Source organism: Xaviernesmea rhizosphaerae (genome assembly GCF_001938945.1).
Lineage (GTDB): Bacteria > Pseudomonadota > Alphaproteobacteria > Rhizobiales > Rhizobiaceae > Xaviernesmea > Xaviernesmea rhizosphaerae.
The window spans coordinates 1-57,671 of the sequence record NZ_MKIO01000042.1 but is presented as its reverse complement, the minus strand read 5'-3'; the positions used below and the strand labels follow the sequence as shown (position 1 = coordinate 57,671).

General features: G+C 65.6%; 38 protein-coding genes (1 of these 38 running past the window's edge). 27 read left to right on the top strand and 11 right to left on the bottom strand.

The features are described 5' to 3' along the window. The 10 genes from prmB to BJF92_RS22860 all read left to right on the top strand — a co-directional run. Positions 1-568: the 3' portion of a 50S ribosomal protein L3 N(5)-glutamine methyltransferase gene (gene prmB / locus BJF92_RS22905; RefSeq protein WP_143524167.1), read on the top strand. It extends 347 nt beyond the left edge of the window; 568 of the gene's 915 nt are visible here — the last part of the coding sequence; its start codon lies off the left edge, out of view; the stop codon is at positions 566-568. Between the two features lie 366 nt (positions 569-934). Further along, positions 935-1,303, top strand: coding sequence for a hypothetical protein (locus BJF92_RS22900; RefSeq protein ID WP_143524166.1), 369 nt, complete (start codon positions 935-937; stop codon positions 1,301-1,303). Positions 1,304-1,796: 493 nt separating this feature from the next. After that, complete coding sequence (locus BJF92_RS22895; RefSeq protein ID WP_075637119.1) at positions 1,797-3,716, top strand: putative bifunctional diguanylate cyclase/phosphodiesterase; 1,920 nt, start codon at positions 1,797-1,799, stop codon at positions 3,714-3,716. Positions 3,717-3,862: 146 nt separating this feature from the next. Further along, positions 3,863-4,867: a LacI family DNA-binding transcriptional regulator gene (locus BJF92_RS22890; protein WP_075637078.1), complete on the top strand. Its 1,005-nt coding sequence runs from the start codon at positions 3,863-3,865 to the stop codon at positions 4,865-4,867. A 284-nt stretch (positions 4,868-5,151) separates the two neighbouring features. Next, positions 5,152-6,441, top strand: a complete 1,290-nt coding sequence (locus tag BJF92_RS22885; RefSeq protein WP_075637118.1) for an ABC transporter substrate-binding protein — start codon at positions 5,152-5,154, stop codon at positions 6,439-6,441. Between the two features lie 303 nt (positions 6,442-6,744). After that, a complete protein-coding gene (locus BJF92_RS22880) occupies positions 6,745-7,698 on the top strand; it encodes a carbohydrate ABC transporter permease (protein ID WP_075637077.1) in 954 nt (317 codons plus the stop codon). A gap of 97 nt (positions 7,699-7,795) precedes the next feature. After that, positions 7,796-8,599 carry a carbohydrate ABC transporter permease gene (locus tag BJF92_RS22875; protein ID WP_245294873.1) on the top strand — a complete coding sequence of 268 codons (804 nt, stop codon included), beginning with the start codon at positions 7,796-7,798 and terminating at the stop codon, positions 8,597-8,599. Between the two features lie 3 nt (positions 8,600-8,602). Beyond that, the gene (locus BJF92_RS22870) at positions 8,603-10,294 is read left to right on the top strand and encodes a glycoside hydrolase family protein (RefSeq protein ID WP_075637075.1); all 1,692 of its coding nucleotides are present in this window, start codon (positions 8,603-8,605) and stop codon (positions 10,292-10,294) included. 189 nt (positions 10,295-10,483) lie between these two features. Next, entirely contained in the window at positions 10,484-11,548 is a 1,065-nt protein-coding gene (locus BJF92_RS22865) for an ABC transporter ATP-binding protein (RefSeq protein ID WP_075637117.1), read from the top strand. Positions 11,549-11,712: 164 nt separating this feature from the next. Next, the gene (locus tag BJF92_RS22860) at positions 11,713-12,651 is read left to right on the top strand and encodes an MBL fold metallo-hydrolase (RefSeq protein ID WP_075637074.1); all 939 of its coding nucleotides are present in this window, start codon (positions 11,713-11,715) and stop codon (positions 12,649-12,651) included. Between the two features lie 16 nt (positions 12,652-12,667). Here the strand turns inward: BJF92_RS22860 and BJF92_RS22855 are convergent, their stop codons facing one another. Together BJF92_RS22855 and BJF92_RS22850 are read right to left on the bottom strand one after the other, a co-directional pair. After that, a complete protein-coding gene (locus BJF92_RS22855; RefSeq protein WP_075637073.1) occupies positions 12,668-13,969 on the bottom strand; it encodes an amidohydrolase family protein in 1,302 nt (433 codons plus the stop codon). Positions 13,970-14,280: 311 nt separating this feature from the next. Beyond that, entirely contained in the window at positions 14,281-15,243 is a 963-nt protein-coding gene (locus tag BJF92_RS22850; protein WP_075637072.1) for an SDR family NAD(P)-dependent oxidoreductase, read from the bottom strand. 305 nt (positions 15,244-15,548) lie between these two features. Between BJF92_RS22850 and BJF92_RS22845 the strand changes: the two genes are divergently transcribed. Further along, entirely contained in the window at positions 15,549-16,463 is a 915-nt protein-coding gene (locus tag BJF92_RS22845; RefSeq protein WP_075637071.1) for an AraC family transcriptional regulator, read from the top strand. A 494-nt stretch (positions 16,464-16,957) separates the two neighbouring features. Here the strand turns inward: BJF92_RS22845 and BJF92_RS22840 are convergent, their stop codons facing one another. The 6 genes from BJF92_RS22840 to BJF92_RS22815 all read right to left on the bottom strand — a co-directional run bounded on the left by BJF92_RS22840 (position 16,958) and on the right by BJF92_RS22815 (position 23,665). Then, on the bottom strand, positions 16,958-18,052 hold the full coding sequence (locus BJF92_RS22840) for an ABC transporter ATP-binding protein (RefSeq protein WP_075637070.1): 1,095 nt from the start codon (positions 18,050-18,052) through the stop codon (positions 16,958-16,960). After that, positions 18,049-18,876 carry a carbohydrate ABC transporter permease gene (locus tag BJF92_RS22835; RefSeq protein WP_075637069.1) on the bottom strand — a complete coding sequence of 276 codons (828 nt, stop codon included), beginning with the start codon at positions 18,874-18,876 and terminating at the stop codon, positions 18,049-18,051. The genes BJF92_RS22840 and BJF92_RS22835 overlap by 4 nt, the downstream gene beginning before the upstream one ends. Beyond that, positions 18,873-19,775: a carbohydrate ABC transporter permease gene (locus BJF92_RS22830; RefSeq protein ID WP_075637068.1), complete on the bottom strand. Its 903-nt coding sequence runs from the start codon at positions 19,773-19,775 to the stop codon at positions 18,873-18,875. Before BJF92_RS22830 ends, BJF92_RS22835 begins: the two co-directional genes overlap by 4 nt. A gap of 484 nt (positions 19,776-20,259) precedes the next feature. Then, entirely contained in the window at positions 20,260-21,489 is a 1,230-nt protein-coding gene (locus BJF92_RS22825) for an ABC transporter substrate-binding protein (protein WP_075637067.1), read from the bottom strand. A gap of 127 nt (positions 21,490-21,616) precedes the next feature. After that, complete coding sequence (locus BJF92_RS22820) at positions 21,617-22,519, bottom strand: sugar phosphate isomerase/epimerase family protein (protein WP_075637066.1); 903 nt, start codon at positions 22,517-22,519, stop codon at positions 21,617-21,619. Between the two features lie 108 nt (positions 22,520-22,627). Then, entirely contained in the window at positions 22,628-23,665 is a 1,038-nt protein-coding gene (locus tag BJF92_RS22815) for a Gfo/Idh/MocA family protein (RefSeq protein ID WP_075637065.1), read from the bottom strand. Positions 23,666-24,186: 521 nt separating this feature from the next. Here BJF92_RS22815 and BJF92_RS22810 point away from each other — a divergent pair. Continuing rightward, positions 24,187-25,239 carry a LacI family DNA-binding transcriptional regulator gene (locus tag BJF92_RS22810; RefSeq protein WP_075637064.1) on the top strand — a complete coding sequence of 351 codons (1,053 nt, stop codon included), beginning with the start codon at positions 24,187-24,189 and terminating at the stop codon, positions 25,237-25,239. A 190-nt stretch (positions 25,240-25,429) separates the two neighbouring features. Here the strand turns inward: BJF92_RS22810 and BJF92_RS22805 are convergent, their stop codons facing one another. Beyond that, a complete protein-coding gene (locus BJF92_RS22805; protein ID WP_143524165.1) occupies positions 25,430-26,203 on the bottom strand; it encodes a hypothetical protein in 774 nt (257 codons plus the stop codon). A 178-nt stretch (positions 26,204-26,381) separates the two neighbouring features. Between BJF92_RS22805 and BJF92_RS22800 the strand changes: the two genes are divergently transcribed. The 8 genes from BJF92_RS22800 to BJF92_RS22765 all read left to right on the top strand — a co-directional run bounded on the left by BJF92_RS22800 (position 26,382) and on the right by BJF92_RS22765 (position 41,666). Next, positions 26,382-27,053: a response regulator transcription factor gene (locus BJF92_RS22800; RefSeq protein WP_075637063.1), complete on the top strand. Its 672-nt coding sequence runs from the start codon at positions 26,382-26,384 to the stop codon at positions 27,051-27,053. Next, on the top strand, positions 27,050-28,558 hold the full coding sequence (locus BJF92_RS22795; RefSeq protein ID WP_245294872.1) for a sensor histidine kinase: 1,509 nt from the start codon (positions 27,050-27,052) through the stop codon (positions 28,556-28,558). Before BJF92_RS22800 ends, BJF92_RS22795 begins: the two co-directional genes overlap by 4 nt. Positions 28,559-29,023: 465 nt before the next feature. Beyond that, complete coding sequence (gene repA, locus BJF92_RS22790; RefSeq protein WP_075637062.1) at positions 29,024-30,292, top strand: plasmid partitioning protein RepA; 1,269 nt, start codon at positions 29,024-29,026, stop codon at positions 30,290-30,292. Beyond that, a complete protein-coding gene (repB, locus tag BJF92_RS22785) occupies positions 30,292-31,380 on the top strand; it encodes a plasmid partitioning protein RepB (protein ID WP_075637061.1) in 1,089 nt (362 codons plus the stop codon). The genes repA and repB overlap by 1 nt, the downstream gene beginning before the upstream one ends. 1,364 nt (positions 31,381-32,744) lie before the next feature. Beyond that, positions 32,745-34,046 carry a plasmid replication protein RepC gene (gene repC, locus BJF92_RS22780; protein WP_078058342.1) on the top strand — a complete coding sequence of 434 codons (1,302 nt, stop codon included), beginning with the start codon at positions 32,745-32,747 and terminating at the stop codon, positions 34,044-34,046. Positions 34,047-34,511: 465 nt separating this feature from the next. After that, positions 34,512-37,184 (top strand): glycosyltransferase, encoded by a 2,673-nt coding sequence (locus tag BJF92_RS22775; RefSeq protein WP_158032261.1) that lies wholly within the window; start codon positions 34,512-34,514, stop codon positions 37,182-37,184. A 530-nt stretch (positions 37,185-37,714) separates the two neighbouring features. After that, complete coding sequence (locus BJF92_RS22770) at positions 37,715-39,067, top strand: DUF6212 domain-containing protein (RefSeq protein ID WP_075637059.1); 1,353 nt, start codon at positions 37,715-37,717, stop codon at positions 39,065-39,067. Then, on the top strand, positions 39,057-41,666 hold the full coding sequence (locus BJF92_RS22765) for a glycosyltransferase (RefSeq protein ID WP_158032260.1): 2,610 nt from the start codon (positions 39,057-39,059) through the stop codon (positions 41,664-41,666). Before BJF92_RS22770 ends, BJF92_RS22765 begins: the two co-directional genes overlap by 11 nt. Positions 41,667-41,895: 229 nt before the next feature. Here BJF92_RS22765 and BJF92_RS26185 read toward each other — a convergent pair whose 3' ends face one another. Together BJF92_RS26185 and BJF92_RS22755 are read right to left on the bottom strand one after the other, a co-directional pair. Beyond that, positions 41,896-44,817, bottom strand: coding sequence for a tetratricopeptide repeat protein (locus BJF92_RS26185; protein ID WP_245294871.1), 2,922 nt, complete (start codon positions 44,815-44,817; stop codon positions 41,896-41,898). Positions 44,818-45,002: 185 nt separating this feature from the next. Further along, entirely contained in the window at positions 45,003-46,673 is a 1,671-nt protein-coding gene (locus tag BJF92_RS22755; protein ID WP_075637057.1) for a hypothetical protein, read from the bottom strand. Positions 46,674-46,919: 246 nt separating this feature from the next. Here BJF92_RS22755 and BJF92_RS22750 point away from each other — a divergent pair, with 246 nt between their 5' ends. The 7 genes from BJF92_RS22750 to BJF92_RS22720 all read left to right on the top strand — a co-directional run bounded on the left by BJF92_RS22750 (position 46,920) and on the right by BJF92_RS22720 (position 57,492). Beyond that, positions 46,920-48,023 carry an FAD-dependent oxidoreductase gene (locus tag BJF92_RS22750; RefSeq protein WP_075637056.1) on the top strand — a complete coding sequence of 368 codons (1,104 nt, stop codon included), beginning with the start codon at positions 46,920-46,922 and terminating at the stop codon, positions 48,021-48,023. Then, positions 48,020-48,790: a hypothetical protein gene (locus BJF92_RS22745; protein WP_075637055.1), complete on the top strand. Its 771-nt coding sequence runs from the start codon at positions 48,020-48,022 to the stop codon at positions 48,788-48,790. The genes BJF92_RS22750 and BJF92_RS22745 overlap by 4 nt, the downstream gene beginning before the upstream one ends. Next, positions 48,787-49,602, top strand: a complete 816-nt coding sequence (locus BJF92_RS22740; protein WP_075637054.1) for a sugar phosphate isomerase/epimerase family protein — start codon at positions 48,787-48,789, stop codon at positions 49,600-49,602. Before BJF92_RS22745 ends, BJF92_RS22740 begins: the two co-directional genes overlap by 4 nt. A 126-nt stretch (positions 49,603-49,728) precedes the next feature. Next, positions 49,729-52,296 (top strand): glycosyltransferase, encoded by a 2,568-nt coding sequence (locus tag BJF92_RS22735; protein ID WP_075637053.1) that lies wholly within the window; start codon positions 49,729-49,731, stop codon positions 52,294-52,296. 194 nt (positions 52,297-52,490) lie between these two features. Next, the gene (locus BJF92_RS22730; protein WP_143524164.1) at positions 52,491-54,692 is read left to right on the top strand and encodes a glycosyltransferase; all 2,202 of its coding nucleotides are present in this window, start codon (positions 52,491-52,493) and stop codon (positions 54,690-54,692) included. Positions 54,693-54,842: 150 nt separating this feature from the next. Continuing rightward, positions 54,843-56,366 (top strand): class I SAM-dependent methyltransferase, encoded by a 1,524-nt coding sequence (locus tag BJF92_RS22725; RefSeq protein ID WP_075637051.1) that lies wholly within the window; start codon positions 54,843-54,845, stop codon positions 56,364-56,366. Positions 56,367-56,538: 172 nt separating this feature from the next. Beyond that, the gene (locus BJF92_RS22720) at positions 56,539-57,492 is read left to right on the top strand and encodes an IS481 family transposase (RefSeq protein WP_075637050.1); all 954 of its coding nucleotides are present in this window, start codon (positions 56,539-56,541) and stop codon (positions 57,490-57,492) included. The last annotated feature ends 179 nt before the right edge of the window (positions 57,493-57,671 follow it).

The window sequence follows — 57,671 nt, the reverse complement described above, 5'->3', positions numbered from 1 at the left end:
GCTGCTCTTTACCGAATATCTCAACCCGGAAGGGTCCTCCGTGCTTCCGGACCCCACCACGGTGGAAAGCGCGCTCGACCTGTGCACCGGCTCGGGCTGTCTGGCGGTGCTGGCCGCCAAGTTCCTGCCGCTGGCCAAAGTCGATGCCGTGGATCTGTCGCCCGAAGCGCTGGAAGTGGCGAAGATCAACGTGACGGCCCACGAGGTTGAGGGGCAGGTGCGCCTCGTCCAAGGCGATCTCTTCGCCCCGCTGAAGGGCAGGACCTACGACCTGATCATCACCAATCCACCCTATGTCGATCATGCCGCGCTTTCGGGCTATCCGGCCGAGTTCCAGGCCGAGCCGGTCATGGCGCATGATGGCGGCGAGGACGGGCTCGATCTCGTGCGTCAGATCCTCGACCAGGCCGCCGATCATCTCAACCCCGGCGGCGGCATCCTCTGCGAGATCGGCTCCGGCCGTGAGATCCTCGAGGAGGAATATCCGCATCTGGACTTCGTCTGGCTGGAAACCGCAGAATCGCAGGACGCCGTCTTCTGGCTGGCGACCGAGGCCTTCGACGCCTGAGTGCCAAGGGGCGACGTTGGGGGCGGCGTGCGTCCATCGCTGCCGCCCCCTCCTGAAGGCGCATAGTGGGTGCCGGTAACCGCCCGGTTTTCCAGACGGCAGGGCATTTTACGTCCAAAAGCCGGCGCCCGGCCACGGCCTCGGGGCAGCACCCCGCGCGGGACGCGCCAGTGTAAGGCTGCGCAATCTCTCGGTTATTTTTGAAACTTCCTCCGGCTTCGCCTGTTGGCAAGGGGCAGGCACACAAACACAGCGCATCGCGCGGCCTGCTTCAGCACCAGAGATCGGCAGGCCGCAGGCGGCGGGATCGACAAGATCCCTCCCGAGGCTTCGCCGTGGATAAAACATCCTGACGGAGGAAAAACCATGCGATTGAAACTGCTTGCAGTCACCATCCTGTCCTGCGGCCTGGCGACGGGGGCGCTCGCGCAATCCGGCACGGGCAATGGCGGCACCACGGGAACCGGCGGCACCACGATGGGCACCGACGGAACGGGCACCAATGAAGGCGGCGGCACCGGAAGCGGCACCGGAACCAGCGGCAGCATGGGTTCGGGCTCGGGCACCACAGGCGGCACCATGGGCGGCAATGGCACCAATATGGGCACGGGCACGGGCGGCGGCGGCGCCACGGGCACGAGCCCCGATAGCGGCGCCACCGGCACCAAGACCGATGCCAACCGCAACTGCCCCGAAGGCAACACCAGCGATGACGGCGTCGAGCGCAACTGCTGACAGCAGGGCTTGCTCCTATCGACCCTTTGCGGCCGCAGCGACCGGAGCCTGTCTCCCGCCCTGCGGCCGCGATGCGGCGCATCCCTCAAGAAGCACACGGGAAAAAACGGGAGCCCGGTCTTCGGGAAGACTGCGCCAGACGCAAGCCTGAAGCAGGTGGCCGATCCTTAGCTTCAGCCCGATGCGCCCATCAGCAGGCGCGCCGGAGCGTGCGAAAGGTCAAACAATGACCGCGCCGCGGCTCCGTTCAGGGCAAGTCTTATTGTATGACAAATAACGAACCTTCTTTGCATTAACTCGGCTCGAAAATACTTCCCAAAGGTTGCAGATCCTCAGACGTTAGACCGGGAATTTGCCGGTATTGTCCAGCACCTTAAACTGCGCTCTTCCCTCTTAAGACTTCTTGCGTTCGTGCCTGCTAGGATCAATCCTGGCAGTGGCGTGACAGCCATGGCTGCGAGGGAGGAAAACCAACTTGAAACGCAACGGCGCGATGGCCCGGCTCTTCACCGTGGCCTCGGACAATCCGGAGCTTCTGAAAGCGCAGTATCAGGCTTTCACGCGCCAGATGCCGATGATGTATTTCATCCTGCTGTCGAGCACCTGGGCACTGGCGGTCACCCATATGCGCAGCACGCCGCTCTGGCTGGCGATCGGCGTTCCCGCCGTTCTCACCCTCATCTGCGCCAAGCGCCTCATGTTCTGGCGGCGCGTGCGCTTCCAGGAGCCTTCGGCCGAACAGGCGCTGCGCGTGCTGCAGGGAACGAACAGGCTGGCCGTCGGCATCGCCGTCGCCTTTACCACCTGGTCCTTCCTGCTGGTGCCCTATGGCGATGCCTATGCGCGCTCCCATGTCGCCTTCTACATGGCCATCACGGTGATTTCCTGCATCTTCTGCCTGATGCATGTGCGCTCCGCCGCCCTGATCGTCACGCTGATCGTCAATGGCGCCTTCGTCACCTTCTTCCTGGCCATGGGCCATTTGACCTTCGCGGCCGTGACCATCAATGTCGCGCTGGTCTGCTATGGCATGCTGTCGATCCTGTTCACCAATTACCGGAATTTCGAGCAGATGATCGTCTCGCAGCAGCGCACGCGGGCGCTGGGGGACGAGAATCTCCGGCTGGCCAATATCGACCGCCTCACCGATCTGCCCAACCGCCGCGCCTTCTTCTCGCATCTGGAGCAGGCGCTGGACGGCGCCCGGCAGGACGGAACCCGGCTGGCCCTGACGCTGCTCGACCTCGACGGCTTCAAGCCGGTCAACGACGTCTATGGCCATTCGGCCGGCGACCGGCTGCTGATGGAGATCGGTCAGCGGCTGATGACGCTGCCGGAGGGCTGCAAGGCCTTTCGCCTAGGGGGCGACGAATTCGCCATCGTCACGGTCCGGGCGGCCGAAGACGGCCGTCTCGTGGAACAGGCGATGGCCGTGGCCGAGATCATCCAGCAGCCGGTCGCGCTTGCCAAGGCCACGGCCAAGGTCGCGGCCTCGCTTGGCATCGCCGTCTATCCCGATCTGGCCAGCACCTGCGAACAGCTGTTCGACCGCGCCGACTACGCGCTCTATCACGCCAAGCGGATGCGGCGCGGCAGCGCCGTGCTGTTCTCCACCGCCCATGAGCGTACGATCAATGCGGAAGCGCGCATCGAGCAGGCGCTGAAGCAGGCCGACCTCGCCAGCGAGCTGTCGATCGTGTTCCAGCCGATCGTCGACATCGTCCATGGGACGGTGGAAGGCTTCGAGACGCTCGCGCGCTGGGACAGTCCGGTGCTCGGGCGCGTGCCGCCGGCGCAGTTCATTCCGGTGGCCGAACGGACGAGCTTCGTCTCCCATCTGACCCGCGCGCTGCTGCAGAAATCGCTGGCGGTGGCCGCCACCTGGCCGGACTCTGTCTGCCTCGCCTTCAATCTCTCGGCGCAGGATCTCGCCTCGCCGGATGGGGTGACCACGCTGATCGCCATCATCGAAAACAGCGGCCTGCCGGCCAACCGCATCGATTTCGAGATCACCGAAACGGCGTTGACCTATGATTTCGACCAGGTCAAACAATCGGTCGAGCGGCTGCGCGCGCTCGGCTGTCGCATCTCGCTGGATGATTTCGGCGTCGGCTATTCCAGCCTGACGCGGCTGCATGCCCTGCCGCTCACCCGCGTGAAGATCGACCGCAGCTTTGTCTCCGGCCTGCATCAACGTCCGGCGAGCTACAAGATCGTCAAGTCCGTGCTGGCCCTCAGCCGTGACATGGGCCTGGAATGCGTCGTGGAAGGCGTGGAAACCTGCGAGGAACTGGCCGTGCTGCAGCAATTGCAGGCGACGCTGGTCCAGGGCCATCTCTATGCCCGGCCGATGGACGCAGAAGAGATCCCGGCCTTCCTGGCCGATTTCGCACAGCAGCGCCTGGCGGTGTGACCGCAGGCGCGCCGTCTTCTCCGCCCTTCCCAGGATGCGCCTGACGGCGACGTTTCTTCGACACTTATCAAGGCCGATTGACAAGCCCCCGGCTTCGGGGTTAGGAGTTCGGGTAATCGATAACCCAAACCGGAACGGACCCAGCCTTGGCCGCCTCTCTCAACGACATCGCCCGGATTGCCGGCGTCTCGGTGAAGACGGTGTCCGGCGCGCTGCATGGCGGTTCCGCGCGCATGGCGGAGGCGACGCGGGAGCGGATCCTCGAGATCGCGTCCGAGCTCGGCTATGTCACCAATCTGGCGGCGCGCTCCATGCGCCAGGGCTGGATGCCGCTGATCGGGCTGGTGGCGGATGACCTGATCACCTCGCCTTTCGCCACCGAGATCATCCGCGGCCTCGACAGCGCGGCACGCTCGGCCGACATGGCGGTCTTCGCCATGACGCTGGGCGGGCGGCGCGATGTCGGCGCGGTGCTGGAGGAGGTCAGGCGCTTCCGCCCGCGCGCCATCGCCTATGCCGCGATGTATCACAAGACCGTGGCGCTGCCTGAAGGGGCGGGCGACGTGGTGGGCGTGATGATCAATTGCCAGGAGGCGCAGGGCCGCGTGCTGTCGCTGGTGCCGGATGAGGAAGGCGCGGCGCATGAGATCACCCGCTACCTGATCGAGGCCGGCCGCCGCTCGCTCGCCTTTATCAATCTGCCGGGCCTGCTCGCCGGGGAGCTGCGCGAAAAGGGCTTTCGCCGGGCGCTGACGGAAGCGGGCCTAAACGAAGGCACCATGCCGGTGCTGCCGGCGGTGCGCCGGGCGATCTACAGCGACCGCGCGCCGAGCCTCGTCGCGCATCATGTCGCGGCGCTCCTCGACGGGCCGAACCCGCCGGACGCCCTGCTCTGCGGCAATGACCGCGTGGCGATGGAAGTCTATGCCGCGCTGCACCGCCTGGGGCGGCGCATCCCCGACGACGTGGCGGTGGCGAGCTTCGACAATCAGGTGGACATCGCCTCCAGGCTCGATCCGCCGCTGACCACCATGGCCCTGCCGCACCGGCTGATGGGCCGCATGGCGGCCGACATCCTCCTGAGCACGGATCCCGTGCCGCCGGAGGTGCGCCGCCTGCCTTTCCAGATGGTGGAGCGGCGCTCGGTCTGAGGCAAAGGCTGCACCATGAAAGACCGCGGGAGTGGGAATTCGGCAACGCTGCGGGAGCGGCGGCGCGGCCGGGCCAGATGGTGGAGCGGCGCTCGGTCTGAGGTGAAGCCAAGGCCGGCAGCGGCAGGAAAACGAGGAGTTCGGCGGCGCGGCGCAGCATGGGCGCCACCGCCGGGAGGATGCAGCCGGAAGGCTGCGCATGTCCCAGGAAATTCAGGCGTTCCCCGAGGGAGGGGCGGCCTGTGGCAGGCAATCGATACGACCCCAAGGAGGAGGATATCATGATGGGTAAACGTTTACTTCTGGCGACCACCGCCGCCGCTCTGCTGGCTTTCGCGGCCGGCGCTCAGGCCAAGACCGTGATCAAGATGATGCATCAGGGCGATCCGGGCTGGGTGGCCGCCTATGGCGACCTCGCCAAGCGCTTCGAGGAAGCCAATCCCGACGTGGACATCGAGCTGATCTATGCGCCGCACGATGCCTATAACGAGAAGTTCTCGGCCGCCGTCATGGCCAAGCAGCTTCCCGACATCATGGAGCTCGACGCGCCCTTCCTCGCCAATTACGTCTGGTCCGGCTATCTCTCTCCGATCAAGGACGTGATCGACGCCGACGTGCTTTCGGACATGACCGAGTCCAACATCGCCCAGGGCACCTATGTCATCGACAAGCAGCTCTACGGCATCGGCCTGACCGACAGCTCGGTCGTGCTCTACGGCAACCGCAAATACCTGGAAAAGATCGGCGCGCGCATTCCGAAGTCGGTGGACGACGCCTGGACGCGCGAAGAGTTCGAGGCCAATCTCGAGAAGCTGTCCAAGCTCGACGGCGTGAAATGGCCGATCGACACCTTCCGCGGCTATGGCATCAAGACCGAGTGGATCACCTATGCCTATAGCCCGATCCTGCAATCGTCAGGCTGCGACCTGATCGACCGCAAGAGCTGGAAGTCGGAAGGCACGCTGGACAGCCAGGCCTGCGTCGACGCCATGACCATGATGCAGACCTGGGTCAACAAGGGCTGGATCGTGCCGCAGTCCGCCGGCACCAACCAGTTCTACGCGGAAGGACATCCGGCCGCGCTCGCCTTCGGCGGTCACTGGTTTTACGCAGAAGCCGCGGCCGCGATGAAGGACGACGTCGTCGTCATGCCGCTGCCGAAGTTCGGCGCCAAGGGCGCGTCGCCTGACGGCACCTGGATCTGGGGCATCACCACCGCCTCCAAGCACCCCGACATCGCCGGCAAGTTCATCTCCTTCATGCTGAAGGACAAGGCCTATCGCGACTATGCCAAGTCGCAGTCGGCCTATCCCGGCCTGAAGAGCTTCGCCGCCGAAAGCCCGCTCTATGCGGCAGGCGGCCCGCTGGCCGTCGCCTTCGAGCAGGCCTCGAAGACCGCCATTCCGCGTCCGCCGCACCCGGCCTATCCGGCGATCACCGCCGCCTACATGCAGGCCGTGGACAAGATCTTCAACAAGGGCGACGTGAAGTCGGCTCTGAGCGAGGCCGCGCAGAAGATCGACGAGGACATCACCGACAATGACGGCTACCCGCCCTTCAACGGCGCGCAGTAAGCCATCAGCCCGGTCGTTTCCGGCTTAGAGCATCGGACCGAAAAGTGGGAACCGGTTTTCGGAAAAATCCGATGCAAAAACAAAAATCTAGAGCATCGCACTGAGGACTGTTTTCAGTCCGATGCTCTAGTGCCGGGAACGACCGCCGGAAGACATGCGCCAGCGCATCGCGCCGAAGACCGGTTTCAGGTCTTCGGAAAAATCCGGGGCAAAAACAAAAGTCTGGAGCGTCGGACTGCGGAAGGTTTTCAGTCCGATGCACCAGGACGCGGAGGCGGCCCGCCGGCCGCAGGAGAGATCGTCATGAGCATTCCATCTGCCGGCGCGGCGTCCGCCGTGGCCAAACCGCAGCCTGCCCGCCCCAAGGGCCGTCGGCGCGACCGTGCCAGGCTGTTCCAGGAAATGGGCATGCTGGCCCCGGCCGTCATCCTGATGACGGTCTTCCTGATCGCGCCCTTCATCCTGTCCTTCTGGACGGCGATGACCAACCAGCCGCTGGTGCCGCGCCCCACTCCCGTGCGCTTCGTCGGCCTGGCCAATTTCATCCGGATCTTCAACGATCCCCTGTTCTGGACGGCGCTGTGGAACGTCACGCGCTTCACCCTCTGGATCATCCCGGTCCAGTGCGGGCTGGCCTTCCTGACCGCGCTGCTGCTGCATCAGAAGATCCCCTTCCGCAACCTGTTCCGCGGCCTGTTCTTCCTGCCGGCGATCACCTCCATGGTGGTGGTCTGCGTGATCTGGGCCACGCTGTTCCAGTATCCCACAGGCCCGTTCAACCAGATCCTCGGCTTCCTCTCCTTCGGCACGATCCAGCCGATCGACTGGCTGGGCGATCCGAACTGGGCGATGGTCTCGATCGTCCTGCTCTCGGCCTGGCAGGCCTATGGCTTCCAGATGATCATCTATCTGGCCGGGCTCCAGGGCATTTCCGAGGAGCTTTACGATGCCGCGCGCATCGACGGCGCCAATGCGCTGCAGCGCTTCTGGCATGTCACCATGCCGGGCCTGCGCCCGACCCATGTCTTCGTCCTGGTCATCACCACGATCCAGGCCTTCAAGCTCTACACCCAGGTGGCGATCCTCACCCAGGGCGGGCCGAAGAATTCGACCGAAACCGTCGTCCACTACATGGTGCGCATCGGCTATGAGGAGCAGAAGCTCGGCTATGCCTCCGCCGTCTCGGTCATCCTCTTCCTCATCGTCCTCGTCATCGCGCTCCTGCAACGCTTTCTCCTGAGGCGCTACGATGTCTGACACAGCCCTTGCCTCCCGCCCGCTCACCCCGGCCGCCAAGGTTCCCGCACTCCGGCGCCGGCGCTTCAACGCCTACCGCGCCGTGCAGGCCGCCTGCATGCTGATCATCGCGCTGGTGATCGTCTCGCCGCTCTTCCTGCTGGCTGTCGCCAGCCTGAAGGACGACCGCTTCCAGATCCTGGCCGATATGGGCACCTTCCGCGCCTTCTGGGTGTCGAACCCGACGCTCAACAATTTCGCCGAGGTCGCGCATTTCTCCGGCGAACTGGCCTTCGGCCGCTACCTGCTCAATTCGCTGATCATCCTGTTCTGCACCGTGGTCGGGGGTCTCGTGGTCAATTCCATGGCCGGCTTCGTGCTGGCCTGGGGGTCGCTGCGCGGGCGCGCCGTGGTGCTGGCCATCGTCATCGCGCTCTATGTCATCCCGCAGGAAAGCATCATCATGCCGCTGGTGATCATGGTCTCGCGCGCCGGCATCACCGATGGCTTCGCGGTGCAGATCGTGCCCTGGATCGCAAGCCCGCTCTACACCTTCCTCTTCTACCAGTTCTTCGCGCAGCTGCCGAAGGACCTGTTCGAAGCGGCGGAGATGGACGGCGCCTCGGTCTTCCGGGTCTATCGCTCGATCTTCCTGCCGCTCAGCCTGCCGGCGCTCGCCACCGTCTCCATCCTCATGGGCATCGAGGCCTGGAACCAGTATCTCTGGCCGATCCTCGTCACCCAGACCGATTATGCCCGGCCGATCTCGGTCGCCATCGCCACCTTCTTCGGCCAGGACAGCATCTTCTGGGACCGCGCCATGGCGGCCTCCGTGCTGATGATGCTCCCCATCCTCGCCTTCTATCTCGCCTTCCAGCGCTGGTTCGTCAGTTCCTTCGTCGGCTCGGCAATCAAGGGTTAAGCCATGACCGAACAATCTCCATCGCTCTCCGCCGCCGTGACGGCGACGCTTGCACCCGGCAGCGAACTGCATCTCTGGCTGAAGGCGCTGGACGCCGGCCGGCCGGCGCGCGTGACGCTGACGCTCGACGGCCGCCCGGCCGGCGAGGCCGTGGCCGACAATGCCCAGGAATTCACCTTCCGCACGCTCAAGGCAGAGGCCGGCGGCGCGGCCGTCATCGCCTATGATCCCGCGGTCACCGCGCTCTCGGCGGCCTATGCCTTCCAGCCCGACAAGGTGATGGAGGAGGGCATCGCGCCGCTGTTCCATGGCCCGCTCAATCCGCCGCCGGCGCATCTGCCGCTCTATCACTTCGTCCCGCCCTTCGGCTGGATGAACGATCCCAACGGCTTCGGCCGGTTCGGCGGCCGGCCGCATCTGTTCTACCAGCACTATCCCCACAGCCTGCGCTGGAACACCATGCACTGGGGCCATGCGGTCTCCGAGGATTTCCTGCGCTGGCGCCATCTGCCCATCTTCCTCTTTCCCAATGACGCGCTGTCGAAGACGGCCGACGGGCTCGGCGGCGCCTTTTCCGGCTCGGCCATCCCCACGGCCGAGGGCGGCATCCGCGTCTTCTTCACCGAGCAGGTGAAGGACCGGGAGCCGGAGGAGCAGAACCAGTGGAGCGCCGTCTCCACCGATGGCGTGACCGCCGGCCCGGCCGAACTCGTCGTGCCCGGGCGGCCCGAGGGGCTGAACCTGACGCTCGATTTCCGCGACCCCTATGTCATCAAGGGTCCGGACGGGCGCTTCAAGATGCTGCTCGGCAGCCGCGACCGCGAGGGCGGAATCGTGCTGCTCTATGAGACCGACGATGTCGAGGGTGCCACCGGCTGGCGCTATGTCGGCCTGCTCCACCGCGAGAACCGCTTCGGCATGACGGCGGCGGAATGCCCCTGCATCCTGCCGCTCGGCGCACCGGAAGATCCTAAGACCCGCTGGGCGCTGATCTTCGCGCTGCTCACCAGCCGCTGCCCCGACACCGGCCGGCGCAACCTGACGATCGCCACGGTCGGCCGCTTCGACGGCGCCCGCTTCACGCCCGAATTCGAGCAGGAGCTGGATTTCGGCACGGATGCCTATGCCTTCCAGGGCTTCCGCGATGGCGACGAGACGGTGATGATCGCCTGGCTCGCCAACTGGACCGACGTCTCGAAGAAGATCGACTTCCACAGCGCCATGACGCTGCCGCGCAAACTGGTTCTGGACGGAAAGGCCCTGCTCTCGCCGCCGCTCGACACGGCGGAAACCCTGCGCCAGGCGCCGCTCGACGCCACAGCACTGCATCGGCCCGAAGGCATGGCGCTGGGCTCCGGCGCGGCCGAAATCCTGCTGACGCTGCCGCAAGCCGGCACGGCCTTCCGCCTCGACATCGACCATCCCGAGCTGGCGCTCGGCGTGGAGCAGACGGCGGATGGCTTGGCAATCCTCTATGGCGTGTCGGGGGAAAAGCCGTCGCCGCGCTATCTCGCCCGCCAGGCAGCGGCCAGCGAGATCCGCATTTTCCTCGATTGTGGCTCGATCGAGGTCTTCGCCGATGGCGGCCGCTGGAGCGGCACCAAGCGGCTGAAGAGCTTCGCGCCCGCGACAGCCGCGCGGCTGGCCGAAGGCGGCGAGGCCCTGTCGGCCAAGGCCTTCGCGCTTTCGCTGTGAGCGCCTGATCCACGAGCCGACGGCGCGGCGCCCGCATGAGGACGCGCCGCCCTTCGCAAGGCATCGGACCGGAAGCCGGCTTCCGGTCCGATGCGTGAAAAGAACGCATCTTGTCTTTTGCCGCAGCGTCCGAAGCCGGAGGCGATCCGCCCGGGAGGGAGCTGCGCCCATGATCTTGAGGAGACCATCATGGCATCGGTCAGCATCGAACGGGTGGAGAAGCACTACGGCTCCGTGCCCGTCATTCACGGCGTCTCGGTCGATATCGAAGACGGCGAGTTCGTCACGCTCGTCGGCCCCTCGGGCTGCGGCAAGTCCACGCTGCTGCGCATGCTCGCCGGGCTGGAGGAGATTTCCGCCGGCGAGATCCGCATCGGCGGGCGCGTGGTCAACGATGTCGCGCCGAAGGAGCGCGATATCGCCATGGTCTTCCAGTCCTATGCGCTCTATCCGCATATGACGGTGGCCGAGAATATGGGCTTCGCGCTGAAGCTTCAGGGCGTCGACAAGGCCTCGATCGAAAAGCGCGTGCGCGAGGCCGCCGATATCCTGGCACTCGGCCCCCTGCTCGACCGGCTGCCGCGCCAGCTTTCCGGCGGCCAGCGCCAGCGCGTGGCCATGGGCCGGGCCATCGTGCGCCATCCGCAGGTGTTCCTGTTCGACGAGCCGCTCTCCAACCTCGACGCCAAGCTGCGCGTGACCATGCGCGCCGAGATCAAGGATCTGCACCAGCGGCTGAAGACCACCACCGTCTATGTCACCCATGACCAGATCGAAGCCATGACCATGGCCGACCGCATCGTCGTCATGCGCGGCGGCGTGGTGGAGCAGGTCGGCCGGCCGCTGGAGCTCTATGACCGCCCGGCCAACACCTTCGTCGCCGCCTTCATCGGCTCGCCCTCGATGAACCTGCTGGAAGGCCGGGTGGAAAATGGTGCCTTCCGGCTTACGGACGGCGTGACCAGCCTGCCGCTGCCCCAGGGCTTCCATGGCACGCCGGCGACCTATGGTTTCCGCCCCGAGGACATCACACTGTCGGACCAGGGCGTGCCGGCCACCATCGCCGTGGTCGAGCCGACGGGCGCCGAAACCCATCTGGTGGTGCGCCTGGGAGAGGAAAACATCACCGTCGTCACCAAGGAGCGCCTGGCGCTGGAGCCGGGCCAGACGGTCCATCTCAGCCCCAACCTGTCGCGCCTCCACCTTTTTGATGCCGGCGGCCGGCGCCTCGCCGAGCGCGGCGGGGTGAACTGAGGGGCGGCTGCGGCCAGTCGATGGGGATTGGATGGGGGCGCGGGAGACCGCACCTTCGCGCGCAGGCCCCGTCGCCTCTCGCTCATGCCGCCTGTGAAGGATAGAAGGGGTCACGGCCTGTCGCTGACAGCCCGTCGTCTCCTTCCCTTTCCCGGAGCCTGCCGATGTCCACGCCCGCCCCGCCCGTCATCGAACTGGCGACCTATCCCGGCCTCGATCCCCGCATCGTGCTCCTGCGCGCGGGCGAGGAAGTGGATGCCGCTTTCGTGCGCACGCAGCGCTTCGATCTGCTGATCGACACGCTGAGCACGCCTGACGATTGCCGGACGGCGCTGGCGCTTCTGGGCAGCCGCTTTCCCGATCTCGGCACGCGGCCGCTCACGATCGTCAACAGCCATATGGACTGGGACCATTTCTGGGGCAATGCCGCCCTTGCGGGGCGCGGCCCGATCATCGCCCATGCGGCCGCCCGCGACCGGCTTGCCGCACCCGCCGCGCGCCAGACGCTGGCGCAGAAGCAGGCCGAGGATCCGCGTTTCGCCGGCGTGACGCTGGTGGCGCCCGAGATCACCTTCGACGGCGGTCTCCAGCTCGACGGCGGCGATCTGACCATCGAGCTGATCCACACGCCCGGCCACACGCCGGATCATCTCGCCGTCTGGATTCCCGAAATCCGCACCTGCCTTGCGGTCGATGCGGTGGAAATGCCCATTCCTGAGGTTTGGAGCCGCACGCCGGGGGACCTGCATCAGCTGCGCGCCTCGCTGGCACGCATTCAGGCGCTCGATGCCGCCTTCGTCGTCACCGCCCACGGCCGCAGCTGCGACCCGGCGCTGGTGGCCGGAAACATCGCCTATTTCGACGCGCTGGAACAGCGGGTCGCAGCGCTGGCGACCACGGCCGAGGCCCCGGCCGGCCATGACCTTTCAGGCGAGGGCGAAGCTCTTCCGCTCTCCCCTGAGGGCACGGGCCTGCGGCTGGAGGATCTCGTTTCCCTTCCATCCGGCATGGATGCCGACACCCGCGCCTTTTACGAGGGCTTTCACGCCACCAATCTCGCGGCCACGCTTGCGGCGCGACGGCAGGCGCCGGGCGCAGCCTGAGCCAACCGCGAGACAGTTACCCCTCGACCCCCGCCCGGGGGCGATAGTCCAGTCCCATGTCGATGCTGGCAGGGCGTCCCTCGAGCGTGAGCGTGCTGACCCGCGCCGGCGTCTCCGACACCACCTTGCCACCCTTGAGCACGAGGAGCCGCGTCGGCTTCAGCCTGACGGCCTCGATCACGTCGGCGGCCTGCAGCACCACCAGATCGGCCTTGCAGCCGACCTCGAGCCCGTAGCCTTCCAGCCCCATGGCGCGGGCGGAATTGACGGTCACGGCCTCATAGACCCGCTTCTTGTCCTCGATGCCGCCGAGCTGGCCGACATGGATGCCCATATGCGCGACCTCCAGCATGTCGGCCGAGCCCATCGAATACCAGGGGTCCATGGTGCAATCCTGGCCGAAGCAGACATTGAGCCCCGCCGTCATCAGCTCACGCACCCGCGTCAGCCCCCGGCGCTTGGGGTATGTGTCGTGCCGGCCCTGCAGCATGATGTTGATCAGCGGATTGGCGATCACGTCCACCTCCGCCTCCGCCATCAGCGGGATCAGCTTGGAGACGTAGTAATTGTCCATGGAATGCATGGAGGTGAGGTGCGAGCCGGCCACGCGGCCCTTGAGGCCGAAGCGGATGGTTTCTGCGGCCAGCGTCTCGATATGGCGCGAGAGCGGATCGTCGCTCTCGTCGCAATGCATGTCCACGCGCAGGCCCCGCTCGGCCGCGAGCCGGCAGAGCGCCTCCACCGAACGGCGCCCGTCCTCCATCGTCCGCTCGAAATGCGGGATGCCGCCGACGATCTCGATGCCCATGTCGAGCGCCCGCGTCAGCGCCGCCACGCCCTCGGCCGCGCGATAATAGCCATCCTGCGGGAAGGCGACGAGCTGCAGATCGATGTAAGGCGCCACTTTCTCGCGCACCTCCAGGAGCGCCTCGGCCGTCACCAGGCGCGGATCGGAGGTATCCACATGGCTGCGGATGAACAGGAGCCCCTGCGACACCGCGAGATCGCAATAACGCAGCGCCCGCTCCACCAGCGCCTCCCTCGTCAAGAGAGGCCGCAGCTCGCCCCACAGCGCAATGCCTTCGAGCAGCGTGCCCGAGACATTCATGCGCGGCAGGCCGAGCGAGAGCGTGGCGTCCATATGGAAATGCGGATCGCAGAAGGGCGGGCTCACCAGCCGGCCCGAGGCATCGATCACCGCCCCGGCCTGCGCCGCAATGCCGCGCTCGACGGCCGCGATCCGGCCATTGCGGATGGCGATATCGAGACCTTCGCGGCCATCGGGCAGGTTGGCATTGCGCAGGATGAGATCGAACATGAGAGGCCTCCCAAGGCATTCGGAAATTGGGGCGTTCGGGCATCGGACGGACGATCGTCACACAGTCCACGACGCGAACGGTTTATCGGCGATATCCTCCCTTATACCAAGTGTCGATGATAGGGACCCGCGCAACATGGTTCAGGCTTCTGTTTTCGCGCGGCTTTATCGCAAAGCCTGTCACGCCTTTGGCGCGACAGGCTTCAGGGTGCCAACCCGAAAACCGGTGCCCGCTTTTCGGTCCGATGCTCCAAGATTCTGTTTTCGCATCGGATTATTCCGAAAACCGGGTGCCACTTTTCGGTCCGATGCTAGAAGCGCTCGCCCACCAGCTCCTCGCTCTTGGCCCAGAGCGCGCGGGCGCGGTCGGGGTCGAGCGCGTAGGGGCGGACGCCGCCCCTTATGCCCTCGCCGTCCTGGATTTCCGCGACATGGCAATCCTCGCAATAGCGCCCGCCAATGGCCTCGGCCTCGGCGACGACCGCCGCCCAGACGGATGTCGCCGCGCCCTGCGGGATCGACTTGAAGACGAAAGGCGGCATGCCGGCGGCGGCATGACCGGCGTTGATCGAGCTGATGAGCGCTTCCTCTTCGGCCGGCGTCATGTGGCGCAGGAGCTCCGTGCGGATGCCGCCCGGGTGGACGGCGGCGGCGCGGACCCCGCGCGCCCGATGGCGCCGGTCGAACTCGACTGCGAACAGCACATTGGCGGTCTTGGACCGGCCATAGCCGACCCAGGGATCATAGGCGTCCCGCTCGAAATTCGGATCGTCGAGATCGACATCGGCGAAGCGATGCCCGGCCGAGGCGAGATTGACCAGCCGGCCGCCGGGGCCGAGCAGGCCGGCGATGCGGTTGATCAGCACGAAATGGCCGAGATGATTGGTGCCGAACTGGGTTTCGAAGCCTTCCGCCGTACGGCCAAAGGGCGGGGCCATCACGCCGGCATTGGCGATGATGATGTCGAAGGGCCTGGCATCGGCCAGCAGGCTGTCGGCGCAGGCCCGCACGCTGGCAAGCGAGGCGAGATCGAGCGCGACCAGCGAAAAGCCGCCGCCGCCAGCCGTCGCCGCCGCGCGCACGGCTTGCGTGGCGCGCTCGGCCTTGTCGAGATCGCGCGCCGCGCCCACCACTTCGGCGCCGTGGGCCACGAGCGCCCGGGCAGTCTCGACGCCGAGACCGGCCGAGGTGCCGGTGATCAGCACGCGCTTGCCGCGCAGATCCCTGCCGGCCAGCACGTCATCCGTCGTCAGTGTCGCTCCTGAGTTGGTCATGGGAAGTCCGCCTTTCCGTTGACAGTCCGTCCAAGAATCGCCGTTGGCCGCCTGCAAATGGCAATTTCTGCGCTTCCGGTGCTCACGTACCTCAAGTACGCTGCGCTCCGGTTCTCGAAATCACCATTTTCGTCAGACCAACAGCAAGTCTTGAACAGACTGTGAGGAGACCCTGTGTCTCACCTGTCTCATCTGGTCGATCCCGCTGCGATTTGCCTGCCCGATCGGCTCGTTCCCTTGCCTGATCCTCTCATTTCAAGCGCCAATCCCTTGGCAGCGCCGGTGAGATCGGCGATCATCGCCCCATGCAGCAGCTGCTTGATCAAATGTGCCGGCGCGTTCTGCGCCATGGCGGCGGCGAGACCGCCCCGGGGCTTGCGTCCCCTGATGTCGGGCTGCCGGGCGTGTCCATCGGCATTGCCCGGCAAGGCCATCATTCGGTGATGACGCTCTATCAGCCCATGGCCTGCCTCGTGCTGCGCGGCGCCAAGGAGGTGACGATCGGCGACCGGGTGCTGCGCTACGATCCCGCGACATGCTTCGTCGCCTCGCTCGACCTGCCGGCCGCCGGCTGCGTGATCGAAGCCTGCGAGAACGAGCCCTATATCGTCGCCAGCCTGGCGCTCGACAGCGACCTGCTCAGCGAGCTCCTGGCCGATCTTCCGCCGGCGCCCGAAGCCATGCCGGCGGCCGGCTTCGGCGTCGCGCCGGTCACCCTTTCGCTTCTGGAGGCCTGGGATCATCTGCTGGCGCTCATCGACCGGCCGGCCGATATTGCCTTCCTGGCCAGGTCGCGCCAGCGCGAGGTGCTCTATCAGTTCCTGCAGGGGGCGCATGGGCCGATGCTGCGGCAGCTGGTGCGCGAAGACAGCCGCCTCGCCCAGGTGCGCCGCGCGCTCCTGTGGATCCGCGATCATTACGACCAGACGATCCGCACGGAAACGCTGGCCGGCCTTGCCGGCATGAGCGTGCCGACCTTCCACCGCCACTTCAAGGCGGTCACGGCGATGAGCCCCCTGCAATATCAAAAGGCGCTGCGGCTTCAGGCGGCGCGGCGGATGCTGGCGACGAGCGGCGATGCGACCCGCGTCGCCTATGCGGTGGGCTATGAGAGCCCCTCGCAGTTCAGCCGCGAATATGCCCGCCTCTTCGGCGCCCCGCCGTTGCGCGACGCCGCCCGCCTGCGCGGGGGGCGGGCGGAGGCCGGCGCCATGGCCTGACACATCCTCCCTCTGGCCGACGGGAAACGAGGATCGACAAGACGATGCCGCCGATGAAAGGGCCTTGAGCAGCACGCTCATTCCATCGCACCGCGCAGGATCTTTAGTCCGATTGCCCTCGCAGGGAGGAGCGCGTGGGCCTTGAATTGACCGAAGGCACGCGCGTCACCGCCATCCCATCGATCTTTGCATCCCTCCCCTTCCCGATGTCAGCTGCGGCTTCACGAAAGCGGTCACCGCCACCGGCGAATGCGGGAGGAACGGCGCCCCGTCAGGCTTTCGTCATGCCAGCGGAAGGCAGTGACCTATGCCCTGGCGATCATGGCGAACCGTGCTCGCGGCACGGATGCCGCTGACCGCAGCCGGCGGCGCGTTCGGCTTTTGAGGCATCGGTGTCCTCTCCCATGCGGCGGTTCGCCCGGCCCGCACCGCGCCGCCGGTTCGGCTGGACTATGAGCTGCCCCTTGCGCCACTCGCAGAGGCCAGCCTGTCAGTCACACCCGCCGCCCGGTCTGCGGATCGAACAGATGGACCAGCGCCGGGTCGATGCTCAGCGTCAGGCGGTCGCCGGGGCGCAGCTGTTCGCGGCCGTGCTCGACCAGCGCGATCTCGCCTGTTTCGCCGAGGCTGAGATAGGTGAGCGAGCCTGTGGATTCGATCAGGCGCACGGGCAGGGTGAAGCGGCCTATGCCCGTCTGCCCGGCCCCCTCCCCTTCGACGATGCGCAGATGTTCGGGCCTGAGGCCCGCAACCACTGCCTGGCCTGCTTTGAGCGGTGCCTCGCCATGGCGCGACACGGCGATCTGCGGCCTGCCCGGCAGGTCGAGCGCGATGGAGGCGCTGTCAATCCCATGGGCGGCGACGAAGTTCATCGCCGGCGAGCCGATGAAGCCGGCGACGAAGCGGTTTTCCGGGCGGTCGTAGAGGGTCAGCGGCGCGCCCTGCTGCTCGATCACCCCATCCTTCATCACCACCACATGATCGGCCATGGTCATGGCCTCGATCTGGTCGTGGGTGACATAGACGGAGGTCGCGCCCAGCCGGTCATGCAGCGCGCGGATCTCCTTGCGCATGGAAACGCGCAGGGCGGCGTCGAGATTGGAGAGCGGCTCGTCGAAGAGGAAGGCCTTGGGGCTGCGGATCACCGCCCGCCCCATGGCCACGCGCTGGCGCTGGCCGCCGGAAAGCTGGCGCGGATAGCGCGTCAGAAGGCCGGAAAGCCCGGTGAAGCCGGCCACGTCCTGCGCCCTGGCCCGGGCCTCCGTCTTCGAGACGCCGCGCATGCGCAGGGGATAGACCAGGTTTTCCTCCACCGTCATATGCGGATAGAGCGCATAGGACTGGAAGACCATGGCGATGTCGCGCTTGCGCGGCGGCACGGATGTCATCTCGTCCCCGGCAATGGTCAGCCGCCCGGCGGTGATCTTTTCCAGCCCCGCAAGCGAGCGCAGCAGTGTGGACTTGCCGCAGCCGGAGGGGCCGACGAGCGCGACGAAGCTGCCCTTGGCAATCGACAGGTTGATATTCTTCAGCGCGTGATAGGCGCCATAATGCTTGTTGACCTCAGTCAGTTCGATCTGGGCGGTCATTTCAGCGCTCCCGAGGTGAGGCCGGAGACGATGCGGCGTTGCAAGAGGACGAAGAGGGCGAGGATCGGGCCGACATACATCGCGGCAAAGGCCATGATGTTGTTCCATTCGTTGGTGTTGGGCCCCATGAAGGAATTCAGCCCCACCGAGGCCGGCTGCAGCTCCGCCGCCTGGATCATCGACTTGGAATAGACGAACTCGCCGAAGGCCTGCATGAAGATCAGGATGGCCGAGACGAGAATGCCGTTGCGCGCCAAGGGCAGCACGATGAACAGGAAGGCGCCGAGGCGGGAATTGCCGTCCACCAGCCCGGCCTCTTCCAGCTCGGCCGGCACGCTCATGAAGGTGGAGCGCACCAGTACGACGAAGAAGGGCATGGCCTTGGCCGCGATCGCCAGGATGACGGCGAGGCGCGGGGTTGCGAGCAGGCCGAACTGCGAGAAGCCGACGAAGATCGGCGTCACCATCAGCGAGGCCGGCAGCACCTGCAGCATCAGGATGAGGAACAGGCCGATATCGATCCAGACATTGCGGTAGCGCGCCAGCACATAGGCGCAGCCGGTGCCCAGCAGCGTGACCAGCGCCACGGCGCCAAGCGCGATGACGAGCGAATTCCACAGATAGCGGCCGACGTCACGGCTCTGCCAGACGTAAGCGTAGGTTTGCCATTGCGGCTCGCTCGGCCAGAAGCTCGGCGGGGTCGCGAACATAGCCGAGCCCGATTTCAGCGAGGTGACCACCATCCAGTAGAGCGGGAAGAGATAGACGGCCGCGAGCCCGAGAGCGACGGCGAGCAGCAGCCGGTTGCGCCAGGTCTCGCTCATCCGCGCACCTCCTGGCGCGTCGAGCGCACATAGATGACCGAGGCGATCATGACGAAGACGATCATGATGACGGAGATCGTCGCGCCTTGCGCGAAATCATACTGGCGGAAGGAGAGGTCCCAGGCCCAGTATTGCGCGACATTGGAGGCATTGTTCGGCCCGCCCGAGGTGATCGCGGCGAAGAGGTCGAACTGCTGCAGCGTGAAGATCAGCCCCAGCGAGACCACGGCGCCGATCGTGGCGCGCATCATCGGCAGGGTGATGGTGAAGAAGCGGGCGAAGGCGCCGGCCCCGTCCAGCTCCGCCGCCTCGAACAGATCCTTGGGGATGGAGGACAGGCCGACGGACAGCAGGATCATGTTGAAGGAAATGCCGAGCCAGATATTGGCGAGGATGACCGCCCAGAGCGCGAAGGCCGGATCGGAGCGCCAGAAGATATTGCCGGAGATCAGGCCGGCCGAGCGCAGCACATAGTTCAGCACGCCGAAATCGCCTGACAGAATCCAGTTCCAGATGGCCCCCACCACCAGGCCCGGCATGACCCAGGAGACGAGGAACAGGCCGCGCAGCCAGCTGGCGCCAGGAAATTCGTTCCAGAAGAACAGGGCCAGCCCGAAGCCGATCAGGAACTGGCCGGCAATCGAGGCGGTGACGAACAGCGCGGTGTTCTTCAGGATCGGCCAGGTTTCGGGCTGGGAAAACAGCGTGGCATAATTCTTTAGGCCGACGAAGGGCCGCGCGAAGGTGCCGAGCGAGAACATGTCCACCTCCTGCAGGCTCATCACGATGTTGTAGACGAGCGGCAGGCCGGACAGCAGAAAGAGAAAGGCCATGGGGAAGGCGACGAGGCTGACATCGAAGCCGCGCCCGTCCCGCAGGCTGGAAAATATGCTTTTCATCGAAACCCCCTATGGGAACGCATGCCTTCGGGCTCCGCAAAGCCCGGCGCGCCGGATCTTGGCCCGCGCCGAAAGCTTCGGCGCGAACGGGGCGAAGGCCGGCGGACAGTTCGCGCACCGGCGGCTTTGACCGCCCCCGACGGAGGCCGCGCCGTCTCGTCGGCCACGGCCCCCGCGGGGGAGGAAGGCGATGCCCGGACGGGTGGCGTCCGGGCATGGAGATTGGGCAGGGCGACCCCCGTCTCATGGTGACGAAAGGCGGCAAGGTGGCGGCCCCTCATCTGCCTGCCGGCACCCGACCGGGGAGAAGAGACCTTGCGGCACGCGCCCGGCCTACCCTCAAGCTACGAGCACAAGGCATCCTCGCAGCCTGCGGAGCAGAACAGCCGCCGCAAAACGCGCCGCCGGGTCGGCCACTGGCCTCCTCTCCCCCACGGGGAGAGGGCAGGGTGAGGGGGCTGGCGCCGACGCAGACCGAACCAGCCTAGCCCAGCACCGCCTGGATCTTCTTGGCCGCCTGGTCCAGCGCCTCCTGCGGGCTCATCTGGCCGGTCAAGGCTGCCTGGATGGCGTCCTGGATGGCCTTGGAGATCTTCGGCCAGGCGGGATGCGGCCCGCGCGGCTGGGCATATTGCAGCTGTTCGAGGAAGACCTTCAGCGCCGCGTCCTTGTGCGCATTGCCCGTCGGCTTGATCTCGATGTCCTTGCGGGCCGGCAGCTGGCCGAAGCGCTCGAACATCTTGTCGTCCTGTGAGGCGAAATATTCGATGACCTTGAAGGCTTCGTCCGGATGCTTGGTGGAGGAAAAGACCGCCCAGTTGAAATCGCCCATGGCCGAGGAGCGCGGCGCGCCCTTTTCCGGCACGGGAAGCAGGGTAACGCCCCAGTCGAACTTGGCCTCCTGCACCATGCGGTCCAGCTCCCAGGGGCCGGAGATCGCCATGGCGGCATTGCCGGAATTGAAGGTGCCGGTGCTGTCCCACTGCCCGCGCGTCAGCGTGTCGGGTGAGGCGAGCTTCTCGTCGAGAATGGTCTTCCAGGTCTGCAGCGCCTTGACCGCGCCGGGCGTGTTGATGTGCTGATAGCTGCCGCCGCCCATCTGCGCCCAGGGCAGGAACTGGAAGGTGCCTTCCTCATTGCCCTTGGCCGAGAAGGCCAGGCCATAGACGTTCTTGGCCGGGTCGGTCAGCTTGCGGGCGGCCTCCACCAGCTCGTCCCAGGTCTGCGGCGGCGCGTTCGGGTCCAGCCCCTTCGCCTTGAACATGTCCTTGTTGTAGTAGAGCGCGATGGTGTTGGTGGCCTTGGGCACGCCGTAATTCTTGCCGTCCCAGATGGTGGATTTCAGCGGGCCGGGGAAGTAATTATCCGGCTTAATGACGCTCGAGGTCTGGATCCGGCTGGTCAGGTCGAGAAAGGCGCCGCGCGAGGCAAACAGCGCGTGCTCGGGATTGTCCACCGCGATGATATCGGGCGCCTGCCCGGTGGAAAAGGCGCGCATGGCCTCGCTGACCACGTCATCGAACTGCAACAGGCGGTATTCCACCTTGATGCCATTGTTCAAGGCGTTGAAATCCTTGATCAGGTTCGGCGCGGGCTGCGTGTCCTTGTCCAGCGACCAGACGGTGATGGTGACGTCTTCCGCCAGCGCCGGAAGCGCGAAAGCCGAGACGGTGCCGGCCAGAAGGCCGGCCAGAAGCGTGGTCTTGATCCCCATATCATCCTCCATGGTGGGGTGATCTCGAGCATCGGTGCGATGCTCTCGCATGCCCCGGGCCCACGCTCCTCTTCGCGGGCCTCGGGCAATCACGGGCGGAGCGTCGCGCCCCGCCGGTCTCGGCCGGTCAGGCGGGATCGGTGACGAAATCCCCGCCGCGGCAGCGCTTGAGGTGGTTCAGCCCGTGCACCTGCCCGGTCATTTCCAGCTCCCCGCGATAGACGGGATCGTGCCAGCCCTCGATGTCGATCGAGCCGGACCAGCCGGCGAGCCTCAGCTCGGAGATCACGTCGGTCCAGTTGGTGTCGCCGAAGCCGGGCGTGCGCATGAAGACGAAGGGCAGCTTGCCGAAGATGCCGTGCTCGCGGATCACGTCCCAGCGGATGGTCGCGTCCTTGCCATGCACGTGGAAAATCTTGTGCGCCCATTTGCGGATCTGCGGGATCGGATCGATCAGATAGACCATCTGATGGCAGGGCTCCCATTCCAGCCCGATATGATCCTCCGGCGTCTCGTTGAAGATCAGTTCCCAGGCGTCGGGATTGTGGGCGATGTTCCAGTCGCCGCTCTGCCAGTTGCCGTCCATGGCGCAGTTTTCAAAGGCGATCTTCACGCCCTTGTCGGCGGCGCGGCGCGACAGCTCGCTCCAGATTTCCTTGTAACGCGGCAGGCTGTCGGTCAGCGGCTTGCCGCGCACACGCCCGGTGAAGCCGGCCACGCAGGTGGCGCCGAAGTGATGGGCATTGTCGATGCAGTCCTTCCAGCCCTGCAGCGTTTCCAGGTCCATCGCCTCGGTTTCCAGCGGATTGCCGAACATGCCGAGCGTGGACATGGTGATGTCGCGTGCGCCGATCGCCTCACGGCAGCGCTTGCCGAGTTCGGCCAGATCCTGCCCGTTGGTGGTCTGCCAGAAGAAGGGCTCGAAGCTTTCAAAGCCCAGATCGGCGATCTGGCCGATGCGCTTGGCCGCCTCGCCGCCCGAAGCGCTGATCATGGTGCCGATGCGGATGGATTGTGCCGGGTTGCTCACCTGTCTGTCTCCTTCAAAGCCATGGTCGAAGCCGGCGTCGCTCGGCGGCCTGCCCGTGGGCTGTGTCTCTTGGTGCGGGCTCGCCCCGCAGCCGGGTCCCTTCCCGCCTCAGAGCGGGCTGATCACCACGCGGGCGCGGCGCTCGGCGCTTTCGATGGCGGCGAAGACCATGGCGAGGCTGCGAATATTGTCGTCACCGGCCGTTTCCGGCGGCGTGCCGGTCTCCACCGCCGTCAGGAAGGCGGCAATGACGCTGGCATGGCCATGGGTCTCGCTGAGATCCGGGGCGCCGGGCACGATGATCTCCTCCTGCGCGCGCAGGAACCCCTCGTCCTCGGCCACGCGCCGGGCGATGAAGCTGTCGGCGCCGTCCCACAGCAGCGTGCCCTGGGCCCCGGTGATGCGCCACTGGCTTTCCCAGCTGGTATTGGCGCCTTCCGCGCACCAGGAGCCGCGATAGGTGAAGGTGACATTGTCGGCCATCTCGAAGATGGCGAAGGCCGAGGCGTCGTCCCTGTACCAGGAGCCGGCCGGGTTGGTCTCATGCGCATAGACGGCCAGCGGCGCCTTGCCCGAGACGAAGCGGGCGGCATCGAAGGTGTGGATCGCCATGTCGAGCAGCAGCACATGCTCCATGACATCGCGGAAGCCGCCGAAATGGGCGCCGATGAAGAAATCGCAGTGAATGCCGGTGAGATCGCCGATCGCGGCGCTCTCGACGAAAGCCTTGAGCCGGCGAATGCCGGGAATATAGCGCCGATTCTGCACGACTGCATGGATGCGGCCGGCGGCCTTCGCCCGCTCGAGCATTGCCTCCGCCTCGTCGAGCGATGCGGCCATCGGCTTTTCCGACAGCACATGGCAGCCATGGGCCAGCGCCGTCTCCACCACGGCGGCGCGCGCCACCGGCACGACGACATCGAAGACCAGCTCGGCGCCGGTTTCCGCAATCACCTGTCCGAGATCGCTGCCGATGACGGCACCGGACAGGCCGAATTCATCGGCCAGCGCCCGCGCCGTGTCCAGGTTCAGATCCACCAGGCCGGCGATCTCGACGCGGTCGCGCAAGCCCTCATGCTCGGCGACCGCCCGGAGCCAGCCTTTGGCCATGGCTCCGCAGCCGCATAAAACGGTTTTCCTGCGCACGAAACCCCTCCTCCGGGTTCTTGTCTCCTCCCGCTTACGGTCTTCAAGGCGTCGCAAGGATCGGCTCCCACCGTCTCCGCAATGCATGTCAGTGCGGTGCATCGGCGCCTCTGCGCGCGCCCGCACCTTCCCGCTCCGCGTGTCGATGCGAAGACCGCCCGGCCTTCAACATTCCCGTGCGAAACGGTTCCGTAAACGTTTACGGTACTGTGCATGATCTGATTTTGCTGTCAAGAACGGATATGGATGCGTTGCCGCACGCGCCGTGGTTCGCCTCGCGATTGCAGCAAAGCGGCAAGGGCTGTGGACGTGAAGAAAGTGCTGGCCATCCCGCCCGATTGGCGCTGTGATAGCGGGATGGCCGCGATGCGGTGACGCTCGCCGGCCGGGTGCGCGTATAATACGGTTTCCGGTTGATCCGACCGGGAACCGTATAAATGAGATGGATGCGCACCAGGAGCAGGCATGAGGGCGGAGAGCAGAGCAGGCAGGATGAAGCACAGCGGGGCAGGCAGCCGGGCATGAAGGGCATTCGGGCGCTGGCGCGCCATCTCGATATTTCCATCGGCACCGTGTCGCGCGCGCTGAACGGGCGGCCCGACGTCAATCCTGAGACGCGGGCGCGGGTGATGGAGGCGGCGCGCGCGCTCGGCTACACGCCCAACCAGTCCGGCCGCAGCCTGCGCCAGGGGGTGACCAACACCATCGGCTTCATGATCGAAATGTCACCGGACGCCAACGCCTCCTCGGACGACTTCTTCATGGGCGTGTTCGAGGGCGTGCAGACGGTGCTGACGCGGCACAAGCTCGACCTCGTGGTGTTTCCTTGCCCGGCTCAGGAAAATTCGGTCGACTATCTCGCCCGCATCGTCCGGCGCGGTCTGGTGGATGCCATGATCATCTCCGCCACGCGCCGGCGCGACGACCGGGTGGAGTATCTCGACAAGGCCCATATTCCCTTCATCGCGCTCGGCCGTTCCGATTCCGGGCCGAACATGCGCTGGGTGGACCTGGATTTCGAGGGCGTGGCCAAAAGCTCCGTGGAGCGGCTGGTGGCGCAGGGCCATCGCCGCATTGCGCTGGCCATTCCCGCCGATGATATCAATCTCGGCCATGTGTTTCACGATGCCTATCGCGCGACGCTGGAGGCTCAGGGTCTTGCCTATGATCCGGCGCTCGTCTTCCATGCCCAGAGGGTTCTGGAAGGCGGCTATGATCTGGCAGCCGCTGTCACCTCCCTGCCCGACCGTCCGACAGCGATCCTGCTCTCGAGCGAGGTCTTGTCCTTGAGCCTCTATCGCGGCCTGCAGGAACGCGGCATCCGCGCAGGGCGCGACCTCGCGGTGATCGGCTTCCGAAACAATCCCCGCGCCCGCTTCCTCACCCCTTCCCTCACCTGCCATTCCGTCTCGCTGTCCGAGCTCGGCCAGACGCTGGCCGAAACCCTGCTCGCCGGCATGCCGGCCTATGCCGCGCTTTACCCCGAGCGCGACCGCAACCTGATCTGGCCGATGGAACTGGTGAAGGGGGAAAGCGACGACTTCGTTTTCGCGGATGCGGACAGGGCGGGATAAGGCGATGATGCCTGTCCGGCTTTGGCGGGACAGCGGGATTGGGACGAGGCGTCGCGCCGAGCCTTTCATCCCGTCTTTTTGATCGTTCAGGTCTAGCCCGAAAACCGGCCGCCTATCCGATTTCAGGCGTGAGGCTCCGGGCCGGCAAGGCCGGCCCGGAGCTTTGTGAAGCAGCGCGGGGCCGCTTGCGTTACTGCGCGGGAGCCGGCGCGGGAGCGGCGGGCTCGGCTGCAGCCGGTGCGGCCGGCGGTGCGGCGGGCGGGGCCGCATCAGGGGTCTCGCCTCGTTCCAGCGGCGGTGGCGGGGGCTGCATACCGGCCTGATCCGGACCCCGATCGGGGCCCTCCACTGGACCATGCTTCGGACCGGCAGCGTGGCGCGGCCCCGCAGGGCCACAATCGGCGCGGCCGGGACCCCAGCCATCCGGCCCCCTTCCATCAGGCCCCCGGCCCTCAGGACCCCATCCATCAGGGCCGGGACCACCCGGGCGCGGGCCGTGATGCGGCGGCGGCGGCGGCGGCAGGCGCAGCGTAGCCACCGTGCCATCGGCATGGGTCAGGCTGCGCGCATGGAGGAAGCCATGCTCGAAGCGACCCTCGACCGTCACCTCCTCATTGGCTTTGACGAGATCGCCATCCTCGCCTGCCCGGCCGGTTTCGATCAGCGCACGGCCGCTGCCATCCTGCAGCACGAATTTATTGCCGTAGATTTCGACGACCTTGCCCTTGAGGCTCATGACGCCGCTGTCGCTCAAGGTCGCGACGGTGGCGGGCTTGGCCGGCGTCGTGTCCTCAGGGCCACGCGCCAGCGTCATGCCGGCAGCAGCACCGCCGGCAAGGCCCAGCGCCAGGATGCCGAGCGCCACCAGGCCGAAACGGCGGGGGCGCGGCGACGAGGCAGCGGAAGCGGTGACCGCTGCGGGCTCGGCGGCGGGAAGGCTGGTGTTGGTCTCTTCGGTCGACATGATCCGTATCTCCTGTTCGTGTTCGACGATCAGGGTTTTAGCAAAGCCCTTCCCTCGCCCCGCTGAACCGCGCGGTTCAGCTTGAGTTAAGCCAGCCGGCCCTATCTCTTTGACGGGGAAAGCCCGGCAGTGCAGGGCTTGAACGCGGTGAAACAGGGATGGAACAAGGGAGCGCGTGATGCGGGTTCTGCTGGTCGAGGATGATGACGATCTCGCCGCGAGGATCGCCGCGCATCTCAAGACGGAAAACTTCGTGGTCGATCGCGCCGCCAATGGCGAGGACGCGCTGCATGCCGGCACGACCGAGACCTTTGATGTCGCCGTGCTCGATCTCGGCCTGCCGAAGATCGACGGCGTCACCGTGCTGAAGGGCTGGCGCGCGCAGGCGGCCAATCTGCCCGTTCTGGTGCTGACCGCGCGCGATGGCTGGCCGGACAAGGTGGCGAGCTTCAAGGCCGGCGCAGATGATTTCCTGACCAAGCCTTTCAAGGTGGAAGAGCTGGTGCTGCGCCTGCGCGCCCTGGTGCGCCGGGCAAGCGGCCATGCCGGCGCGCAGATCGCCTGCGGCCCGCTGATCTTCGATGCCCAGCTCGGCACCTTCGAGCGCGACGGCCTGCCGCTGAAACTGACCGCGCTGGAATGGCGCGTGCTCTCCTGCCTGATGCTGCGCAAGGAGATCGTCATCGACCGGCGCGAGCTGATGGAGCGCGTCTATGACGGCGATGCCGAGGTCGATTCCAATTCCCTTGAAGTGATCGTGGCGCGGCTGCGCCGCAAGATCGGCGCCGACCATATCGAGACCGTGCGCGGCCGGGGCTACCGGCTGACGGCGGGAGCGGAGGCCTCGTGAGCCCGGTCGAGGAACCCGCCACGCCGCCGGACGCGGCCGGGCAGGAGCCGGCGATCGCGTCCGCGCAGCCGCGCTCCCCCCGGGCGGGGCGCAGCCTGGCGGGGCGACTGACGACGATCGCGCTGGTCTTCGTCGGCGCCACCATGGCGGCCAGCGCGGGTGTTTTCTGGTTTGCCGTCAGCCATGTGGTGCGCGAGCAGGTGGACCAGCAGCTCGACGTGCAGATCACCGCGCTCAAAGGCGCGCTGTCCTTCGATGCCGGGGGCAGGCCAATGCTGTCCAGCGCTTTCGATAATCCGCCCTTTGACCGCCCCGGCTGGCTCTGGCAGATCGACACACCGGGCGGCCGGCTGATCTCGCCCCCGCCTCGGCGCCCGCACCCGCCGCGCGGGCGCAATGATGCGGAAGGGCCGGACCGTCCGTCGGCTGAGGGCGCGGGGATGCCCGTCGAGCCGGCTTCCCCCACGGATGCGCCGGGCGATCGCGGGGAGCGGCCGCGCCGGCCGATCGATCTCGCCATGGAAGACCACGCCGGCCCTGCCCTTTATCTGCGCCGGCAGGACGCCATGGTCGAGGGCCGCAGCGTGACCCTGATCGCCTCGGCCCCTGCGGGCGCGCTCACCGTTCCCGCGCGCGATGCGCTCGGCTGGCTCCTGCCGCTGACGCTGCTGCTGGGGCTGATGCTGACCCTGGGGACGCTGTTGCAGGTGCGTCTTGGCCTGCGGCCGCTGCGCCGGCTCACCGATGAGATCCAGGCGATCGAGCGCGGCGCGCGCGCGCGGCTGGCACCGGCACAGCTGCGGGAATTGCAGCCGCTGACGGCCGAGATCAACCGGCTGCTTGACCAGAACGAGACGCGGCTTGCCGAGACGCGCCTGCACTTCGCCAATCTCGCCCATGGGCTGAAGACGCCGCTCGCCAGCCTGACGCTGGCGCTGGACCGCGAAAAGGATCCGGACGGGGCACTCGGCCGGCTGGCCGAGCGGATGGAGCAGCGCATCCGCCGCCATCTGGCGCTGGCGCGCAAGGCGGCCAGTGCTGCGGGCCTCGGCGCCGCCACCGCGCTTGCCCCGGTTCTGGCCGATCTCCTCGCGCTTCTCCCGCGCCTTCATGCCGGGCGCAGGGTGACGGCCGACATCGCCGGGATGAAGGATCTATTCCTGCGCTGTGAGGCACGGGATGCGGAGGAGATCCTCGGCAATCTGCTCGACAATGCCTTCAAATGGGCGGCCAGCGCGATTGCGGTGACGGCCGCGCGCGAGGGCGGCATGATCACGCTGCTGATCGACGATGACGGCCCCGGCATCGCGCGGGAGCGGCGCGCCGAGGTGCTGAGAGCCGGCATGCGGCTGGACGAGACCGTTCCCGGCGATGGCTTCGGCCTGTCGATCGCGGAGGAGCTGGTCACGCTCTATGGCGGTCGGCTGGCGCTGGAGACGAGCCCTCTCGGCGGGCTGCGCGTGCGGCTGACCCTTCCGGCGGCGATCAGCGGCGAGGCGGGCTGACGAATTGGCTGCCGCGGCTGGCGCTGCCAAGACCCGAGCGGCGGTCCGCGCGGCTGTCATCGCGCCGCAAAGGCGCTCTTTCTCTACAAGGCTGGCTTTCTCTACAAGGCTGGTTTTCGCACGGTTTAAATAGCGGGAGCTACTGAAGGCAGCGGCCGGCCATCGCGCCGTTGACAGACAGGCTCGGTTGACAGCTGTCAACCATGACGCCTCTGCACCTCGCCAGGCCCGCATTCCTCCCCGTGACGGTGATTCCGCCCATACTGGCTAGACTGCGATTTCCCTGCGGAAAACGCGATCATCCCCTTGATCTTGACGCGACTCAACCCTTGAGGCACCGTAACGCCGGCAAGCGAATTTCGCTGCGTGGGGCGTAACTGGCGAAATCGGCTGTTAGCACGTTGGCGGCGCGTATTTACTGCGCGAGAGAATCGGTGAACAGTCACCGAGGATTGGACCTTTGACATGAACGAGATGATGGCGGAACGACGATTGCAGGGTGACAGCATGGCGATCCCGGCCGATGAGGCGATCGCAGCGGATGCACGCGCGCTGTCAGACCAGCTGAAAGCGATGCGCGACCGGCTGTTTGCGCCCTCCGCGCAGAAGACGCTGCGCAGTTTCACCTCCGGCGAGGCCGCGCGGCTGATCGGCGTGTCCGACGGCTATCTGCGACAGCTCTCCTTAGCCGGCGAGGGGCCGCAGCCGGAGACCGGCATTGCCGGGCGGCGCTCCTATACGCTGGCGGACATCAATGCCCTGCGCCGCCATCTCGGCGAACTGGCGCTCACCAAGAACAACCTCGCCAAGGCGCGCGGCTATCTGCGCCACCGCGATCCCGCGCGCGGCGAACATTTGCAGGTCATCGCCGTCACCAATTTCAAGGGCGGCTCGGGCAAGACCACCTCCTCGGTGCATCTAGCGCAATATCTGGCGCTGGCGGGGCACCGCGTGCTCGCGGTCGATCTCGACCCGCAGGCCTCGCTGTCCGCCTTGTTCGGCTATCAGCCTGAGCTGGATCTCACCGGCAACGACACGCTCTATGGCGCGATCCGTTATGACGAAGAGATCCGGCCGCTGCAGGCGATCATTCGCAAGACCTATTTTGACGGGCTGGATCTGGTGCCGGGCAATCTCGAACTGCAGGAGTTCGAGCATGCGACGCCCAGGGCCTTGTCTGACCGCCATCAAGGCAGCGATGCCGGCCCGATGTTCTTCGCCCGGGTGCAGGCAGCGCTCGAAAGCGTCGCCGATGATTATGACGTCGTCATTCTCGATTGCCCGCCGCAGCTCGGCTATCTCACGCTTTCGGCGCTGTGCGCGGCGACCTCGGTGATCGTCACAGTGCATCCGCAAATGCTCGACGTCGCCTCGATGAACCAGTTCCTGTTCATGACCTCGGATCTTCTCGCCGTCGTGCGCGAGGCCGGCGGCACGCTGAATTTCGATTTCCTGCGCTATCTCGTTACCCGCTTCGAGCCCAATGACGGGCCGCAGGCGCAGATCGTCGGCTTCATGCGGTCGCTGTTCGGCGAGCGGGTGTTGACCTCGACCATGGTGAAATCCACCGCCATTTCCGATGCCGGCCTGACCAAGCAAACGCTTTACGAGGTCGGTCGCGAAAACTTCACCCGCTCCACTTATGACCGGGCGCTGGAAAGCCTGAATGCCGTCAACAGCGAAATCGAGAGTTTGATTCATGCTGCCTGGGGCCGTCATGGGGATGGCCGCTAATGGCAGTCAATCGCAAGGATGCATTGCGTTCGTTGTTCTCAGGCGGTGCGCTGAAGCCGGCCGATCTCCAGCCTCTGGCGGATGCCGCGGGAGAAACCGCGCCCCAGACGACACAGCCCCATGACACCCCGTTGACAGCTGTCAACCCGTCCACAGACAAACCCGTCTTGTCGGCGCCCGCGCCGCGCAGCGCGTCCGGCGCGGTCAAGGCCATGGGCCTGTCGCTTGGCGCCATGACGCGCGAGGCCGAAGAAGCCCGCCATCTGCGCCAGGCCCTGGCGGAGGGCGAGCGCGTGGTGCTGCTCGATGCCGGGCTGATCGACGGCTCCTTCGTCACCGACCGGCTGGCCGATGGCGAAAGCGGGGATCCCGATTTCGAAGCGCTGGTGAAGAGCCTTGAGGAAAGCGGCCAGCAGGTGCCGATCCTGGTGCGTCCGCATCCGGTATCGCAGGGCCGGTTCCAGACCGCTTACGGCCATCGCCGCCTTGCTGCGTTGCGCCGCCTCGACCGCAAGGTCAAGGCGATCATCCGGCCGCTGACCGACGACGAGCTGGTGCTGGCCCAGGGCAAGGAAAATGCCGAGCGGCGCAATCTCTCCTTCATCGAACGCGCCGTCTTCGCCAAGACGCTGGTGCAGCGCGGCTTTGCCCGCAAGCTGGCCGGCGATGCGCTGGGGATCGACAAGACCGAGCTGTCGCGCCTGATCCAGGTGGCAGAGTCGGTGCCCGATGCGCTGGCCCGTGCGATCGGACCGGCGCCGAAGGCGGGGCGCAATCGCTGGATGGCGCTGGCGGCCAAGCTCGGTGACGACACGGCCTGCGGTCTCGCGCTGACGACGGCGGAGAGCGAAGCGGCCCGCCGTCTCGACAGCGATGGCCGCTTTGCCGCCGTGCTCAAGGCGCTCGAAGAGCCGAGCGAGGGCGAGACGGGCGAAGCGCTTCTGGACGGGGAGGGGAGGGCCATGGCGCGGCTGTCGCGCGGACGCACCCTGCGCATCGCCTTTTCGCCGAGCCTTTCCGCCGAGCAACTGGCCGAGATCACCGATGCGGTGGCGGCGCTGGTGGCCGAACGGTTGAAGACAGGCTGACAGGCCACGGCATCGCCCGAGCCGGCGATGCCGTCCCGACCAGCAGGGGGCTGAAAGGGCGATGCGCTGTTTCGGTCTGGTCGCAAGCAGAATGAGGGAGCCGCGAACCGGAAGACGAAAACCGGCTTAAAGCTCCTCAGACCATCGAAGCGAGACCGCGCCCGCAAGAGGCGCCCGCTTCCTCCACCTTCCGCACAGGGCAGAAAAGGCCCGGTGCGGGGACAACAGAAAGATCAACACGGAAAGGAAGGAACGGAACAGGCCAAAAAAAAGGCCTCCAAAACGTCGCCATTCTGGAAGCCCTCTTCAATGTAGCAATTCAAGAGAATCACTTCCTCAGGCCAAAGTCAAGAGTCGAACGGTTTTCAGGAAAGGCTTCGATTCGAATTTTTCTCATGCTTTGAGAAGTTTTCGAGTCATTTCAGATCCTTGCCCTGAAAGCTGGATCCACCGCTTAAATCAACAGATGCGGTGGATATCGACAGTCGGCAGCCGATGGGGCTCGCGCCAAGATCCGGACACCGGGCAAGGCGAGCTGCGCTGCCACTGATTCGCTCTGACCGACCTTCCCCGCGACGTCCATGAACCATGCCCGGAGAGAGCGCATCGTCCCCGTGACGTTTGCGCGAGGATGGCATTTGCCCATCATCTCCCATCAGGATCGACGGATGCCTTTGGCGTCTTTCGGTCAAGGAAGTCCTGCGCCTGCCGGTCAGCCGAAAGAGCTGGCGCAGGCAGGGCGGGATCTCGTCCGGGTAAAGCATGCTGCGAGACAAAAGACCGAAGGCGCAGACAGCGACACTGAAGGGTCGCAACGCGTTTTCCGGCTTTCGTCCTGCCAAGGTCGGTCCCGCGCATGCAGGGTTCATAGACGGTCGCACCGGCGATCGATGGAGGGCATGCCGAGGCGGATCTCTGCCTTTCTTCTCGAACGGCAGCACTCACCCCGTTTCCCCGGCCAGAGCCTCGGTTCCCGTCGTGAACCGGCGGCCAAGGCTGTAGCTGTCGCGTCAGACTGGTTCCCGGTCTGGCGATCGCGGCACGCTTCGGGGTAGGCGGGACAAGCTTCGGCATCTCACGGGAAAGCCAACCGGTTCGAAAGACCGGAACGGCGATCAATTCACCCGGGCCTGGAACAGGGCAGGGGTGAAAAGGGGTTTCTGCGTCCGCCATTTCGAGCGTTTGGCGGGCCAGAAATGGCGGCACGATGCCAGCCAGGGGCTTCGGCTCACAGGCTGCATCGCGCGGCCGGCGTGATGCGCTTTCCGTCATCGCAGGATGGCGGCCGGTAGCCTCGCGCGATCCCCTCCCGGCGGCCTTTGGCAGGGCTTGGCTGTTCTCCTGATGAAGGAGCGAACGGTCCCATGGACATGCACCGACAGACCTCTTGCCCGAGCCCGCGGCTGGTGGCCCGGGTTGCGAACCTGCGCCGTGCGCCGGCTGTCGCTAACCGGCGTGAGGGCGAGGCGACGGGCGCGACAGGTCCCGACAAGTGGCAGCTGCTGCGCGCACTGACGGAGTGCCGCGCCGCCTTCGGCCTTGGCGATCGCAGCCTGCTGGTTCTGGAGGCTCTGGCGAGCTTCCACCCCGCGCGCCAGATCGACCCGCGCCAGCCGGCCATCGTCTTTCCCTCCAATGCCGAGCTGATCCTGCGTGCGCGCGGCATGGCGCCGGCCACGCTGCGCCGGCATCTGGCCGCGCTGGTAACGGCCGGCTTCATCGCCCGTCGCGACAGCCCGAATGGCAAGCGCTATTGCCGGCGCGGCGAAAGCGGGGCAGGGGACCAGAGCTTCGGCTTCGATCTCACGCCGCTGGCACTGCGCGCCGACGAGATCCTGGCCGGCGCAGCACTTGCGGCCCGCGACAAGCGCGCCGTACAGCGCTGCCGGGCCGAGATCACCGTCTCCCTGCGCCAGATCGCCCAGCATGTTGCCAGTGCCCTGGAGCAAGGGCTCGAGCCGCAGCTCTGGCAGTCTTTCGCCGCCCGCCTTGGCGCGCTTTCCGGCCGTGTGTCGCGCAGCGCCGCGCTAGAGGCCTTGAACGACCGCCGGACACGCCTCGCCGCCCTGCTGCAGGAGGCCGAAGCCGCTTGGGGCCAGGCTCTGCAATCTGCGCAAATGAGCGCCAATGACGCCCAGAATGAGCACCACAAACAGAAAGCAGAATCAGAATATTCTTTTGAAAAGGTCCAGGAGATTGTGCCGCAGGCCCTGGTGGACGGTGCAGAGGTGCCGGACGACCGGAACGAAAGCGGAAAGACCGACGAGGGCAGGGCAGAAACAGACCGGGTGGAGAAGCAACGATCCGGGCCGGTGGCGGCAAGGACGGCGCAATCGCCCGGACTGAGCCTGGAACGGCTCCTCCGGCTCTGCCCGGACTTTGCCGCCTATGCCGTCAACGGGCTTTCGAGCTGGCACGAGGCCGCACGCGTGGCAGAGACCGTCCGCAGCATGCTGGTCATCCCAGCGACCGCCTGGATGCGCGCCATCCGCGGTTTCGGCCGCGACGGCGCCACGATCGTGCTCGGCGTGATCCTGCAGCGCGCAGACGCCATTCGCTCGCCGGGGGCCTATCTCCAGGCGCTGGTGGCAAAGGCCGAGAGAGGCCTGTTCTCACTGGATCAGCTGCTGGATGGCCTGATGTCTCCGGAAAGGTCGCGGCCATGAGTCGGCGCATGTCGGGCATCGGATCTCCGCAAAGCCGAGGCCGCGGACTTGCGGGGAAGCAGCCGGATGCCGCGTCTGTGGCAAACGAGGACAGCAGCAGCGGCATATCCCGGAAAGGCGTCCCCTGTCCTGCGATCAGGCCATGTGATAAAACAAGACCTTAAAGCGCAGGACGGTCATTCAAGCGATCGCCAGGCTTTCCGGGACGACGTTTTCGCACTGTGCAGTCGCAGCATCACAATTTTGCACCGCTGTTGCCTTATCCCTCGCCTATCCCGTATGTAACCGCGAGCGTTCCAAGCAGGATTGCGCCCGAAGATCCTGTGACCGCCAGAGGTCCATGTGGCATGGGTGCAAAGGGTTCAGATGATTTGACATTTGCCTGCCAGAAATCTTAGAACCTATCTAAAATCGTGTGTTTTCGAGCACTGCTCGACAAAGATGTGCCGATGGCATGGAGGACCGATGACTTCTGAGACGTGGTTTGGTCGCTTGGCTGGCGGGAAACCGTCACTGTCGAAGCTGCAGCAGCGGGCCGATCAAGCCAATGCAGCGCGCAATTGGAGCGAGGCCGCCAGCCTTTACGAACAGGTGCTGGCGATCGATCCGAGCCGTGCCGCTCTCTGGATCCAGCTCGGCCATTGTCGCAAGGAAGCCGGCGATATCGAGGGGGCCCGGGAGGCCTATCTCGAAGCGGCCGAACGCGCGCCGGGCCTGTCCGAACCCTATTTCCACCTCGCCCATATGGTGCGCCATCGCGGCGATCTCTGGCAGGGCTTTCTCGCCTTTCATGAGGCCTACAAGGCCGATGGCAACGCCCAGGCCGCCAGCGAGCTGGCGCTGATGATCGGCACCACGGACAGCTTCGACACGGTGAAGGCGGATGTCCAGTCGGTGTTCGATGCCGCCGACTATCTCGAGCTGAATCCCGACATCGCCCAGGCCGGTGTCGATCCCTTGCTGCATTATCTGATGTTCGGCTGGAAGGAGAAGCGCTCGCCCTCCCATATCTTCGATCCCTGGTATTACGAGCAGCGCTACAAGAGCCAGATCAAGCCCGGCGAGCTGCCGCTCGTCCATTTCGCCCGCAACCGCGACAAGGGCTTCCGCGGCAATCTGCTGAGCCATGAGCGCTGGTTTACGCCCAAGGCCCCGAGCGAGGCCGAATGGGCGGCGCTCTCGCCCGCGCGGCTCTCCTCTGATACGCGCGCGGTCGTGATCCTGCCGGTCTACAAGGGCTATGACGAGACGCTGGCTGCGGTCTATCATGCGTTGTCGGCGCGCGGCGATGCGCCCTACAGCCTGCTGGTCATCAATGATTGCGGGCCGGATGCGGCGCTGAATGCGGTGCTGTCGGCGCTCGGCGAAAAGGGCCTGTTCGACTATCACATGAGCACGGTCAATCGCGGCTTCGTGCAGACCTGCAACCACGCGATCAACGAGCTTTCGGGCGGGCTCGACGTCATCCTGCTGAACTCCGACGCCTTCGTCTTCCCCGGCTGGTTCGAGCGCATGATCGCCCATGCCGACCGCGATCCGCGCGCGGCGACCATCACGCCGCTGTCGAACAATGCCACGCTCTGCTCCTATCCGGTGCGCGACAAGAACAATCTGCTGGCGCTGGAATGCAGCCCCGCCGCGCTGAACGATCTGGCCGGCCAGATCAATGCCGGGCGCGCCGTGGATGCGCCGACCGGCGTCGGCTTCTGCTTCTACATGCGCCGCAGCGTGATCGAAGAGATCGGCGCGCTCGATCCCGTCGCCTTCAAGCTGGGCTATGGCGAGGAAAACGACTTTTGCATGCGCAGTCTCAATGCAGGCTATCGAAATCTGATCGCCACCGATATTTTCGTCTTCCATGTCGGCTCGGTCTCGTTCTCCTCGACGAAACAGGCCAATTTCGATGCCGGCCAGAAGGCGCTTCTGGAGAAGCATCCGAACTATCCGCTGCTGGTGCAGCATCATTTCAAGGCCGATCCGACCCGCAGCGGCCGCCGCGCGCTCGATGCCGCCCGGCTGATAGAGGCCGCCAAGGGCGCCACGCTGATCCTCACCCATAATTGGGGCGGCGGGATCGACACCTATCTGAAGGACAAGAAGGCGGAGTTTTCCGCCAATGGCCGGCCGGTCCTGCTGATGACGGTCCAGGATCGCCATTTCGTTTCGCTGTTCAGCGATGAAGGGATCTTCATTCCCAATCTCGCCGGCATCGACCTGCGCACGGAAATGCCGCTGGTCGAAGCGCTGCTGTCCGGGCTCGATCTGGATCTCGTCCATCTCAATTCCTTTGCGGGGCTCAGCTGGCGCTTCCACAAGGCGCTTCTGTCGCTCATTGCCGGCCTGCCGGCGAAAAAGACCCTGGTCGTGCATGATTACGCCGCGGTCTCGCACCACTATCAGCTGATCCGGCCGGACCAGATCTATGCCGGCATTCCGACGCTGGAGGATCTGCGCAGCTGGACGGCGATGACGATGGAACAGGCGGCGGACCCCTGCGATGTCGATGAACGCCAGGAGGCCTATCGCGCCCTGTTCGCCTCGGGCGCCGTGATCGAGGCGCCCAGCCGCGCGGCGGCCGACATCATGGCCGGCTTTTATCCGCAGGCCGTCATCAAGGTCGCGCCGCATCGTGAGGACTGGAACGCAGCCAAGCTGCCGGCAATCCTGCCGCGCCGGCCTGACGGACGCCTGCGCATCGCCCTTCTGGGCGCCATCGGCCCGCACAAGGGCGGCGACCTGCTCTTGTCGCTCGCCCGCGACGCCCGCGCGCGACGGCTGCCGATCGATTATTCCATTGTCGGCTATAGTTCGGACGATGCTGCGCTTGCGGCCGAGGGCGTCAAGATCACAGGCCGCTATGCAGACAATGAGGAGGCGATGACGCATCTGGCGAGCCTGCAGCCGGATCTGATCTTTATCCCCAGCATCTGGGCGGAAACCTATTGCTATACGCTGTCGATCGCGCTCGAAAGCGGCATCCCGCCCGTGGTCTTCGATCTCGGCGCCCAGTCCGAACGGCTGCGCGCCGCCGGCCGCGGCACCATCCTCGACCCCCGCCTCATCAACAGCCCCGCAGCGCTTTCCGATACGCTTCTGGCGCTGGCGCTGCCGGCAAAGGCGGAGCCGAAGCGGGCTTGAGAGCATGCCGCGCAACATTGCGCACCGGTTTTACGGTCACGGCATGCGAAAAGACAGGGACCTAAAGCGCGGGAAGCGAATGTGAAAGATGGCGGCTCGCTTTTGAAGGCGCGACGGACCTCGAAGCATCGGATCGAAAGGCGCGATGCCGCTTTCGGTCCGGGACAAGAGCTGAGATCTGCCGCATTGGACTGTCGCATGGTTCAGGCCGATGCGCCGACCAAGCCCGGCGGTTTATCCAAAAAACGGTCCGGCTTTCCTGTGCGCGTGAGATGTGCGACCGCCAGTCGCGCAACCGAAGTGTGGCGCGAAAACCGCGCTGGAACGCATTTGCGCCGAACAAGGAACCTGTCGTTGCTCTTGCTTCCAAAAGGCGGCAAAAGCCTTTACATGCATTTCCGTCGCGATACGATTTCAGGATATTTGGCACTTTCATGCAGGACGCTTCCTCTCAGCATCTCTTAAGGCATAGCTCGAGCCCGTCGGCTCATCTTCCCGTCAAGATCGCATGGGTTGCACTGGAACCGGACGTGCAGGCCGGCGCGCTGACCCACAAGTCCGACGAATGCACCCTCGTTGCTCTGTCGCTCGACAGTCTTGAGCCGACGACGACCGGTGAGGCGCTGATCCCGCCCGATCTCGACAGCATCATCACCAGTTCTCCCGACATCCTCGAACGGATCCAGGCCTATTACGCCAGCCCGGCGGCAAGCCCGGCCGGACCCGCGCCGCTCGTTGCCCTGATCAGCGCGCCCGAGCAGGTGACACCGTTCATTTTCGGCCGGATTGCCGCCTGTGTGCGCCGTCTCGCGCGCGCCAATGCCGATCTCCTGCGCTCCACCGCCCTGCTGCGCGCCGATTACGAGGCGATGTCAGCCGCCTTTGCCGCGCTCGAAGTGCTGGTTCAGCACAATCGCCTTGCCGAGCGGCGGGCCGCCACCCCCGTCGGCCCGAGCCGTCTGTCCCATCCGGCAGACGGCCTTTCGGTCGAAAACTTCGAGCAGCTTCTGCCGGATCGCTCCGCCGGCCTGTGCGATGTCGCCATCTATCTTCGCGCCCTCCCCAAGGGGGAAGGCGATCTTCACATCCAGCTGCGCGCGCTCGAAAGCGACGTCGTCGTCGGCCGCTGGACCGTCGCGCGCCGCGCGCTGTCCGAGGGCTGGCTGCGCCTGTCGCTGGACCGGGCCCTGCCGGTCGAACCCTGTTCCCTGCTCCTGTCCGGACGCTGGACGGGGGGCGAGGGGCTGCATCTGGGCCTCGGCGTCTCCCATCCCGTCGAGCGCTGGCAGGCACTCATCAACGGACAGCGCATCGGCAGCACCCTGGCGCTCAATCGCTGGACCGCCTCGCCCGGGCTTCGCCTCCCCCATTCCAGCGAGGCCGTGCGCGCGCTCGGCAGCGGCATGGAGCGGAGCACGCTGGTGCTTCAGGCCGACACCGCCATCATCGATTCCCTCGGCGATGCCTCGATGGTCTTCTTCCACGAGGCCGAGAGGAGCATCCAGGTCCATCCGGTCGGATTGTCGCCGACCAAGGCCTGTCTGCCGCTTGCCTGCCCGGCCGGGGTCGTGCGCATCTCCGCGCGCGTCGAGACGATGCATCCGGAAGCGGGCCGCGTGGTCTACGGGCTCGGCCTGGGATCGCCGGACATGCGCGGCGCGATCGCCCTGCCGAGCCTGGATCTGGATCATCAGAGCGACTGGGTGGTGCTGCCGGCGCGCACGCCGGCGATGGTGACGCTGTTCCTGGCCGAACCCCTGGCCGAGCCGGCGGATCTCTATCTTCTGACGCGCCTGCCGGAAGGGGAGAGCGCGCGCTTCTGCTGGGCCCATTTCAGCGACATTACGTTCGACTATGCCGAAGGTGGCGCGGATGTCGCCTGAAATGTCGCTCTCCGTCCCGGCAAAGCGCCGGATCGCCGTGATCACGCCGATCTTCCGGCATTCGGGCCTCGTCATCGAGGCGATCGAGAGCATCCGCCGCCAGACGCTAGCAGACGACATCCTGCATGTCCTGGTCAATGACGGCTGCCCGTTCGAATCCACGCATGAAACCTGCGCGACCTATGCCACGGCCTATCCCGAGGCCACGGTTTATCTTCGCAAGAGGAATGGCGGCCTCAGTTCGGCCCGAAATTTCGCCGTTCGCCACATCCTGGCGACGCGGCCGGAGATCGAGCTGTTCTATTTCCTCGATGCCGACAACCGCCTGCATCCGCAGGCGCTGGAGCGCGCTTCGGCCTATCTCCTGCGGGAAGGGGTGGACTGGGTCTATCCCGATGTCGACATGTTCGGCCTGCGCGAGGGCTGGGACTATGGCGGCGACTTCTCGCCGCTTCTGATGCGCAACATGAACCTGTGCGAGGCGGGCAGCCTGCTGCACCGGCGCGTGTTCGAGGCCGGCGTGTTCTTCGACGAGGCCATGCGCCAGGGCTATGAGGACTGGGATTTCTTCATCAGCGCCTTCGAGCACGGATTCAGGGGAAAGCATCTCGAAAATTTCGGCTTTCTCTATCGCAAGCGGCCGGAGAGCATGCTGGCGGAATCGACCAAGCTGGATGCAATGATCCGCTATTCGATGCAGCGCAAGCATCGCGCCTTCTTCTCGGAAAAGGAGATCAGGGCGCAGGAGCAGCGCGAGTTTCCGCGCTATGTGATCTATCTGGCCGATGAGGGCCGCACCGTCTATGCCAGCGATCCGCATGATCTTTCCGCCGACGTCAAGGATTTCCCGGCGGATTTCTGGCGCGCGCTGATCGAGCCCGGCCGTTCCTCGGTGCCGGCCTTCCTGGCGGTGACGACCGCGGCGTCCCTGCGGGTTCTCCAGCGGGCAAGGATCGCCTCCTGGCTGTTCTGGGCACTGGAAGAGAAGCTCAATTTCGCCCCGATCGCCGCCGTGCGGGTCGAGGCGGCCCTTCGCCAGGCCGGCCTTGCGCAAGACGACGACGGGGAGGATTACAGCATCCGCCCGGAGCGGGTGGAGACGGTGCAGGACGCGCATCTGATCATGATGCCGTTCAACACGCTCGCCGATGTCGCGCGCACAGATCTCGGCTGGCTGCAGACGCTGGTGCTGCACAGCGGGGCGGATCTGGCACAGCTGTCGGTGACGCTGTCGCCCAGGGGCGCGCAGACGCTCGGCCGCAAGGTCGGTTTCGATCTGCTGCTTGTCGCCGAGCGGCTGTGCAATTCGCCCTATCGCGAGGCGGCACGAATGACGTGGAACTGGCGCAAGACGCTGTTCCGCCGGGTCGATGCCTATCACGTCGAGCGCAAGAGCTGGGGCGGGGTCGCAACCTTTCCGCCAAGCCGCCGCCAGGGCCGCAATATCGGCTTCCTGCTGCCCCTCGTCGAATTCGGCGGGGTGGAGAAGGTCGTGCTCAATATGGCCCGCACCATGAAGGCCGAGGGCTGGGGCGTTCACCTCTACATCACCGAGCGCAACAATGGCCGGCTGACCGAAGAGTGGCAGCAGGTTTTCGACAATATCATTTTCCTGCTCGATCCCACCCAGGCGCCCTGGTCGGGGCCGGAGGAATATTTCGGCACGCCGCTCTCGGCCTGGAACGATCCGGGACAGCGCGAGCGCGCGGTGGCGCTGATGGGCTGGCAGGATGTGGTGGTCAACGCCCATGCCGCAAGCACCAACTGGCTGATGGGCGCTCTTCGGCAGCGCAAGGTCGTCACCGTTGCCTCCCTGCATCTGACCGACCTGACGGCGACCGGCCGGCCCGTCGGCCATACGTTCCTGACCCTCGCCTTCGAGCATGCCTATGACCATATCGCCACCTGCTCTGAAGCGCTGGCGGACTGGTGCCGTGGCATGGGCATGCCGGCCGAAAAGCTGGTGCCCGTGGTCAATGCGCCGACCTTCGCGCCGCCGCCGCAGGTGATCGAGGAGGCGCTCGCGGGCCGTGGCCGGGCCGAGCGCCTGCGGGTGCTGTTCCTCGGGCGGCTGGACCCGCAAAAGGGCCTCGAGACGCTGGCGGACATCGTCGCGCGCACCCGCGAGATGAACCTGCCGATCGACTGGACGATCGTCGGCAAATCCGTCGTTTCCGATACGCGCAACCCGGCCGTGGAAACGCTGATGCCCTATCTGCAGCCGCCGGTCTATGATCAGGACGAGCTGATCGCGCTCTATGGCGCCCATGACGTGCTGGTCCTGCCCTCGCAATATGAGGGCTTGCCGCTGGTGCTGCTCGAGGCGATGCAGCTCGGCGTCGTCACGCTGGGCAATGATGTCGGCGCGGTGCGCGAGGCGATCCGCGATGGCGAGACCGGCTTCGTCATGGACCCCGCCGGCGACGTTCCTGCACAGGCGGTCGCGCATCTGCGCGCGCTTTCGCAGGACCGCGACAAGCTCAGAGCCCTCAGCCAGGCCGCCGTGGCGGCGATGGAACAGCGCAACTGGGGGCAGGCGATGAAGGGGCTGATCCAGGCGATCGACAAGCGGCTGGAGCTGCGCGACAAGGCGAGCTAGAGCATCGGACCGAAAAGTGGGCACCGGTTTTCGGAAAATCCGATGCAAAAACAAAAATCTACAGCATCACACTGAGTGCTATTTTTAGTCCGATGCTCTAAAGGTCACAACTCCGGAGACGCAACACACAAAGCCCGCGATGGGAAAACATCGCGGGCTTTGTTGTTCGGGCGGTCATGGTCCGACGGTTCTTGTTTCCGGTTCGCGAAGCGATCAGCCGGAAACCGGATCAATAGCCTGCGAAATACATTTTCGCGGCCTTCGGGAACTCGCGGAAGATCGTATCGTAATTGCTGACATGGCCGTCATGCGCATCGTCGAGCGGCGCGAAGCGCCTGACATAGCGGTTTCTCAGCCGCTCTTCGCCCCAGTCTTCCTCTTCGCGGTCGCGCGTCTGGATGATGATCAGATCGAAATTGTCTTTCTGATGCAGATCCCAAAGCGCATCGCGGATCTGCCGCGCTTTCTCGCGCATATCCTGTTCGTCGGTCTTGTAGAAATAGGCCGTGCGATCGTCGGAGGCGGCATCGCGCAGAAATTTCGTCACGAGATAGTCGATCTTCGCCCGATAGGCCGCCCAGGTCTCCTCGAACTTCGGATCGTCGCGCGGCTCGCCCGTCGTGAAGGGATTGTGGAAGAGATAATCATAGCGGGCGTCAAGCAGCATCGAGTCATGGCTGTGCGGCCGGATATTGGCCAATTCCGCCACGCCCTCGAAACGCGCCCGCAAAAGGCGCAGCAAGGCGCGGCAATCCGTCACGTTCCACGAGAAGAAGCTGGAGCTGTCCTGCTGCAGGACGCGCCGGAACTGGAAGGCGACCTCACAGTTCGACCCGAGCGAAATATAATGCTGATAGCGTCCCGCCACCCCGGGATCTGCCCGCGTTATCGCCTGCGCGCTGCTGGCCCGAGGCCGGAGCCCGGCATTCGCCAGCGCTTCGTCCGCCGCCGTCGACTGGAAAAACAGTTTCTTGAAATGCTCGGAGGCCAGCGCCTTCAGATCGCGCCAGTCCAGTTCGAAATTGTTCCGGTAGGCCTCCATGCCTTCGACGGCGATGTCGGTCACCCGCTCTGCCGGCAGATGGCGCGCGGCGCGGGCATGCTCCCGATAGTAATCGTAGAGATGGCCGTGCAGGTGATCATTGGCGGAAAAGATCCGGTTGGAATATGCAACCCCCGGCAGATTGGCGATCCATCGATACTTGGCCATGCCGGCGCCGACCGGTGCGATGAAGGCATCCGCCATCTGCGACAGGACGATGCTCTCGGCACCCGAACAGTTGATGCTGTTGAGGATCGGCACGCCGGGGTCGAGCCGGTCGATGATCGACTGGGCCATATCGATCTCTTCCTGAACCGACATCAGGGCATGGGTCCAGCCCTGCGACACGCCGGAATTGATGCCGTCGAGGATGAAGCCGATCGCGGGAAATTCCGCGTGAAGCGCCTCCATCATCAGGCGAAGCCCCTCGTCCTGGCCGATCCAGGCCCGGTTGCCGAGACGCAGCGTGACGAGCACCAGCGGGAAGCAGCGCTTGCGCATCGCGCGGGCCTCCTCGATGAGGGCGCCCTTCGCCTTGTCCGCCGCCGCGATCATCACGCGGTTGGCCAGTTCCTCGGTGATGTAATTCGACTTCAGCGTCAGAATGGTCTCGCCGGCCAGGATGCGCAGATCCGCATCATGCTCATTGTCGAGCAGCAGGACCGGCTGCTTGACCTGCTCGGGATAGAGATCGCGGACGTCGCAGATGATCGACAGGTTCCGATAGACCGCCAGCCCATCGGCGTCTGTCCGCTTGGCATAGCGGAAGAAGGGAGACCAGCCCGAGATCGCATTCCAGATGTAATGGCCGATATGGGGAATGACCGGCGCGACCACGTGAATCGTGCCGTCGAAGGCGTCCGATCGCGGATAGGTCAAGGCCGGGACCTGTGCGAAATGGACGAAGAGCCGATGAACGAAGGCGGTGACCGTCTTGGCGCTGAATTTGCTCTCCCGGAAAAACAGGATCGTCCGGAGTTTCGGGAAGATCCAGACCGTATCGGAGAGGTAGCGATCCGCCTCGCACCATTGGGCGGCGACGAAGCTCCTGTCCTCCTGCGGGAAGGCGAAGGCATCGACGCCGACCATGCGCACGGATTGCGCCAGCCCTTCGCCATAGGGATCGAGCGTCACCTTGTAACGGCGGTCGAGTGTGTCGAGAATGTCGCGGATGCGCGGCTTCACGCCGTCATCCAGCCGCCATGCCTTGTCATCCTCCCGCGGCGAGATGGCATCGACATAGGCGTCCGGGCCGGCTTTCAGCCTGTCCAGAAATGCGCCGGACAGGCCGCCGGCGACAAGTGCCGGCCTTGCCTGGTCGAGATCGGACGTGGCGATGACCGTATAGCTGTCCAGCAGCGCGCTCACATCGTCGCGAAGGTCGGAGGGGGCAAGGCGCGCCCAGTCCACCGGACGGCCCGCAAGGAAGTCGACCACGCCCTGGTTGAGCGCCTCGAGCCTTGCATCGCGTTGCGCGTCGCTTTCCGGGTTGAGGCTCCTGGCCACGCGGCCGGACGGGTCGGCATAGCGGACCAGGGCGAAGAGTTCGGGCGAATGGGCATGGGCCAGCCGAAGCGCATGATCCAGCCCCGCCTCGTCGCGCGGCTCCGTCAGATGCAGCAGGTTGACCAGTTCGTAAAGCGCGGAGGCGCGCGCCGGCGACCTGTCATTGGCGGCCCCCAGCGCATCGGCGATCGACTGGAGATCCGCGATGGCCTCGGCCTCCCGGGATTGCCGGCGCGCCGCCTCCTTGAAGGCATGGTAGATGCTGCCCCATTGCGCGGGATGGCGCAGCAGCGCGGCGCGGAAATGGCCATAGCTTTCGGCGCTCCTGGAGAGATGGTCCTGCGCGGCCGCGTGATAGACGAGCAGTTCGGGATGATCGGGATAATGCTGCAGCGCGCGCTGGCCGACAGCCGCGGCAAGATCGATGCGGCCGTTTTCAAAGCTGAGGACGACGGCCTGTCTGAAGGCGTCAAGCTCAGGCTGCGCCAGGAGGTCCGTCAGTCGTGCATAGGCTCTGGCCGCATCGCTCAGCCGCCTTTCGGCCAGCGCTGCCGCCGCCTCGGCACGCAGTGCGTCCGTCGTCATCTCGGTGTCGAAATTCATCCATCATGCTCCGGTGGCAAACGCCGATGTCCACTGAGACGGCGCAGGGCGGCGCGCGTCCTGCCGGTCTTTTCGAACACATCGAGCGTCTTTCGATCGGGCGGCTCGCTCTGCCTCTGGCTGCGCCCGTCTCCTCAGTAAAACGCGACAGCCTCCAGGGGAAGCCGGACCTTTGAAAATGATGATCAGCTCGACATTTGCTCCCAAGCCCTTTTTATCTCGGCCGATTCGATGAACGACCAGACGAAGGCGCTGAAGCGCGCCGGATCGATTTCGAAATCATTGATCTTGCCGTCCGGGCTGCGCTCCACGTCCCGCGTGATGTGGTCGGCCGGGAGATATTCGATCCTGTTGGGCTCCTCGACCCAGAAGCCGGAGCTGTAAAGGTCATAATCGCCGTTGCGGCCCAGGATGAACCGGTTCCCGTAGATGACGCCGGGCAGCCGTCCGACCCAGCATGTTTTCGCCAGGCCCGCCCCCCAGGGCGTGACGAAGATGTCGCACAGATTCACGAGCCGGACCGATTCAGGATAGGTGAGGTGGGCCGTGTCGATCAGTTCGACATTCTCGCGCGTCCCCAGCTCGCGATGCATCCGCTCGAGGAGCTGCGCCTCGACATCGGTGGCGATGGCGGCGTGCGTCCCCGTTTGCTTCTGGCGCTGGGTTCCGTCCAGCACGATGCGCAACAGGCCGCCGTTCAGATGGCGGGTCGCCGTATCGATCAGGCTTTCCAGAAGATCGAACGCGTTGAGACATTCACGATTTCCGCATCGGATCCCGAAACAGATCGACAATGCCGCGGGATCCGCGATGACGCGATCGATCATGGCGTGGTTGTCGATGCGCAGATTGTCCAGAACCTGCTTCGACAGGTTCCTGCCGATGAAGTCGTGGCGCGTCATGAAGGTGACGACCTCGGGGCTTTGCGCCAGATAGCGCGCCAGCGCGTCGACACTGTCGACCAGAACGAACTCAGCCGCCACATCGCTCAGGATGCGCTCGAGATCCCCATGCAGGCAGCGATGTTCATAGCCGAGAACGATGTCGAAGCGGACGCCGTTCTGCACGAAGAAATCGGCCGCGGAGAAGCTGTTCCAGATCTCGTGGCCGATATGCCAGAAGCCTTCGCTGAAGAAGGCGAATTTCTGCGTTGCCCGGCCCGCATCGACCGCTCTCATCTGCTCGATATCGAGATGCGTCACATAATTGCTTGTGGCAACATAGAACGTCCACCAGAGTTCCTGGACGAAGTGCTTGACGGAATAGAAGTATTCCAGATGCTCGAAATCGATGCATTCGTTGAGGAAGTCGATTCGGACCCTCTGGTCGCCGATATAACCCCAATTGGTGCCCAGCCGCGTCCAGAGATAGACAAACGACCCGTCGATCGCTTTCGACCGGATGAAATGCGCACCCCAATTGGTGCAACGAACGGCAAGGGTCTTTCCGAAGGCACGATCCAGGAGAACGCCCGCCTGCATATAGTCGATCGTTTCGGAACATTGGGTTTTTCCCGAGCGCTGGAGACGCCCGTTCAGCCTGGTATGGGATCTGATCGTCTTGCGCATCGTGAAGAAGAAATAGGCGCTGCCGAAGCGAAGCATGTCCGACGCCTGGTAATCGCGCAGCGCATCGGCCGAATGTCTGTCGGGACTGGAGATGAAATTCTTCAGATTTCGAAGAAAATCGAAATAGGCGCTCGCCAGATCGGGATGCGACAGGACATCTGCCTCGAACCGGGCCAGATAGGCTTGCATATCATGCTGTGAAAGAGCCTCTTGAAGGGTGGCTTCCAAGCTCTGACGGACCCGCGACCATTCCTTGAGAGTGTGCTGGATCATAGCGACGGTCGGCATGCGGATCGGTCCTCGAAGCAGGATAGAAGTATCTAATATTCACAATATATTGGTTGCGCGCAGGCAAGGCAATCTGCCGCTCCGCCGAACGGCGGCGCCCGTCCTTGAAAAGTCCATACGCTTGTGCGGCGAATGCGGCAATGTTATGTGCGGCCTCATTGCGCGCGATGCGCGACCGGACGCCTCTGCGCAAGCGATGCTTTCGGCTGGGATCATCAGTTTTCAAACCTGTCTGTGGAGACGGAATTGCCTTTCAAAGTCGCGATTATCGGTGCCGGCTGGTATGGCTGCCATATCGGTTCCTCGCTGGCGAGCCTTGGCTTCGAGGTCAAGATTTTCGAGGCGGAGCGGCGGACGCTGCATTGCGCTTCCGGCAACAACCAGTTCCGACTGCACATGGGCTTCCATTATGCCCGCCATCACGGCACGCGGCAGCAGTCGCGCGACGGGTTCCTGCGCTTTCTCGAGCGCTATCCCGATCTCTCGGCCCCGATCGAGCAGAACATCTATGCCGTGCCGAACCGCGACAGCCTGATGGACTTTCCGACCTACAAGATGATCATGGCCTCCTCGGGCATCGATTTCATCGAGACGACACAGACCAAGCCCTGGCTGGACAATATCAGCGGCGCGGTGCTGGCGGATGAGCGGGTGCTGATGATCAAGCATGCGCGCGAGCATTTCGAGCAGCGGCTGGCCAATATCCTGCAGCTCAATGCGAGGATCACCTCGCTCAAGCGGTTCGACACCCATGTCGAGGTCGATGGCGAGCGCTTCGACTATGTGATCGACGCGACCTGGGGTCACTTCTCCGACATTCCGCGCGACATCTTCTTCGAGCCGACCATGCTGCTCTATTACGAGGCGACGGCGCCGCATCCGGCGATCACGCTCGTGGACGGGCCGCTCTGCTCGGTCTATCCGACGGAGGATCCGTCCATCTTCACCCTGTCGAGCGTGGTGCACACCCCGCTTGGCCAATATGCGAGCTCTCCGGAGGCCTGGGCCAAGCTGCACAGCGTCGATGGCGAGCTCGTGGCGATGAAGCGCGCGGCGATGGAAGAGCAGATCCGGCGCTACGTGCCGCATTTTTCCGACGCCTTCCGCTATAGCGGCGTCCAGCTCGCCATCAAGACCAAGCCGGCCGGCAAGGAAGACGACCGCAGCTGCGCCATCTATCGCGACGGCCGGATGTTCAGCGTGCTCTCGGGCAAGATCGACACGATTTTCTACGCCACGGAGCGGATTCTGTCGCTACTGGAAGAAAACAATTCTAAAGGACCGGTTGCGCGATCCTTCGCGATCCGCGACGACATTCTCATGCCGGGTTTGGTGGGAGCGAGCAAATGAGCGCTAAGACGGGTTTGATCGGTTATACCGGGTTCGTCGGCTCGACGCTGATGCGCAGCCGTGCCTTCGATGCGCGCTACAATTCCTCCAATATCGAGGAGATCAGGGGCCGGCATTTCTCCACACTGGTCTGCGCCGGCGTCTCGGCGGTCAAGTGGCTGGCCAATAAGGAGCCGGAACAGGACAAGGCCGGCATCATCAGGCTGACCGACCCTTTGGAAACGGTGACGGCGGATCATTTCGTGCTGGTCTCCACGGTCGATGTCTATCCCGCGCCCGTCGCCGTGACGGAGGCCGATCAGCCCGATCCGGCATCGGCGCAGCCTTATGGCCGGCATCGGCGCGAATTGGAGCTCTGGGCACAGGCGCGCTTCAAGCGCTGCACGATCGTCCGCCTGCCGGGCCTGTTTGGCGAGGGCTTGAAGAAGAATCCGATCTACGATCTGATCGTCGGCAACCAGGTCGACAAGATCGTGCCCAACGGCGTGCTGCAATGGTATCCGATGCGCCGCTTCGCTGAGGATCTCGACAAGGTCGTGGCGTCGGGACATGAAGTGATCAACGTCGCGGTGGAGCCGATTGAGACGGCCGCCATCGTCGACATGTTCTTTCCCGGGACCGCGATCGGCGCGCCGTCGCCGGCGGCGCCGCGCTACGACATGCGCACGCTGCACGCGCCGCTTCTCGGCGGTGAGGGCGATTACCATATCGACCGCGCCACCATGCTGGGCGAGCTCAAGCGCTTCATCGAAGGCGCAAGGGCATGAAGCTCGGCCTGTCCAATCTCGCTTTCGAGCAGGAGCCGGCCGCGCCCGCGCTGGAAGCGCTGGCGGCCGCCGGCTTTAGCGGCCTCGAGGTCGCGCCGACGCGGATCGCGCCCTGGGACGAGCTGACCGATCAGCGGCTGGCCGATTATGCCGGCAATCTCGCGCGTTTCGGGCTCGGCGTCTCCTCGCTGCAGGCGATCTTCTTCGGCGCCGAGGGCGTGGAGCTTCTGGGCGCGCCCGATGCTTTCGAGCGCATGCGCAGGCATATCCATCTGGTCGGCCGGGTCGGCCAGGCGCTCGGCGCGCGCAGGGCGGTGTTCGGCGCGCCGCGCCAGCGCCGCCGCGGGGAACTCACCGTGGCGCAAGCCTTCGATCTGGGCCGGGAGCGGCTCGCCGACCTGGCCGAGGTCGCCGCGCACTATGATCTGGTGCTCGGGCTGGAGCCGGTTCCGCAGAGCTATGGCTGCGATTTTCTCGATCGCTGGACGCAGATGCGCCAGATGGTCGAGGCCGTCGGCCATCGCGGGCTCGGCATTCATCTCGATACCAGCTGCGTCGAACTCAGCGGCGACAGCATCGTCGAGGCCATCGAGGGCTGTGCCGGCAGGATCGTGCATTTCCATGCCGCCGAGCCGGATCTGCGCGGCTTCGATGCGCCCGTGGCCGACCATCCCGGCGCGGCCGCCGCGCTGCGCGCGCAAGGCTATGATGGCTGGGTGGTGGTGGAAATGCTCGCCGCCAAGGCCGGCGGGCCGGATGCCGCCGCCACGGCCGCGCGCTATGTTCATGGGGTCTACGGCGACCCCGCTTGATCCGGCCCGCCCCGATCCGCCTGCCGCCCGCGGCGGCGGGTTCGCGCGCTTACAGTTGCGCTTGCGCCCGGTTGCGGCGCATATGGCGGCGGGCGACAGCCCGAAAGCAGGCTGCGGGACATTGGCATGGCGCTTGATATCGATCGGTTGAAGCAGGGGCAGCGCTGGCGCGCGGCGGCCGAGGCGCAGGCCGAGCGGGTGGCGGGCGATCTCGACCAGCCGGCGCAATGGGTCCAGCTCGGCCATGCGCTGAAGGAAAGCGGCGCGCTCGACGCGGCGGCATTCGCCTATCGAAACGCGCTCGAGGCCGACGAGACCGAATGGGACGCCATGCTCCATCTCGGCCATCTCCTGCGCAGCCGCGGCAGGCTGGAGGAGGCGCTGGCCCTGTTTGAGGCCCTGGCGCGTCTGCCGTTTACCCCCGCGATCGATCACGAGATCGACGAGCTCACCGTCTTCCTGCATCCGAAAAACCGCCAGGCGGCGCTGTCCTCCTTTCCGCAGGACGCCCCGCAAGCGCCGGAGGCCACGGCCATCGTTGCGCGCCTCAGCGGGCTGCTCGCCGCCCATCGCGCCGCGCAGGGCAGGGGACATAGAGCGCCGCGCGGCTGGGCCCTTGTGCGCTCGCAGGCGGACCGGCTTGTGCGCCTGATGCTCGGCCGCAGTTTCAAGGCAGAGCTGGTGGCCAAACGCGATCTGATCATTCGCGATGGCCGATATGTGGCCCAGACCGATCATCCGCAATTTGCCGTCCGCCTGCCGCGAGGCCTGCCCATGGGCTGGGTCGAGATCCTGTTCGAGGCCCGGGCCGAGACGGCGCGCCTGACGCCCGTGCTCTTTCTCGCGCGCAGGCCGCCCTTTCGCGATGTCCGTATCGTTCCGCTCGAACAGGCGGGCGTTGCCGGCCGCTTCCGCGCCATGTTCCATCTCGACGGGCCGCCGGCGGCGCTCAGGCTCGATCCTCTGCATCGCCGGGACAGTTTCACGGTGACGCAGTTCACGCTTCGCCCGGTCAAGGCAGCGGCGGCACCGGGGGAAGGGGAGGGGGCCGCCGCGGCAGGCGGGACGCCAGCCTTGCCGGCGTCGTCAACCCTCGCCCTAAAGCGCGGCGACAGTCTTTATGCCGCGTGGTTCGCCGAGCAGATGCGCCTCCTGGCCGCCGACGATAGCGCCGGGGCGACAGGCGGGTCGCGCGCGCAGCCCGCTGTCGCGGTGCTGATCGACGGCGCCGCCGGCCCGACAGGACCGGCGGCCGCAAGCCGCCTTTCCCTGCCGGCGCAGCCTTCGGGCGCGATCCGGGTCGATGGCAGCCCGGCGGAGGTGCTGGCGGGGCTTGTCGAAAGCTTCACCCTTGTGCTGCGGCCCGGCGGGCGGCTGGTGCCCGATGCCGTCTTTCGCTTCCGCGCGGCCGCCCGGCGCCATCCCGATGCCCTGCTGTTTTACTGCGACGAGGATTTCAGCGAAGGGGACACGGTCTTCTCGCCGCTGTTCAAGCCGGATTGGGACATCGACCTGCATCTGGCCGCCGATTATGTCGGTCCCTGCGTCATGGTCGCGACCGCGATGCTGAAACGGCTGGCGGACGATCATCCCGAGGCGGCGCTGTTCGAGCTGGTGCAGCGGCTGTTGCTGTCGGCACCGCCGGAGCGGATCGTCCATATCGACGAGGTGCTGCATCACCGTCCGGGCATTGCCGGTAAGCGGCCTGATCTCCGGCAGATCGTCGACCGCAGCCCGGCCGAGCGGGCGCTGATCGAGCGGCTTCTGGGCGAGCGGGACATTGGCCTTGCCACCGATCGCGACGGGCTCGCCCATGTCGTCTATCCGCTGCCGCGCAGCCTGCCGCGCGTCAGCCTGATCATTCCGACGCGCGATCACCTGGCGCTGCTGCGCGGCTGCATCGGATCGCTCGCCACCGGCACGGATTATCCCGATCTCGAGATCGTCGTCGTCGACAATGGCAGCGTCGAGCCGGCGACGCAGGCCTATCTGCGCGATCTCTCGGGCCAGCCGGACCGCAAGGTGCTGCCCGCGCCGGGAGCCTTCAACTTCTCGCGCCTGTGCAATCTCGGCGTCGAGGCGGCGTCCGGCGCTTTCGTCTGTCTCGTCAACAACGATATCGTCGCCATCCGGCCGGACTGGCTGCGGGCGATGCTGCGCCATGGGCTGCGGCCGGATGTCGGCGCCGTCGGGGCGAAGCTGCTCTATCCTTCGGGCCATGTGCAGCATGCCGGCATTGCCGGCGGCATCGGCATGGTCTGCGGCCATGTCTACAAATACGAGACCGCCGACACCGCCGGGCCTTTCGGCATGCTGCAGGTCGCCCATCGCGTCGGCGCGGTCACGGGCGCCTGCCTTCTGGTGGACAAGGCGCGCTACCGGGCGGTGGGCGGGCTGGACGAGCAGGATCTGCAGGTCGCCTTCAACGATGTCGATCTCTGCCTGAAGCTCGAAAGCCAGGGCTTTCGCACCATCCTCGAGCCGCGCGCGAGGCTGCTGCATCTGGAAAGCTTCAGCCGGGGCCGGGATGTCACGCCGGAAAAGCGGGCGCGCTACGACCGGGAAGGCAAGGTGATGATCGCCCGCTGGAAACCCTGGATCGACCGCGATCCCTGGTACAACCGCCATCTGAGCCGGACCCTGGAAAACGGCGCCTTCAATCCCGGCATTGGCGCGCGTCCGCCTGTGGTCTGATTTTGACATTTGCCCCCGCCGGCGCAGATCGAGCATCATGGCGATGCCGCAAGGGCCAGGGCGTTCGCTTGCAAACCCGTGTTGCAAATGCCAAACCTGACCGGATAACAGAGCGGGATGCGGGAAGAACCAGGGCGCCCGGACGCCCTTGTTCGCGTCCCGCGCACGGACAGGGGTGTGATGTGGACGAGGGCATGAAGCTTGACGGCGGCGAGACGCAGGCCCGGCGCGCGGCGTTCGATGTCTCCATCCTCCTGACGCTCAGGGACGAGGCGCGCCATGTCCTGCGCACGCTTCTGTCGCTCGAGGAAGCGGTGGCCTATGCCCGCCAGTCCGGCGCCACCTTCGAACTCGTCATCGTGCTCGATCAGGCCGATCGCGAGACCAGTGCGATCGTTCAGACTTACGATTACGGTGCCTTCGACGGCGCGAGCCTGGTGGAGGTCGGTCACGCGTCGCCGGCATTGTCGCGCAATGACGGCGTCCGCGCCGCCCGGGGAACCCATATCGCCATGGCCGAGGCCGGCGTGCTGGTCTCCTTTGATTTCTACGCGCGCATGCTTGCCGCCGCCGGGGCGCGCGAGCGCCCGGCGATCCTGTTTCCGGACTATGTCATCGGCTTCGGCGAAACCGCCGCGATCGTGAAATTTTACGGGCCGGAGCAGATCGGCATCGGCGATTTCTTCGCGCAGAACCCCTATGACGGTGCGCCGCTGTTCTGCCACCGCAGCCTTTTCGATGATCTGCGGTTTGCCGATGTCGGCGATGACGCGCGCTTTGCCTATGAGGATTGGCACTTCAACAGCGAATGCCTGGCCCGCGGCCACGAGATCCTGACCGTCGCCGGGACCGTCGTCTTCCGTCGGGAAAGAGCGCAGGTCGCGCTTGCGCGGCAGGCGAGGGCCCTTGCCAAACCCGCGGTTCCGCCCAGCCGGCTGTTTCGCCCCTACACCTATCTGCGGCTGACCGCGCCGGCTTTCGACCGCCACCCGCCGGCTGGCGCATTGCCGGCGGCGCTGCCGGCGGAGGCGTTCATGCGCCAGCCCGGCATGGTCGATCTTGTCGCGGCGGCCAACCGGATCGATCCCGGCATCAATCTCGAACGTCTCCTGCGCGGCACGGTCCGGTCGAACCTGCCGGCCGACCGGCAGGCGGCGGAAGCCTATTTCCATCTCTGCCGCGCGGTGGCCGGGCTGCAGTTCACCGACGTCTTTCTGCTGCCCTTCCTGACGGCCGGCGGTGGCGAGAAATATCTGATTTCTATCGCCGAGGCGCTGGTCGATCTGGAGCCGGGAAGCCGCTGCCTGTTCCTCGCCGGGCAGCCCTTCGGCGAGGCGGCCTGGCTCGACCGGCTGCCCGAAGGCAGCATCTTCGTCGATCTCACGACCTTGACGGCCACACCCATCAGCATGGACGCCATCCAGCTGGTTACCCTGCGTCTCCTCCAGAACATCGTCGGCGTCCGGCGCATCCACGTCAAGCATTCCTACTATGGCGACGGCTTCCTGAAGCAGTCGGCGGCGAAGATCGGCGGCGCGGAGATCTATCAATATTACTTCTGCGATCCGGCAGGAGAATTTTTCGGCCAGGACTTCAGGAACGGCTATGCTTTCGACGTGATTTCGGAGGCCGCCGACGTGATCCATGCGATCGTCTCCGACCATGCCCGGCATCTGGCTGACGCCGTCGACCGGATCGGCCTGCCGATCGCCGAAAAGGCGCATGTGCTCTATGCGCTGTGCGAGCCCTTCGCGACGGAGCCCCTGCGCGGGGCGCAGCCACCGCACAAGCGGCTTATGTGGGCCTCGCGCATCGACGGTCAGAAGCGGCCCGATCTCCTGCCGCTGATCGCCCGGCAGCTGGCGCGGGAGCGGCCCGACATCGTCATCGAGGTCTTCGGCACGCAAACCGACGCGCGCTTCGATCCGGCCGCTTTCGACGGGCTGCCCAATCTCGTCCATCGGGGGCCTTTCACCCGCTTCGACGCCCTGCCGCTGGAAGCCTACGACGCGCTTCTCTACACGGCGGCCTATGACGGGCTGCCGAACATCATTCTGGAGGCGGCGGCCGCCGGACTGCCGGTGCTCGCGCCTGATGTCGGCGGGATCGGGGAGTTCATCGATGAGGAGACCGGCATTCTCATCGACAGCCCTGTCGGACGCGAGGCGGTGGCCGACAATTATGTCAAGGCGATCGGGGCCCTTTATGACGGCTGGCCCGAGGCCCTCGAGCGCGCCGCCAGAGCCTCGGACCGGCTGCGCCGGCGGCATTCGCGGGCGGCCTATCGCAAAAGGATCGGCGAGATCTTCAAGCCCGTCTCGGCGCTCGCCGGGCCGCCGTCAGACAGCATCGAACCGTCAGATGGACACCGGCTTTCGGAGCAAGCCGGTTCATGACAGAGCCCTGGAGCGCGCTCGCGGGCGAAGGCCGCGCGCGCTTCTCGCCATCCGGCTCGACATGCGAATAGAACAGAGACTTAAAGCGCGGGAAGCGAATCTGTAAGATCGCGGCGCGCTTTCGTGACCGAATTCAGCAGAGGAATGAGCATGAGCCTCAAGCGTCTTCCCTTCGACAATCCCGAAGTCCCCTATCACAGCTACAACAGCGCGGAGCATGTGGCCCGCTATGCGGCCCTGCGCGATTCTGTCGCCGGCAAGCGGGTGCTGGATGTTGCCTGCGGCGAAGGCTATGGCTGCCATCTGCTGCGCGGCTGGGGCGCCCGCGACGTCGTCGGCGTCGAGATTGATCCGGACGCCGTGGCGACCGCTGAGCGACTCTTCGGCGGCGAGGGCGTGACCCTTGTCGAAGGCGACGCCGAGCGGCTGGAGACTGTCCTGGCCGGTGCCGAGCCCTTCGACGTGATCGTCTCCTTTGCGACGGTCGCCCATCTGGGCAAGCCCGAGGCGTTTCTGCGGGCCCTTCCCGGCCTGCTCGCCGAAGGCGGCATGATCGTCATCAGCTGCCCGAACGATGCGGCCTTTCAGGGCCATCACAATATCTTTCACATCCGCCCCTACAGCTTCGCCGATTTCCGCGAGCTGGCCGAGGCGCAGCTCGGCCCGGCGGATGGCTGGCTGATGAGCACGCCGATCCTGGGGATGATGAATTTCGTCGCCGGCGACGCCTTTGTCGAGGTTCCGCATCACGACCAGATGAGCATGGTCAAGGTCAAGCCGGTGGAGAACGCCGTTCAGATACCGGCCCAGCACAACATCGTCACCACGCAGGACAATTGCGCGGATTATATCGGCGTCTGGGGCGGCACGCTGCCGGGCAATGTCGCGCTCAGCACCCTGTCGGTGCCGGGCTATTTCGAACCCTGGCGGATCATGGGCGCGCTGCGCGCGCGGATGGCCGAGCTGGAAGCCAACCAGAAGACCGGCCCTCTCGAAAGCGAGCGGCTGCAGGCCGTGATCGGCGAGTTCGAAAGGCTGAGCGTCGAATGGCGACAGGCGCAGTTTGAAAGCCGCGACAGCGAGATCGCCCGGCTGAAGAGCCTGTGCGACGGCCAGGCGGAGCGGCTGCGCGCAAGCGCCGCGCGGCAGACGGCCTTGCAGCAGCGGCTCGACAGCCTGCTTCCCGATCCGGCCGCGCCGCAGGGCGCAGCGTCGGCGGATCTCTTGCAGGAGCTTGCGGCGATCCGGGCCACCACCGTGGGCCTGATCGAGAAGAAAGGCCCGCCGCGCGAGCAGGGTCCGCTTGAGGTCACGCGGCTGAGCGTCAAGGCCCGGGAGATGCGCTTCGAGAACGAGGTGCAGCTGCTGCGCAAGCGTCTCGTCAGCGAGGCCGAGCGGGCGCAGCTGGTGATTGCCGACCTGCAGAAGCAGCTCGACGAAAGCCGCCGGCTGATCAACGACTGGTACGTGCCGGAAATCGGGCGCCTGAAAGAGACCGTCGAGACGCATGAAAAGGTGAAGCGCGAATGGTGGGAGCCGCAATTGGAGATTCGCGCCGAGCGCATCCGCGTGCTCGAGGAGGCACTGGCCGCGACGGCGGAAGACAGCGGGGCGGCGGACGAGGCCGCGCCGCAGGAGAGCGGGGCTGCCGGGCGCAGCGATCGGCCGGAGTGACGCGGGCGCGCCAGCCGCGTTCTGGCGCCAGGAGATGGGAGCATCGGAGCGAAAACCTGAAACCGCCTTTCGCTCCGGTTCCCTAGATGTGAGCTTTCAGGAGGTTGTCCATTCGGGGCTAATCGAGGAGACTGGAGTTACCACACCTCAGTTCCTGGATCGCAGGCCCCGAATGAACATCCATAAGAATGCCCGACTGACGCCTTTGCGTCGAGAAGAAATGGCGCGTCTGGTGCTGGCTGGCATGCCGGTTTCCCAGGCCGCCCGCATGTTTGGCGTCTGCGCCAAGATCGTCAGGCGCCGGACCGAGCGCTTCCGGCAAGGCGGCCGGGAGGCCATGATCGACCGCTCGTCGCGACCCCATGCAAGCCCCAGGATGACCGGTCAGGCGCTGGCGGAGCGCATCATCACGCTTCGCCGCCAGCGCCTGACCGGCAGGCACATCGCGCGTGAAACCGGCGTCTCCTGCGCCACCGTCAGCCGCGTGCTGAAGCGCGCCAGGCGGTCGCGCATCAGGGACCTCGAGCCGCCCCAGCCTGTCGTGCGCTATGAGTATGCCGAGCCGGGCGGGATGATCCATCTCGACATCAAGCGCCTGGGGCGGTTCGAGCGCGTCGGGCACCGCATCACCGGCGACCGCAAGGGGCAAAGCAGCGCGCGCGGCGTCGGCTGGGAATATGTCCATGTCTGCATCGACGACGCCTCCCGCATCGCCTTCACCGATATCTTCCCCGACGAGAAAGCCGTCAGCGCAATTGCCTTTCTCAGGGCAGCCGTCGCTTATTATGCAAGCCTCGGCGTCACCGTCACGCGCGTCATGACCGACAATGGCTCGTGCTACAAAGCCAGGGACTTTGCAAAAGCCTGCAAGGCGCTCGGGCTCAAGCATATCCGAACCAGACCCTACACGCCCAAGACCAACGGCAAGGCTGAACGCTTCATCCAGACAGCCTTGAAGGAATGGGCTTATGCTCGCTCCTATCCCTCCTCCGAGCACCGTAAAATGAATCTCCCCGTGTGGAACCACATGTACAATTGGCACAGGCCACATGGCAGCCTAAAAGCACAAACCCCTATCAGTCGCCTCGCTCTCACCGGGGACAACCTCTTGACGCTCCACACCTAGAGCATCAGACTGAAAGTTGTACGCAGTGCGATGCTCTCGATTTTTGTTTTTGCATCGGCTTTTTCCGAAAACTGGTTCCCACGTTTCGTTCCGATGCTCTAAGGCGCGTTGACATTCATTTGAGCCGAAGGTGTGCCGCGCGCAGGAAGATCCAGGCCATGAAGCTGACGTCCGTCTTG

Coding starts and splice junctions, on each gene's coding strand:
- BJF92_RS22855 (WP_075637073.1), bottom strand. CDS start 13,969: ATGTTCGATCTCATCCTGCGCAATGCCAACCTGCCCGATGGCCGCGAA.
- repC (WP_078058342.1), top strand. CDS start 32,745: ATGGACATGCACCGACAGACCTCTTGCCCGAGCCCGCGGCTGGTGGCC.
- BJF92_RS22895 (WP_075637119.1), top strand. CDS start 1,797: ATGGCCCGGCTCTTCACCGTGGCCTCGGACAATCCGGAGCTTCTGAAA.
- BJF92_RS22885 (WP_075637118.1), top strand. CDS start 5,152: ATGGGTAAACGTTTACTTCTGGCGACCACCGCCGCCGCTCTGCTGGCT.
- repB (WP_075637061.1), top strand. CDS start 30,292: ATGGCAGTCAATCGCAAGGATGCATTGCGTTCGTTGTTCTCAGGCGGT.
- BJF92_RS22880 (WP_075637077.1), top strand. CDS start 6,745: ATGAGCATTCCATCTGCCGGCGCGGCGTCCGCCGTGGCCAAACCGCAG.
- BJF92_RS22865 (WP_075637117.1), top strand. CDS start 10,484: ATGGCATCGGTCAGCATCGAACGGGTGGAGAAGCACTACGGCTCCGTG.
- BJF92_RS22805 (WP_143524165.1), bottom strand. CDS start 26,203: ATGTCGACCGAAGAGACCAACACCAGCCTTCCCGCCGCCGAGCCCGCA.
- BJF92_RS22845 (WP_075637071.1), top strand. CDS start 15,549: ATGCAGCAGCTGCTTGATCAAATGTGCCGGCGCGTTCTGCGCCATGGC.
- BJF92_RS22840 (WP_075637070.1), bottom strand. CDS start 18,052: ATGACCGCCCAGATCGAACTGACTGAGGTCAACAAGCATTATGGCGCC.
- repA (WP_075637062.1), top strand. CDS start 29,024: ATGAACGAGATGATGGCGGAACGACGATTGCAGGGTGACAGCATGGCG.
- BJF92_RS22740 (WP_075637054.1), top strand. CDS start 48,787: ATGAAGCTCGGCCTGTCCAATCTCGCTTTCGAGCAGGAGCCGGCCGCG.
- BJF92_RS22870 (WP_075637075.1), top strand. CDS start 8,603: ATGACCGAACAATCTCCATCGCTCTCCGCCGCCGTGACGGCGACGCTT.
- BJF92_RS22830 (WP_075637068.1), bottom strand. CDS start 19,775: ATGAAAAGCATATTTTCCAGCCTGCGGGACGGGCGCGGCTTCGATGTC.
- BJF92_RS22730 (WP_143524164.1), top strand. CDS start 52,491: ATGAAGCTTGACGGCGGCGAGACGCAGGCCCGGCGCGCGGCGTTCGAT.
- BJF92_RS22720 (WP_075637050.1), top strand. CDS start 56,539: ATGAACATCCATAAGAATGCCCGACTGACGCCTTTGCGTCGAGAAGAA.
- BJF92_RS22900 (WP_143524166.1), top strand. CDS start 935: ATGCGATTGAAACTGCTTGCAGTCACCATCCTGTCCTGCGGCCTGGCG.
- BJF92_RS22860 (WP_075637074.1), top strand. CDS start 11,713: ATGTCCACGCCCGCCCCGCCCGTCATCGAACTGGCGACCTATCCCGGC.
- BJF92_RS22735 (WP_075637053.1), top strand. CDS start 49,729: ATGGCGCTTGATATCGATCGGTTGAAGCAGGGGCAGCGCTGGCGCGCG.
- BJF92_RS22725 (WP_075637051.1), top strand. CDS start 54,843: ATGAGCCTCAAGCGTCTTCCCTTCGACAATCCCGAAGTCCCCTATCAC.
- BJF92_RS22810 (WP_075637064.1), top strand. CDS start 24,187: ATGAAGGGCATTCGGGCGCTGGCGCGCCATCTCGATATTTCCATCGGC.
- BJF92_RS22775 (WP_158032261.1), top strand. CDS start 34,512: ATGACTTCTGAGACGTGGTTTGGTCGCTTGGCTGGCGGGAAACCGTCA.
- BJF92_RS26185 (WP_245294871.1), bottom strand. CDS start 44,817: ATGAATTTCGACACCGAGATGACGACGGACGCACTGCGTGCCGAGGCG.
- BJF92_RS22835 (WP_075637069.1), bottom strand. CDS start 18,876: ATGAGCGAGACCTGGCGCAACCGGCTGCTGCTCGCCGTCGCTCTCGGG.
- BJF92_RS22800 (WP_075637063.1), top strand. CDS start 26,382: ATGCGGGTTCTGCTGGTCGAGGATGATGACGATCTCGCCGCGAGGATC.
- BJF92_RS22755 (WP_075637057.1), bottom strand. CDS start 46,673: ATGCCGACCGTCGCTATGATCCAGCACACTCTCAAGGAATGGTCGCGG.
- BJF92_RS22765 (WP_158032260.1), top strand. CDS start 39,057: ATGTCGCCTGAAATGTCGCTCTCCGTCCCGGCAAAGCGCCGGATCGCC.
- BJF92_RS22745 (WP_075637055.1), top strand. CDS start 48,020: ATGAGCGCTAAGACGGGTTTGATCGGTTATACCGGGTTCGTCGGCTCG.
- BJF92_RS22875 (WP_245294873.1), top strand. CDS start 7,796: ATGCTGATCATCGCGCTGGTGATCGTCTCGCCGCTCTTCCTGCTGGCT.
- BJF92_RS22825 (WP_075637067.1), bottom strand. CDS start 21,489: ATGGGGATCAAGACCACGCTTCTGGCCGGCCTTCTGGCCGGCACCGTC.
- BJF92_RS22850 (WP_075637072.1), bottom strand. CDS start 15,243: ATGACCAACTCAGGAGCGACACTGACGACGGATGACGTGCTGGCCGGC.